Origin of the sequence: Cupriavidus alkaliphilus (assembly GCF_900094595.1) — a bacterium.
In the GTDB taxonomy this organism is placed as follows: Bacteria; Pseudomonadota; Gammaproteobacteria; order Burkholderiales; family Burkholderiaceae; genus Cupriavidus; species Cupriavidus alkaliphilus.
On sequence record NZ_FMAD01000014.1, the window covers coordinates 110,445 to 156,261 of the forward strand.

General features: G+C 67.0%; 39 protein-coding genes (1 of these 39 running past the window's edge). 7 read left to right on the forward strand and 32 right to left on the reverse strand.

Annotated elements, in window-relative coordinates; genetic code table 11:
- From gcvP to GA0116996_RS24445, 6 genes are all read left to right on the forward strand, one after another.
- Positions 1-474, forward strand: partial view of an aminomethyl-transferring glycine dehydrogenase gene (gene gcvP, locus GA0116996_RS24420; protein ID WP_092316737.1) — the end only. It extends 2,469 nt beyond the left edge of the window; the window shows 474 of its 2,943 coding nt (coding positions 2,470-2,943); its start codon lies off the left edge, out of view; it ends in the stop codon at positions 472-474.
- Between the two features lie 93 nt (positions 475-567).
- Positions 568-1,944 carry an L-serine ammonia-lyase gene (locus tag GA0116996_RS24425; protein WP_092316739.1) on the forward strand — a complete coding sequence of 459 codons (1,377 nt, stop codon included), beginning with the start codon at positions 568-570 and terminating at the stop codon, positions 1,942-1,944.
- A gap of 56 nt (positions 1,945-2,000) precedes the next feature.
- Complete coding sequence (locus tag GA0116996_RS24430; protein WP_092316741.1) at positions 2,001-2,738, forward strand: MBL fold metallo-hydrolase; 738 nt, start codon at positions 2,001-2,003, stop codon at positions 2,736-2,738.
- A 28-nt stretch (positions 2,739-2,766) separates the two neighbouring features.
- Positions 2,767-3,240 (forward strand): OsmC family protein, encoded by a 474-nt coding sequence (locus GA0116996_RS24435; RefSeq protein ID WP_092316743.1) that lies wholly within the window; start codon positions 2,767-2,769, stop codon positions 3,238-3,240.
- Positions 3,241-3,261: 21 nt separating this feature from the next.
- A complete protein-coding gene (locus GA0116996_RS24440; RefSeq protein ID WP_092316745.1) occupies positions 3,262-4,119 on the forward strand; it encodes an alpha/beta hydrolase in 858 nt (285 codons plus the stop codon).
- Positions 4,120-4,256: 137 nt separating this feature from the next.
- Positions 4,257-4,748, forward strand: coding sequence for a YMGG-like glycine zipper-containing protein (locus tag GA0116996_RS24445; RefSeq protein WP_092316747.1), 492 nt, complete (start codon positions 4,257-4,259; stop codon positions 4,746-4,748).
- Between the two features lie 24 nt (positions 4,749-4,772).
- On the opposite strand, the gene GA0116996_RS24450 is transcribed toward GA0116996_RS24445, so the two are convergent.
- From GA0116996_RS24450 to GA0116996_RS24565, 24 genes are all read right to left on the reverse strand, one after another.
- Complete coding sequence (locus GA0116996_RS24450; protein ID WP_092316749.1) at positions 4,773-5,888, reverse strand: YbdK family carboxylate-amine ligase; 1,116 nt, start codon at positions 5,886-5,888, stop codon at positions 4,773-4,775.
- Positions 5,888-7,114: a cation:proton antiporter gene (locus GA0116996_RS24455; protein ID WP_092316751.1), complete on the reverse strand. Its 1,227-nt coding sequence runs from the start codon at positions 7,112-7,114 to the stop codon at positions 5,888-5,890. The genes GA0116996_RS24450 and GA0116996_RS24455 overlap by 1 nt, the downstream gene beginning before the upstream one ends.
- 166 nt (positions 7,115-7,280) lie before the next feature.
- Entirely contained in the window at positions 7,281-9,245 is a 1,965-nt protein-coding gene (locus tag GA0116996_RS24460) for a tetratricopeptide repeat protein (RefSeq protein WP_092316753.1), read from the reverse strand.
- Positions 9,246-9,395: 150 nt separating this feature from the next.
- Complete coding sequence (locus tag GA0116996_RS24465; protein WP_092316755.1) at positions 9,396-10,547, reverse strand: branched-chain amino acid ABC transporter substrate-binding protein; 1,152 nt, start codon at positions 10,545-10,547, stop codon at positions 9,396-9,398.
- A gap of 158 nt (positions 10,548-10,705) precedes the next feature.
- Positions 10,706-14,689, reverse strand: coding sequence for a trifunctional transcriptional regulator/proline dehydrogenase/L-glutamate gamma-semialdehyde dehydrogenase (gene putA / locus GA0116996_RS24470; protein ID WP_092316757.1), 3,984 nt, complete (start codon positions 14,687-14,689; stop codon positions 10,706-10,708).
- Positions 14,690-14,883: 194 nt separating this feature from the next.
- Entirely contained in the window at positions 14,884-17,199 is a 2,316-nt protein-coding gene (locus GA0116996_RS24475) for a primosomal protein N' (protein WP_244159974.1), read from the reverse strand.
- A gap of 523 nt (positions 17,200-17,722) precedes the next feature.
- Positions 17,723-18,814 (reverse strand): uroporphyrinogen decarboxylase, encoded by a 1,092-nt coding sequence (gene hemE, locus GA0116996_RS24480; RefSeq protein ID WP_092316802.1) that lies wholly within the window; start codon positions 18,812-18,814, stop codon positions 17,723-17,725.
- 52 nt (positions 18,815-18,866) lie between these two features.
- Positions 18,867-19,817: an alpha/beta hydrolase gene (locus tag GA0116996_RS24485; protein WP_092316761.1), complete on the reverse strand. Its 951-nt coding sequence runs from the start codon at positions 19,815-19,817 to the stop codon at positions 18,867-18,869.
- Between the two features lie 49 nt (positions 19,818-19,866).
- On the reverse strand, positions 19,867-20,307 hold the full coding sequence (locus tag GA0116996_RS24490; protein ID WP_092316763.1) for a CoA-binding protein: 441 nt from the start codon (positions 20,305-20,307) through the stop codon (positions 19,867-19,869).
- A gap of 715 nt (positions 20,308-21,022) precedes the next feature.
- Positions 21,023-21,439 carry a F0F1 ATP synthase subunit epsilon gene (locus GA0116996_RS24495; protein ID WP_010811262.1) on the reverse strand — a complete coding sequence of 139 codons (417 nt, stop codon included), beginning with the start codon at positions 21,437-21,439 and terminating at the stop codon, positions 21,023-21,025.
- Between the two features lie 96 nt (positions 21,440-21,535).
- Positions 21,536-22,939: a F0F1 ATP synthase subunit beta gene (atpD, locus tag GA0116996_RS24500; protein WP_092316765.1), complete on the reverse strand. Its 1,404-nt coding sequence runs from the start codon at positions 22,937-22,939 to the stop codon at positions 21,536-21,538.
- 33 nt (positions 22,940-22,972) lie between these two features.
- Positions 22,973-23,848, reverse strand: coding sequence for a F0F1 ATP synthase subunit gamma (gene atpG / locus GA0116996_RS24505; RefSeq protein WP_092316767.1), 876 nt, complete (start codon positions 23,846-23,848; stop codon positions 22,973-22,975).
- Positions 23,849-23,922: 74 nt separating this feature from the next.
- The gene (gene atpA, locus GA0116996_RS24510; protein ID WP_018006200.1) at positions 23,923-25,464 is read right to left on the reverse strand and encodes a F0F1 ATP synthase subunit alpha; all 1,542 of its coding nucleotides are present in this window, start codon (positions 25,462-25,464) and stop codon (positions 23,923-23,925) included.
- Between the two features lie 38 nt (positions 25,465-25,502).
- Positions 25,503-26,048, reverse strand: a complete 546-nt coding sequence (locus tag GA0116996_RS24515) for a F0F1 ATP synthase subunit delta (protein ID WP_092316769.1) — start codon at positions 26,046-26,048, stop codon at positions 25,503-25,505.
- Between the two features lie 2 nt (positions 26,049-26,050).
- Positions 26,051-26,521, reverse strand: a complete 471-nt coding sequence (locus GA0116996_RS24520) for a F0F1 ATP synthase subunit B (protein ID WP_062795846.1) — start codon at positions 26,519-26,521, stop codon at positions 26,051-26,053.
- A gap of 99 nt (positions 26,522-26,620) precedes the next feature.
- The gene (gene atpE / locus GA0116996_RS24525) at positions 26,621-26,887 is read right to left on the reverse strand and encodes a F0F1 ATP synthase subunit C (protein ID WP_011299478.1); all 267 of its coding nucleotides are present in this window, start codon (positions 26,885-26,887) and stop codon (positions 26,621-26,623) included.
- A 71-nt stretch (positions 26,888-26,958) separates the two neighbouring features.
- On the reverse strand, positions 26,959-27,825 hold the full coding sequence (gene atpB / locus GA0116996_RS24530) for a F0F1 ATP synthase subunit A (protein ID WP_035848827.1): 867 nt from the start codon (positions 27,823-27,825) through the stop codon (positions 26,959-26,961).
- Between the two features lie 242 nt (positions 27,826-28,067).
- Positions 28,068-28,574 carry an ATP synthase subunit I gene (locus GA0116996_RS24535; RefSeq protein WP_012354284.1) on the reverse strand — a complete coding sequence of 169 codons (507 nt, stop codon included), beginning with the start codon at positions 28,572-28,574 and terminating at the stop codon, positions 28,068-28,070.
- A gap of 317 nt (positions 28,575-28,891) precedes the next feature.
- The gene (locus tag GA0116996_RS24540; protein ID WP_092316771.1) at positions 28,892-29,794 is read right to left on the reverse strand and encodes a ParB/RepB/Spo0J family partition protein; all 903 of its coding nucleotides are present in this window, start codon (positions 29,792-29,794) and stop codon (positions 28,892-28,894) included.
- A gap of 16 nt (positions 29,795-29,810) precedes the next feature.
- Positions 29,811-30,584: a ParA family protein gene (locus GA0116996_RS24545; RefSeq protein WP_012354286.1), complete on the reverse strand. Its 774-nt coding sequence runs from the start codon at positions 30,582-30,584 to the stop codon at positions 29,811-29,813.
- Positions 30,585-30,669: 85 nt separating this feature from the next.
- Positions 30,670-31,371, reverse strand: a complete 702-nt coding sequence (gene rsmG, locus GA0116996_RS24550) for a 16S rRNA (guanine(527)-N(7))-methyltransferase RsmG (protein ID WP_092316773.1) — start codon at positions 31,369-31,371, stop codon at positions 30,670-30,672.
- 23 nt (positions 31,372-31,394) lie between these two features.
- Complete coding sequence (gene mnmG, locus GA0116996_RS24555) at positions 31,395-33,353, reverse strand: tRNA uridine-5-carboxymethylaminomethyl(34) synthesis enzyme MnmG (RefSeq protein ID WP_092316775.1); 1,959 nt, start codon at positions 33,351-33,353, stop codon at positions 31,395-31,397.
- 211 nt (positions 33,354-33,564) lie between these two features.
- Positions 33,565-34,437 (reverse strand): N-formylglutamate amidohydrolase, encoded by an 873-nt coding sequence (locus GA0116996_RS24560; protein WP_092316777.1) that lies wholly within the window; start codon positions 34,435-34,437, stop codon positions 33,565-33,567.
- A 3-nt stretch (positions 34,438-34,440) separates the two neighbouring features.
- Positions 34,441-35,436 carry a Bug family tripartite tricarboxylate transporter substrate binding protein gene (locus tag GA0116996_RS24565; protein WP_092316779.1) on the reverse strand — a complete coding sequence of 332 codons (996 nt, stop codon included), beginning with the start codon at positions 35,434-35,436 and terminating at the stop codon, positions 34,441-34,443.
- Positions 35,437-35,594: 158 nt separating this feature from the next.
- On the opposite strand from GA0116996_RS24565, the gene GA0116996_RS24570 reads away from it, so the two are divergent.
- Positions 35,595-36,530 (forward strand): LysR substrate-binding domain-containing protein, encoded by a 936-nt coding sequence (locus GA0116996_RS24570; protein ID WP_092316781.1) that lies wholly within the window; start codon positions 35,595-35,597, stop codon positions 36,528-36,530.
- 260 nt (positions 36,531-36,790) lie between these two features.
- On the opposite strand, the gene GA0116996_RS24575 is transcribed toward GA0116996_RS24570, so the two are convergent.
- From GA0116996_RS24575 to GA0116996_RS24610, 8 genes are all read right to left on the reverse strand, one after another.
- Complete coding sequence (locus GA0116996_RS24575; RefSeq protein WP_092316783.1) at positions 36,791-37,534, reverse strand: ABC transporter ATP-binding protein; 744 nt, start codon at positions 37,532-37,534, stop codon at positions 36,791-36,793.
- 20 nt (positions 37,535-37,554) lie between these two features.
- The gene (locus tag GA0116996_RS24580; protein ID WP_092316785.1) at positions 37,555-39,396 is read right to left on the reverse strand and encodes a branched-chain amino acid ABC transporter ATP-binding protein/permease; all 1,842 of its coding nucleotides are present in this window, start codon (positions 39,394-39,396) and stop codon (positions 37,555-37,557) included.
- A gap of 3 nt (positions 39,397-39,399) precedes the next feature.
- Positions 39,400-40,452 carry a branched-chain amino acid ABC transporter permease gene (locus tag GA0116996_RS24585; RefSeq protein WP_092316787.1) on the reverse strand — a complete coding sequence of 351 codons (1,053 nt, stop codon included), beginning with the start codon at positions 40,450-40,452 and terminating at the stop codon, positions 39,400-39,402.
- A gap of 876 nt (positions 40,453-41,328) precedes the next feature.
- Positions 41,329-42,480: an ABC transporter substrate-binding protein gene (locus tag GA0116996_RS24590; RefSeq protein WP_092316788.1), complete on the reverse strand. Its 1,152-nt coding sequence runs from the start codon at positions 42,478-42,480 to the stop codon at positions 41,329-41,331.
- A gap of 290 nt (positions 42,481-42,770) precedes the next feature.
- The gene (locus GA0116996_RS24595; protein WP_062795871.1) at positions 42,771-43,532 is read right to left on the reverse strand and encodes a sulfite exporter TauE/SafE family protein; all 762 of its coding nucleotides are present in this window, start codon (positions 43,530-43,532) and stop codon (positions 42,771-42,773) included.
- A gap of 89 nt (positions 43,533-43,621) precedes the next feature.
- Positions 43,622-44,158, reverse strand: a complete 537-nt coding sequence (locus tag GA0116996_RS24600; protein WP_092316790.1) for a hypothetical protein — start codon at positions 44,156-44,158, stop codon at positions 43,622-43,624.
- A gap of 317 nt (positions 44,159-44,475) precedes the next feature.
- Complete coding sequence (locus tag GA0116996_RS24605) at positions 44,476-45,531, reverse strand: branched-chain amino acid ABC transporter permease (RefSeq protein ID WP_221221585.1); 1,056 nt, start codon at positions 45,529-45,531, stop codon at positions 44,476-44,478.
- The coding region (locus GA0116996_RS24610; RefSeq protein WP_425248318.1) for an ABC transporter permease subunit at positions 45,531-45,817 on the reverse strand (287 nt) is incomplete at its 5' end. The genes GA0116996_RS24610 and GA0116996_RS24605, both read right to left, overlap by 1 nt.

The window sequence follows — 45,817 nt, forward strand, 5'->3', positions numbered from 1 at the left end:
GGCCAGCACGACCTGGTCGCGCACGAGTGCATCCTGGACCTGCGCCCGCTGCAGAAGGAAACCGGCATCAGCAACGAAGACGTGGCCAAGCGCCTGATGGACTACGGCTTCCACGCGCCGACCATGAGCTTCCCGGTGCCGGGCACGCTGATGATCGAGCCGACCGAGTCCGAGGCGCTGCATGAACTGGACCGCTTCATCGATGCCATGATCGCGATCCGCCAGGAAATCGGCCGGGTTGCCGACGGCACCTTCGACCGCGACGACAACCCGCTCAAGCACGCCCCGCACACCGCCGCGGTGGTCACCGCCAACGAGTGGACCCACCAGTACACGCGCGAGGAAGCCGCCTACCCGGTGGCCTCGCTGCGCACGCAGAAGTACTGGCCGCCGGTCGGCCGCGCCGACAATGTGTACGGTGACCGCAACCTGTTCTGCGCCTGCGTGCCGGTCAGCGACTACGTGGTGGACTGAGCCGGCACCCCGGCCAGAAGCTAAGCTGTACTCAGGGCGCCGCGCAACGCGGCGCCCGCCGGCCTGGTCCGGCGTCAAAACTGGAGGCCGTCCGTGGCAGTCAGCGTATTCGATCTGTTCAAGGTGGGCATCGGCCCGTCCAGCTCGCACACCGTGGGCCCGATGCGTGCGGCACTGATGTTCGCGCAGGGGCTGGAGCGCGACGGGCTGCTGCCGCAAGTCGGCAGCGTGCGGGTGGAGCTGTATGGCTCGCTCGGCGCCACCGGCAAGGGCCACGGCACCGACAAGGGCGTGATCCTCGGCCTGATGGGCGAGGCCCCCGACACCGTCGATCCCGATTCCATCGACACGCGCCTGGCGGCTTTGCGCAAGAGCCGCGAGCTGTCGCTGCTGGGCCGCCATATCGTGCCCTTCGTCGAGAAGGAGCACATCGCGTTCTACCGTCGCGAGGCACTGGCCGAGCATCCCAATGGCATGAAGTTCCATGCCTTCGACAGCAGCGGCGCAAGCCTGCGCGAAGCGCGCTACCTGTCGGTCGGCGGCGGCTTCGTGGTCACCGCCGGCGCGCCCAATACGCAGGTGCTCAACGCCGCGCAGCAGCTGCCGCACCCGTTCCGCAGCGGCAAGGACATGCTGCAGATGGCGCAGGCCAGCGGCAAGAGCATTGCGCGGCTGATGCTGGAAAACGAACTGACCTGGCGCAGCGAACAGGAGGTCATCGACGGCCTGCTGCATATCTGGGATGTGATGCAGGCCTGCGTGGCGCGCGGCTGCCGCACCGACGGCGAACTGCCGGGGCCGTTCAAGGTGAAGCGGCGCGCGCCCGAGCTGTACCGCAGCCTGACCGAGCGCGCCGAGCGCACCCTGTCCGATCCGCTCTCGGTGATGGACTGGGTCAACCTGTACGCCATTGCCGTCAATGAAGAGAACGCCGCCGGCGGGCGCGTGGTCACCGCGCCAACCAACGGCGCGGCCGGGATCATCCCGGCGGTACTGCACTACTACGATCGCTTCGTGCCTGGCGCCAAGCGCGACGGCGTGGTCGACTTCCTGTTGACCGCCGGGGCGATCGGGCTGCTGTACAAGCTCAACGCGTCGATCTCCGGCGCCGAGGTCGGCTGCCAGGGCGAAGTCGGCGTGGCCTGCTCGATGGCGGCCGGCGCACTCGCCGCGGTCACCGGCGGCAGCCCGGCACAGGTGGAGAACGCCGCCGAGATCGGCATGGAGCACAACCTCGGCCTGACCTGCGACCCGGTCGGCGGGCTGGTGCAGATCCCGTGCATCGAGCGCAACGCGATGGCGTCGGTCAAGGCCGTCAACGCGGCGCGCATGGCGCTGCGCGGCGACGGCACGCATTACGTCTCGCTCGATTCGGTGATCAAGACCATGCGCGAAACCGGCGCCGACATGAAGACCAAGTACAAGGAAACGGCGCGCGGTGGCCTGGCGGTGAATATCGTGGAGTGCTAGCGGCGGCGCGGCGTATCATGGCGGCGTTCCCCCGGCCAAACAACAAGAGGACGGCCATGCAGACCTTCCACCAGCTGTTCGACGAGACCTCGTCCACCTTCACCTACCTGCTGATCGACGCCGCCACCGGGGACGCGCTGCTGATCGATCCGGTCGACCACCAGCTCGAGCGCGACCTGCAACTGCTGCAAGCGACCGGGGCGCGCCTGGTGTGGGTGATCGAGACCCATGCCCATGCCGACCACATCACCTCGGCCGGCCACCTGGCCCTGCAGACCGGCGCGCATACCGCCGCGCCGTCCGGCTGCGACATCAAGCCCGCACACAAGCAGCTGATCGACGGCGATACCGTCGCCTTCGGCAAGCAGGTGCTGCGCGCCATCCATACGCCCGGGCACACCGCCGGCAGCATGAGCTACCTGTGGGAGGAAGCCACCGCCGACGGCATCGTGCGCCGCGTCTTCACCGGCGATGCGCTGCTGATCGACGGCTGCGGCCGCACCGATTTCCAGTCCGGCGACGCCGGCACGCTGTACGACAGCCTGACCCGCAAGCTGTTCGCGCTGCCCGACGATACGCTGGTCTATCCGGCCCATGACTACAAGGGCCGCACCGTCTCCACCATCGGCCATGAACGCGCGCACAACAGCCGCGTCGCCGGCCGCACGCGCGAGCAGTTCGTCGAGATGATGCGCAACCTGAACCTGCCGCGCCCCAAGCTGATCGATGTCGCCGTGCCCGCCAACCAGCGCCTGGGCCTGCGCGACGGCGAAAGCGTGCCGCACGGCGCCTGAATTCCTTCCCAACCCCAGGAGTCCCTGCATGTCCACCTACACCGCTGAAGTCCTGTGGCAACGCGACGGACAGGATTTCGCCGGCAACCGCTACAGCCGCCGGCATCTGCTGCGCTTCGACGGCGGCGCCGAAGTGCCGGGCTCGTCGTCGCCCCATGTGGTGCCGCTGCCGATGTCCGACGCCAGCGCGGTCGACCCGGAAGAGATGTTCATCGCCTCGCTGTCCAGCTGCCACATGCTGTGGTTCCTGTCGCTGGCGGCAAAGCAGCGCCTGGTCGTCGACCGCTACCTGGACGCCGCCACCGGTGTGATGGAAAAGAACGCCGACGGGCGCATGGCGATGACGGTAGTGACGCTGCGCCCGCAGGTGACGTTTGGCGGCGCGGGCGAACCCACGCGCGATCAGCTCGACGCCCTGCACCACGCCGCGCACGAGGCCTGCTTTATCGCCAACTCGGTTCGCACCGAGGTGCGCTGCGAACCGGTGTACGCCGGCGCCTAGCCGCCACGGACACACACGGCCATGCCGGCCAGCGCGCCCGCCGCCGCCACGGCCCCATCGGCGCCGCCACGGACGGCGCGGGCGCGCCGGTGGGGGTGGCTGGCCGCGGCCGTGGCCGGGCTTGCCGCGATCGCCATGCTGCAGGACCACTTCCTCTATTTTCCCGAACGCGCGTCGGTCGACGACATGGTCTCGTCCGGGCTGCGCGCCTGGCCGGGTCCGGATGATTTCCGCGGACTGGTGGCCGAGCCGCCCGGCCCGGTGCGGGCCACCGCCATGGTGTTTCACGGCAATGCCGGACATGCCGGGCATCGCGACTACTACGCCAGCGCGCTGGCGTCGCTGGGCATCCGCGTGATCCTGGCCGAGTATCCCGGGTACGGACCGCGCACGGGCACGCTGGGCGAGCGCAGCTTCGTCGCCGACGCGGAACGATCGATTGCGCTGGCGCGGCGCCAGTACGACGGGCCGCTGCTGCTGATCGGGGAATCGCTGGGGGCAGGCGTCGCGGCGGCCGCGGCGGCGCGCCAGCGCGAGCACGTTGCCGGGGTCCTGCTGATCACGCCGTGGGACAGGCTGTCCCATCTGGCCGCGCACCATTACCCGTGGCTGCCGGCAGGCTGGGTCCTGCGCGACCGCTACGACAGCGTCGCCAACCTCGCGGGCTTCGGGCGCCCGGTGATGGTGGCGGTGGCCGAACGCGACACCATCGTGCCGGCACGCTACGGCGAGGCGCTGCATGCGTCGCTGGGCGAACCGCGGCGGCTGACGGTGATCGAGGGGGCCGGCCACAACGACTGGATCCGGCACGTGGACCGGGCCTGGTGGCAGGACGCCACTGCGTTCCTGCTGGCCCCACCTCCCACACAAACAAAATAACATCACGCCGCCAAAACGCTGATTTGACTTACCCCTGCGGGCCGCAAATACTGGCCTTCACAGAACGGACTTGCCGCTTGCCCACCGGGCGGTGCGTTTAGCGCTTGCAGCGCCGACATCCTTTGGGGGAACACCACATGAACCTACGCCTGCTTCGCAAGCCGTATCTCGCGCTCGGCGCGCTGGCCGCGGCTTGCACCCTGGTGCCGGCCCAGGCCATGGCGCAGAACAAGCCGGTGGCCTACCCGGCCAAGGGCCAGAGCCAGCAACAGCAGGCCAGCGACGACGGCGCGTGCTACAGCTGGGCCAAGCAGCAAAGCGGCGTGGATCCTGCCCAGGCGGCCAACGCGCCGCCGCCGGCCCAGGCGCAAGGTGGCCAGCGCGTGCGGGGAGCGGCGGGCGGCGCCGCCGCAGGGGCCGTCGCGGGTGCGATTGCGGGCGACGCCGGCAAGGGCGCGGCGATCGGCGCTGCAACGGGTACGGTCGCCGGCGGCATGGCGCACCGCCAGTCGCGCCGTCAGGCAAATGCGGCCAACCAGCAGGCTGCAGCCAACGCCAGCCAGGCAATGGGCTCGTATTACCAGGCCTGGGGTGCCTGCATGGAGGGGCGCGGCTACAGCGTCAAATAAGACAGCGGGCGGCCCGGTGCAGGCTCAGGAGGCCCACCGGTCACACGCCTTGCGCACGGTTTCGCGCTGGCTGCGCGCCTCCGCGTCGACCTGGCGCAGCCAGTGCGCGTCGCCGTCGCGGCGCTCGGCCAGCGCGCGGATATTGGCCAGCGCCTCGAGCGAGCCGAGCACCTCGGCATGCGGCACCAACGCGTCGCAGATCGACAGGATGTGGTCCGCGATCGGCATGCGGGTCAGTTCGTTGGGGTGCACGTACTCGCCCTCCAGCCCGAAACGGCAGGCCTGGAAGCGGTTGAAGGTGTACACCAGGTAGTCGTCTTCCTGCGGCATGAACGGGCGCGACAGCAGCAGGTAGCGCGCCAGCATCTGGATATACGCGGCGATATCGCAGGCGCGCTGCACCGTCAGCGGCGTGTCCATCACGCGGACCTCGATGGTGCCGAACTCCGGCTTGGGACGGATATCCCAGTAGAAGTCCTTCATGCTTTCGATCACGCCGGTGTTGCGCATCTTCTCGAAGTACGCGGTGAAGGCATCCCAAGTCAGCAGAAACGGCGCGCGCCCGCTCATCGGAAAGGCCGCGACCGAATTCAGCCGCGCCGACGCAAAACCGGTATCGACCCCCTGCACATACGGCGAAGACGCCGCCAGCGCGACGAAGTGCGGCACATAGCGGCCGATGGCGTGCAGCAGGAACAGCGATTCGTCGGCGCTGGGGCAGCCGATATGCACGTGCTGGCCGAACACGGTGAACTGCTTGGCCAGGTAGCCGTACAGCTCGGAGATGTACTGGTAGCGCGGCGAATCGGAGATGGTGCGGTCGGACCATTGCTGGAACGGATGCGTGCCGCCGCCGGCAATGCCCAGGTTCAGCGAGTGCGACGCCGCCACCATCAGGTCGCGCATCACGGTCAGCTCCTGCAGCGCCTGCTGGTAGCTGTGGCAGATGCCGGTGCTGATTTCGATCATCGACGGACTGATCTCGGGCTTGATGTCGCCGGCATGCTCGGCACCCTTGAGCGCGCGCAGCAGGTCGGGCGCGAACGGCGCCAGGTCATAGTCGTGCCGGTTGACCAGCTGCAGCTCCAGCTCGACGCCGAAGGTCAGCGCCTCGGATTGCTTGAACGGTTCGAGCGACATCAGCGCCCTCCTCCATTGGCCCGGATATCGACGCGGACTTCGCCTGCGTAGCGCAGCGCCCAGGCCGCGATCACGGGACCGAAAAGTTGTTCGATGGCCAGCGCGCACAGGATGATGGCGGCGAGCGGCTGCCCGGTGCCCGGGTAGAGGCGCGCGACGTCATGCATCAGCAGGTAGGCCAGGCCAGACATCGGCGCGAGCGCCAGCCCCAGCGCCATGCACTGGCGCAGGCTCAGGCCGGAGAACGAGCCCAGCGACACCACCCCGGCCAGCTTGGCAACGTGGCGCAGCACCACCAGCGCGATGGCGTAGACGCCGCCCACGGCCCAGTCCTGCGCCGTCAGCGGCAGGCCCAGCGACACCACCATGACGATGATCAGCAGGCTGCCGGCGCTGCCGAAATGCGGCGGCCACACGTGCGGCTGGTTGTCCTGGTGCTTGAACACCACGCCTGCCAGCATCAGTGTCAGCGGCATCGACAATTTTAGTACCCGGGTCAGCGCCAGCGTGAACAGCACCAGGCCCACCAGCACCAGGAAGCTGTAGTGGTCGTCGGCCGACATGCGGTCGTAGATGGCATGGCCGAGCTTGCCCACCACCCAGGCCAGCAGGCACGAGCCCACCAGCAGGTACAGCGGGTGCAGCAGCGCGGCGCCGAGGTTGCCGTATTCCGAATGCAGCCACCCGGTGGCGACCTGCACGATGGCGGCGGCATAGATGCTGTTGAGCGCGGCCATGGCCAGCAGCCGCTCGGTGACCTGCCCGTCGGCGCGCAGTTCGTTCTTGAGCTGCAGCACGATGGTGGGCGAGGTGCTGACCGCGATGCCGCCGGCGAGGATGGCCACGCCGGGCGAGGCGCCGATCCACTGCAGCACCGCCGCCACCAGCCCCCAGGTCAGCAGGCTTTCGAAGGCACTGGTCAGCAGCAGCCAGCGGTTGGCGCGCAGCCAGGTCAGCGAAAGCCGGTGCCCGAGTTCGAACAAGGCCAGCGCCAGCGCCATATCGATCAGGATACGGGTCTGGTTGATCATGTTCTCGTCGACGATGCCGCGGCCCAGCATGCCGGCGCACAGCCCCGCCGCGGCGTAGCCGACGATGCGCGGGCAGCGCAGCCAGCGCCGGCTCAATTCGCCCGCCAGGCCGGCGCCGACCAGGGCCAGCCCGACCCAGAAGAGGCCGCCGGGCGCGAGCGGGAGGCTAGGAAAAAGTTGGCTCAGTCCATTCATGGCGACATGGTAATGTAAGCACTTCACAATCCATGTCAGTGATTGTCCGACACCGCACTAAACGCGCGGCTTATTTCGGTCATCTTCCTGTAAAAAACGCCATCTGCGGATGGCGTTCTTTACATACCTTACATCTTCAGCCGTTTCCAGGGCCGCGAGAGACGTTTCAGACGCCCCACACCTTCCATACCGGGCGTGTGGCTTTCAACGCCGACTCGACCTGCCCATACAGGGCGCGCGTGGCGCCCTGCGCGGCACCGCGAGCGCGCGCCTGGTCGAAGTAACCCAGCGCGGCTTCGCGTTGTCCCTGGCCGAGCGCCGACTGCACCGCGCGCAGGTACACCTCGGCGTCCCAGTCGTCACGCGCGGCGAAGGCCGCGACGAAGTCCGCCAGCGCCGCGTCGTGGCGGCGCGCGGCGTTGTGCACCAGGCCGCGCTGCACGCGTGGTCCGGCCTGGTCCTGCGGATCGCCCTCGGTCAGCGCCACCGCCTGCTCGAACAGCGGCAGCGCGCGCTCGGGCTCGCCCAGGTCGCGCCAGACCTGGCCGAAACGGTTGTACAGCCAGGCATCTTCCACCAGCAGCGCGCGCCGCTGCTGGGTCTCGATCTCGGCCAGCGCATCGGTGCGGTCGTGCTCGTCCATGCCGGCCATGCGCGCCTGCAGCAGCGCGGCATAGTAGGCGCGCGCATGCGCCATCGGGTGCGCGGCCTCGCTGCGGGCTTCCACCGGCAGCGCGTCCAGGCGCGCATCCATGTGCGCCATCGCGGCGCGCGCGGCCTCGGTCGGCTCGGCGCCGCCAAGCGCCTTCCAGGCAGCGATCATGCGGCTGAAGGCCCAGGTCACGTCGGCCGGGTTGCGCTCGAGCGGGTAGCGGTTAAGCACCTCCCCCGCCAGCTCGGCCACCTTCTGGTGCTGGCCGGCGTCGGCGTGGCAATCGAGCAGGTCGATCCAGTGCTCGATGAACTCGCTGGCGGCCATGCCCTGGCGGTGCAGCGCGATGCGCTCGTCGGCGTGCGCGGCGTCGGCCGGCAGGCTGCGCGCCAACAGCCGGCACAGCAGCGAATAGACATGGGGGTCGGCATTGCCCCCATGGCCGGCGGCATCGCCCTCGCCCGTGGCGAAATACCGGTCGAAGCGCGCCACGCCCGCGCGCCCGGCCTGCACCAGCAGCGGGCGCAGCGCGGCCTCGGCGGCCGGCACCTCGTCGATGAACTCGCCCAGCGCCATCGCAGCGCGGTAGTAGCCGGCGCCGTCGTCGGACTGGTCGGTCAGCGTGAAGCGCAGCCACGGCTCGCGCTCGGCAGGGGCGGCGCCGTCGCCGCGCTGCGCCAGCTGGTGGCGCCAGGCCAGCTCGCGTACCTGGCTCTGCGGGTCCGGGACCTGGCGCAGGTAGACGCCGAGGTCTTCCAGCGCGCCTTGCACGTCACCGACGCCATGGCGCAGCGGGGCCCGGAGCCGGCGCGCCTCGGGGTGGTCCGGGTGCTCGGCCAGCACGCGCGCGGCCTGGTCGGCAGCGACGGCATCGCCGGCCGCGGCATCGAGCTCCAGCAGGTGCGGGTTGTCCAGCGCGACCCGGCCCAGGCAGACCCGCATCAGCGGCTCCGCCGGCACGCCGGCGGCCTCGGTGCGGGCGATGTAGTCCGACACCAGCGGGGCGATATCGTCGGCACCCAGGTCGGGGTTGCGCACCATCAGGTCGTACCAGTAGCGCGCGGCGCCGGCGATGTCGCCCAGCCGCAGCGCCGCCAGGCCGGCGTGGAAATGCGCGGCCCATTCGCCCGTCAGCAGGCCGCTGCGCTGCGCGGCCTCATGCAGCCATGGGCGGGCCTCGGCATCGCGGCCCAGGCTCATCAGCATGGCGCCGTAGCGGTGCGCGATCACGCCGCGCGAGACCCAGCGGTGCGGCGGCTGCAGCGGCAGCGTGTCGAGCCGCGCCAGCGCCTCGTCCAGCACCGCCAGCGCGGCGCCGGCATCGCCGTTGTCAAAGTGCAGCCGCGCCCGCAGCGTGACGAAATCCACCACCTCGGGGCGCGCCAGCGACAACTGGTCGGCAATCTGCAGCGCTTCGGCGAAGCGCCCCTGGTTGGCTAGCCCGATGGCGTGGTCGTAGCTGGCTTCCTGCTCGGACACGTACTGCTCCTATGGATTGAAAAGTGCGAGTGCGGGATTATGCGCCAATGGCGGGGATCGGGATCTGGTCTGGCCAGCCGCAGGCATCCGGAAAAGAAAAACGCCGCCCGCAGGCAGCGTTCTTCCCATGCGCCAGGCGCGGCCGGCAGCTTACTTGCCGCCCACCGTCTCCAGCACCGTCCACTTGCCGCCCACGACCTTGTAGACCGTGATGCCGCCGTCCTTCAGGTCGCCGCGCGCGTCATACGCCAGGGTCTTGGTGGTCACGCCCTGCATGTTGGTGGCGGCCAGCACCGGCAGGTAGCGCGCCGGATCGGTCGAGCCGGCCTTGACCATGGCCGTCATCATCGCGGTGGCGCCGTCATAGGCGTACGGCGAGTAGGTCTGGACCTTCGAGCCGAAACGCTTCTCGTACTTCTTCTCGTACGCGGCGCCGCCGGGCATCTGGTCCAGCGGCAGGCCGGCCAGCGACACCACGGTACCTTCCGCGGCCGGGCCGGCGAGCTTCAGGAAGTTGTCGGTCTTGGACATTTCGCCCGACACCAGCGGGGCCTTGATGCCCAGTTCCTTGACCTGCTTGGCCATCGGCGCGGACTGGGTCTCGGCGCCGCCGTAAAAGATGATGTCCGGGTTGCTGCGCTTGATGTTGGTCAGCACCGCCTTGAAGTCGACCGCCTTGTCGTTGGTGAACTCGCGGCGCACGATCTTGCCCCCGGCGGCCTTGGCGGCCTTTTCGAACTCGTCGGCCAGGCCCTGGCCGTAGGCGGTGCGGTCATCGACGACGGCGATGTTCTTCGCGCCCAGCTTCTTCACCACGAAGGCGCCGATCACCGAACCCTGCTGGGTGTCGGAGGTCATCATGCGGAAGGTGGTCTTGAAGCCCTGCTTGGTGTATTCCGGCGCGGTCGCCATGGCGATCTGCGGAATGCCGGCGCGGTTGTAGACCATCGATGCCGGGATGGTGGTGCCCGAGTTGAAGTGGCCCAGCATGCCCTGAATGCCGTTGTCGACCAGCTTCTGCGCGACCACCGAACCGGTCTTGGGATCGGCCTGGTCGTCTTCGGAAACCAGCACGAACTTGACTTCCTTGCCGCCGATCTTGGGCTTGGTGGCGTTCATGTCCTCGATCGCGAGGACGATGCCGTTCTGCATGTCCTTGCCGTACTGGGCCTGGCCGCCGGTCATCGGGCCGGCATAGCCCAGCTTGATTTCCTGCGCCTGCGCGAACGCGGCGGAGGCGGCGGTCAGGCCGGCCAGGGTCAGGGCAACGGTCATTGCCGTCTTGTGGAAGGTCGAGCTCATCAGATCTCCTTGGGTCCCAAATGGTGCCGATGTGGTGCCGTTGCCGGCAGTTGTATTGCGGCGCGGCCTGGCAGTGCCGCGCCGTGCTTTCTCTGCGCGGCGCGGCGGGATCGCCGCCATCGCCGCGCGCTTCGACATGACGCCGTCCGAGGGTTGCCTCAGCCGATCGTCATCAAACTGGCATTGCCGCCCGCGGCCGCGGTGTTGACCGAGAGCGAGCGCTCGATCAGCAGGCGGTCGAGCGCAATGTTCGGATCACCCTGCGCCAGGCCCTGCACGCCGATGATCGGACCGGGACGCGCCGCGACCTGCTCGCACACCGTGCGCAGCTGGTCCGAATCGCCGTGGTGCAGCACCGCATCGATTGCCGTGTCCGCCGCGGTCCAGTCGGCCACCATGCGGACGCGCGATTGTACGCCCTTAGGCAGGCGCGCAAACAGCCCCCGGCCGACAGGGTTGTCCAGCCATACGGCCTCGGCGCCGACGGTCAGCACGGCGCCCAGTTGCAGGGCCAGGTCGGCCTCCTGCGCGGCCAGGCACAGCACCCGCTCGCGCGCCAGCAGGGTGTAGGTGTTGCGCTCGCCGGTGGGGCCCGCCAGCGTCACCGCCAGGCCCGAGGCCGAGGCCTCGGCGAAGCGCTCGCAGGCGGCCGCCACCTCGGGCAGCTCGCGGCGCGCCCACTCGCGGAAGGCCTCGGTGGCGCGCACGGCATCGTCGTCCGGCCCCACCGTCTGGGCGCCGCCGGCGCCGGCATTGACGTCGGCCGCGCGCACGCTGCGCGCCACCGCGTCCTGCGGACAGACCGACAGCAGCCGGTGCAGGTAGAGCGGGCCGCCCGCCTTGGGGCCGGTACCCGACAGCGCCTCGCCGCCGAATGGCTGCACCCCCACCACCGCGCCGACGATATTGCGGTTCACATACAGGTTGCCCACCTGGGCCCGGCTGACGATGAACGAGATGGTCTCGTCGATGCGGGTATGGATGCCCAGCGTCAGGCCATAGCCGGTGCCGTTGATCTGGCTGACCATGTGGTCCAGCGCCGCGCGCGGGAAACGCACCACGTGCAGCACCGGGCCGAAGACCTCGCGCTTGAGCTCCTCGATGCTGTCCAGCTCGATCAGCGTCGGCGGCACGAAGGTGCCATGGCGGCAGCTGGCGCCCTGCGCCGCGTTGGGATCGGCCTGGTGGACGCGGCGGCCCTTGGCGCGCATCGCATCGATATGGCGCACGATGCCGGCGCGCGCTTCTTCGTCGATCACCGGGCCGACGTCGGTCGACAGCCGATCCGGGTTGCCCATGTTCAGTTCCTGCATCGCGCCCTTGAGCATATCCAGCACGCGGTCGGCCACGTCCTCCTGCAGGCACAGCACGCGCAGCGCCGAGCAGCGCTGGCCGGCCGAGTCGAAGGCGGAGTTGACCACGTCGCCGACCACCTGCTCGGCCAGCGCCGACGAGTCGACGATCATCGCGTTCTGGCCGCCGGTTTCCGCGATCAGCGGAATCGGGCGGCCGGCGGCGTCCAGGCGCCCGGCGACGTTGCGCTGCAGGATGCGCGCGACCTCGGTCGAGCCGGTGAACATCACGCCCTTGACGCGGGCATCGCCCACCAGCGCGGCACCCACGGTCTCGCCGCGGCCCGGCAGCAGCTGCACCGCGCCGGCCGGCACGCCGGCCTCGCGCAGCAACTTCACCGCGGCGGCGGCGATCAGCGGAGTCTGCTCGGCGGGCTTGGCCAGCACCGGGTTGCCCGCCGCCAGCGCGGCCGCCACCTGGCCGGTAAAGATCGCCAGCGGGAAGTTCCACGGGCTGATGCAGACCACCGGGCCCAGCGGGCGATGGGTCTCGTTGTCGAAGCCGCGGCGCACCTCGGCGGCGTAGTAGCGCAGGAAGTCCACCGCCTCGCGCACTTCGGCGATGGCATTGGAGAAGGTCTTGCCGGCTTCGCGCATGATGATGCCCATCAGCGACTGCATCTGGGCTTCCATCAGGTCGGCGGCGCGTTCCAGCGCGGCCGCGCGCACGTCCGGCGGCGTCGCCTGCCAGATCGGCGCGGCATTGACCGCGGCCTGCAGCGCGGCGTCGACTTCGGCCTGGCCGGCTTCGGTGACCTGGCCGACCACGTCGCGGTGATCGGCGGGGTTCAGCACGGGCGTGGTGACGGCACCGGCCGAGCGCGGCACGTCGGCGCCCAGCATCGGCTCGGCAACGTGGCGCTCGCTGGTGCCCGCCAGCAAGGCCGACGACAGCGACGCCAGCCGGTGTTCGTTGGCCAGGTCGATGCCGGCCGAGTTGGGACGGCTCTTGCCGTACAGCGTGCGCGGCGACGGAATGCGCGGATGCGGCAGGCCGAGCACGCCTTCGTCGCGATGCATGGCCTCGACCACGGCCACCGGATCGGCAACCAGCTCGTCGAGCGAGATGGTGTCGTCGGCGATGCGGTTGACGAAGGAAGTGTTGGCGCCGTTCTCCAGCAGCCGGCGCACCAGGTAGGCCAGCAGCGTTTCATGCGTGCCGACCGGCGCGTAGATGCGGCAGGGCCGGTTGAACTTGCCGTCGGCGGTGGGGCCCACCACCTGGTCGTACAGCGGCTCGCCCATGCCGTGCAGGCACTGGAACTCATACTGGCCCGGGTAGTAGCTGTGGCCGGCGATCTGGTAGATGGCCGACAGCGTGTGCGCGTTGTGCGTGGCGAACTGCGGGTAGATCGCGTCCGGCACCGACAGCAGCTTGCGCGCGCAGGCGATGTACGACACATCGGTGTAGACCTTGCGCGTATAGACCGGATAGCCTTCCAGCCCTTCCACCTGGGCGCGCTTGATCTCGCTGTCCCAGTAGGCGCCCTTTACCAGGCGGATCATCAGGCGGTGGCGGCTGCGGCGGGCCAGGTCGATCAGGTAGTCGATCACGAACGGGCAGCGCTTCTGGTAGCCCTGCACCACGAAGCCGATGCCGTTCCAGCCGGCCAGCTCGGGCTCGAAGCACAGGCGCTCGAGCAGGTCCAGCGAGATCTCGAGGCGGTCGGCTTCTTCTGCGTCGATATTGATGCCGATGTCGTACTGGCGCGCCAGCAGCGTCAGCGACTTCAGGCGCTCGTACAGTTCGCCCACCACGCGCTCGTGCTGCGCGCGGCTGTAGCGCGGGTGCAGCGCCGACAGCTTGATCGAGATGCCCGGGCCCTCATAGATGCCGCGGCCGCGCGAGGCCTGGCCGATGGCGTGGATGGCCTGCTCGTACGACGCCAGGTAGCGCGCGGCATCGGCCTCGGTCATGGCGGCCTCGCCCAGCATGTCGTAGGAGTAGCGGAAACCCTCGGCCTCGTAGCGGCGCGCGTTGGCCAGCGCCTCGGAAATGGTCTCGCCGGTGACGAACTGCTCGCCCATCAGGCGCATCGCCATGTCCACGCCCTTGCGGATCAGCGGCTCGCCGCCCTTGCCGATGATGCGCGTGAGCGCGCGGGTCAGGCCCGATTCGGTATGGGTGGCGACCAGCTTGCCGGTCAGCAGCAGGCCCCAGGTGGCGGCGTTGACGAACAGCGACGGGCTCTGGCCCAGGTGTGACTGCCAGTTGGCGCCGCTGATCTTGTCGCGGATCAGCGCGTCCCGCGTGGCCTTGTCGGGAATGCGCAGCAGCGCCTCGGCCAGGCACATCAGCGCCACGCCTTCCTGCGACGACAGCGAGAATTCCTGGATCAGCCCCTGCACCAGGCCCTCGCGCCCAGTGCCGACCTTCTGCTCGCGCAAGCGCGTCGCCAGTGCCTTGGCCATCTTGATCGCGGCCTCGGCCTGCTGTTGCGGCAGGCGCGCCTGCTCCAGCAGCACCGGCACGCAATCGGTTTCAGGGCGGCGATAGGCCGAGGTGATGGCGGCGCGCAGCACCGACTGCGGCTGGATGCTTTGCGCGAATTCCAGGAAGGGCTGCGGCACGCCGTCGCCATGCAGCGCATCCGCGCCGTCGCTGGCCTCGCCCTCGGCACCGGCCGCGCCGGATTCGTACGGCAGGTGGCCGCGCTCGATCTGCTCGAGATAGCAGAAGATGGCCTGCTTGATCAGCCAGTGCGGGGTGCGGTCGATGGATTGGGCAACGCGCTTGAGGCGGTCGCGCGAGGCGTCATCGAGCTTGACGCCGAGGGTGGTGGTGGCCATTGCGGGCAATTCTCCGAAAGACTGGAGCCGCCGCCGGTGCTACCTCGTCCGTGCCGACAGGCAGGGGCGCGCGACCGGCCGCAGCCTGTGAGCTGGCGCGATCTTACTCCCGAAAATCACCAAGGTGCAACCTAGTGCAACCCTATCGAAAACCCTAATCCAACGGTTGCACCACCCTCCACATCGCCGGCCCGCTAGATCCGCAACGGATCGATTTCCAGCTGCCAGCGCACCCCCTTCGCCTCCGTGCCGACCGCTGCGAAAGTCTGTACCCACTCGGCCACAAACCGTTGCAGTACCGGGCGCGCGGTGGCTTCGACCAGCATCTGCGCACGCTCGCGGTTGAACACCCGCACCATCGACATCGGCACCGGGTCATGCAGTTGCACCTCCGGCGCCAGGGTGCACTGTTCGGCATGCCGGCGTGCGGCCTCCAGGAACTGCAGCGCCCGCTCCAGCTGCCCGTGTTCCGCCGTGACCAGCACCTGGAAGCAGAACGGGGGCAACCCGGCCTGGCGCCGCTCGCGCAACTGGCTGGCCGCGAATCCATCATAGTCATGGCGCGTCAGGGCCTGCAATGCCGGGGTATCGGGATAGCGGGTCTGGATCAACACCTCGCCCGGCAGCCCGGCCCGCCCTGCCCGCCCCGCTACCTGCATCAGCGACGCAAACAGGTGCTCGGCGGCGCGGAAGTCATGGCTGAACATGGCCGCGTCCGGATGCACGATGCCCACCAGGGTCACGCGCTGGAAGTCATGCCCCTTGGCCACCATCTGCGTGCCCACCAGGATGTCGACCTCGCCCGCGTGGACCTCGTCGAACATGGCCTGCGCGCTGCCCTTGCGACGCGTGGAATCGGCATCGATGCGGGCGATGCGAGCCTGGGGAAAGCGCGCCGCCAGCGCTTCTTCGATGCGCTGGGTGCCGCGCCCGAGCGGCGCGATATCGACATTGCCGCAGTCCGGGCAGTGGTGCGGCACCGGCGCCTCGAGGCCGCAGTGGTGGCAGCGCAGGCGCCGTTCGGGGCGGTGCAGCACCAGGTAGGCCGAGCAGCGCGGGCAGCCCGACAGCCAGCCGCAGCTGTCGCAGGCGATCACCGGCGCATAGCCGCGCCGGTTCAGGAACAGCAGGCTCTGCTCGCCGCGCGCCAGGCGTGCGTCGATGGCCTCCAGCAACGGTACCGACAGGCCCTCGAACAGGGCGCGCTGGCGCTGGCGCTCATGGTTCAGGTCGACCAGCCGCACCGTCGGCAGCGCCGCATCGGCCTGGGCGCGCTCGCGCAGCACCAGCTTGCGGTAGGTGCCCTGCCCCGCCCGCCACCAGGTTTCCATCGACGGCGTGGCCGAACCCAGCACCACCGCGATGCCGCGCTGCTTGGCGCGCCACACGGCCAGGTCGCGCGCGGAGTAGCGCAGCCCCTCCTGCTGCTTGTAGGAGGTGTCGTGCTCCTCGTCGACCACGATCAGCGCCAGCGCCGGCAGCGACGCCATCACCGCCATGCGCGTGCCCAGCACGATGCGGGCCTCGCCGCGGTGCGCCGCCAGCCACTGCAGGCTGCGCTCCTGGTCGGCCAGGCCGCTGTGCAGCACCGCCAGCGGCAACTGCGGGAAGCGCGCGGCAATGCGGCCCTGCAACTGCGGTGTCAGGTTGATTTCCGGCACCAGCATCAGCACCTGGGCCTGCGGATCGCGCGCCAGCACCGCCTGCATCGCATGCAGGTAGACCTCGGTCTTGCCGCTGCCGGTCACGCCGTGCAGCAGGAACGGCGCAAAGCCCTCGGCTTCGGCAATGGCCTGCACCGCGGCGCGCTGCTCGTCATGCAGCGGCGGTGCGGCCGAGGGCGGCTGCGAGGGATCGGTCGGCAACAGGGTGCGCGCAGTGCGCCGGGCCTCGATCCAGCCGGCGGCCTGCCATTCGGCCAGGCGCGACGGTGCCGCGGCACACAGGACGCGCGCCTGCGCCAGGGACAGCGGCGCGCCCGTGGCGGCGCGCTCGGCCAGCGCCTGGGCCAGGGCGCGCACGCTGCGGGCGCGAGGCGGCACGGCCGCCAGCAAGGCCTCCGCCTGGCCCGGCAGCATGCGGTATTCATCGGTGCGGGCACGCTGCGCCAGGTTGGGCCAGCTTTCGGCCTCGCGCAGGGCGGGCGGCAAGGCCGGCAACATCACTTCGCCGAGGCGGCGCTGGTAGTAGCGCGCGGCAAAGCCTGCCAGCCCGATCCAGTCGGGCTGCAGCGGCGGCAGCCAGTCCAGCCGTTGCGCCACGGGGCGCAACTTGTCCACAGGCACTTCCGAGTCTTGCGCGAATTCGACCGCGACGCCGACCATGCTGCGGCGGCCAAAGGGGACCACCACCAGGTCTCCCGGCGCGATGCCGGCGATGGCGAGGTAGTCGAAGCAGTCGTCGGCGGGCGTGTCGAGGGCAACCCGGATCACCGGCGCCGCCGCTAACGTCGCCCCCGCTGCGGCTGGCGCCGCGGACTCGGGAGGAAGCGTGCCGCTATCGGGCAGCATGCACAACTTGAAGGTGCATCGCCGTGGGGCAGGTAGCGGTCCCCTGCGGGTCTGCCAGGCGATGGCGGAAGGTTGGTGTGCGGCGCAGCATCAACTTAAAGTAAAACTTCAAATGTGGCCCTAAGTCGATGATAGATGACTGGTTTTCCACTAATTCCACCGCCCCTGTGGATAACTTTGTTGAAAAGTCGCTTTGCCTGGCCCGGAAGCCCCGAAAAACAAGGGATCCACTGGCATCGACCCCTCCTTTGCAAATCTTCCAAAGCCTTAAAAATCAAGGGCTTGCAAACATCCCCCAGATAGGTTAGGGAGTAACCCTGTCCCGCACTGCGGCAAACCTATCGGTGTGCATAAGTCAAGTACCGCCAGTCAACTCAGTGCACCTTTTTGGCGGGCCCTGGCGAAAAAGTTAACTTGACACGGTACGGCCGCGCGGCTCGCGCAGCACTGGGTACGGCTGCGGCCGGAACGCTGCAGCGCGGGGCGACACCGAACCGCGCTGCCGGCTTGCATACCGCGGCCGTCACTTCCCTGCTGCGCGCAGCTGGCGGCTGTGCCGGTGCACCTCGTCGACCAGCACGGAGACGCTCTCCGGCGGCGTGAACTGCGAAATCCCGTGGCCGAGGTTGAAGACATGGCCGTCGCTGCCGCCGCCGGCGGCATAGCTGTCCAGCACGCCGCGCACCTGCTCGCGGATCGCGGCCTCGGGCGCAAACAGGACGGTCGGATCGATATTGCCCTGCAGTGCCACGCGGCCGCCGGTGCGCCGGCGCGCCTCGGCCAGGTTGACGGTCCAGTCCAGCCCGATGGCATCGGCGCCGGTGTCGGCCAGCGCTTCGAGCCACAGGCCGCCACCCTTGGTGAAGACGATTGCCGGCACTTGCTGTCCGGCGTGTTCGCGCTTCAGGCCGGCCAGCACGCGGCGCATGTACGCCAGCGAGAACGCCTGGTACATGCCGTCGGCGAGCGCCCCGCCCCAGGTGTCGAAAATCATCACGGCCTGCGCGCCCGCCTCGATCTGCGCGTTCAGGTACGCCGTGACCGCCTGCGCATTGATGTCGAGGATGCGGTGCATCAGGTCGGGGCGGCCGTACATCATCGCCTTGACCGTGCGGAAGTCGTCCGAGCCGCCGCCCTCGACCATATAGCAGGCCAGCGTCCACGGGCTGCCCGAGAAGCCGATCAGCGGCACGCGCTGGCGGCCGTCCTGAACCAGCGCGCGGCGGATTTCGCGCACGGCGTCGAACACGTACTGCAGCGATGCCATGTCGGGCACGGCCAGCTTCTGCACGTCGGCCTCGGTGCGCAGCGGATGCGCGAAGCGCGGGCCCTCGCCCTGCGCGAACGACAGGCCCAGGCCCATCGCATCCGGCACCGTCAGGATGTCCGAAAAGAGGATGGCCGCGTCGAGCGGATAGCGGTCCAGCGGCTGCAGTGTCACTTCGGTGGCATAGGCCGGGTTCTTGGCCAGCCCGAGGAAGCTGCCGGCGCGCGCGCGCGTGGCGTTGTACTCGGGCAGGTAGCGGCCTGCCTGGCGCATCAGCCACAGCGGCGTGTATTCGGTCGGCTGGCGGCGCAGCGCGCGCAGGAAGGTATCGTTCTGCAGTGCGGTCATGGTCATCCTCGTAAGACCGCCATTCTAAGGGATGGCCGCACGCGGATGCCGCTCAGACGTCGTCGATCATCCCAGCGAACGCCGACGCGGCGCGGCGCATCCATTCCCGGGCGCGGTCCGCCTCGGGCTGCAGCCGTGCAAAGCCGTGGGTCATGCCGCTGGCCTCGATGGTGATGACCGGGGCATCGTGGCGCACCAGGAAGTCGGCATAGGCCAGGCCGTCGTCGCGCAGCACATCGTGCGCCGCCACCATCAGCACGGTGGCCGGCGGCCGCACCGGCGGCGCGGCCATCAGGTGCACGCGCGGATCGCCATGGGCAGCGCCCTGCGCCAGCGCCTCGGCGCCGATGAACTGGGTCCAGAACCACGCCATCTCGTCTCGCGTCAGGCCGGGGCCATCGGCAAAGGCGCGATAGCTTTCGGTGCTGAGTACCGGCGCCGCGACCGGATAGATCAGCAACTGGGCGTCGACCCGGGCCGCGTCGCCCGCATTGAGCCGCTGCGCGGCCTGCGCCGCGAGGTGGCCGCCGGCACTGTCGCCGGCCACCGCCAGGAAATCGGGCGCCAGCCCCAGTGCCTGGCGCTGGCCGGCAAGCCACAGGACGGCTTCGGCGGCATCGTCGCAAGGCGCCGGAAAGGCGTGCTCGGGGGCCAGCCGGTAATCGACGCTGGCCACGGCACACCCGGTATCGGCCGCAAGCAAGGCGGCGACGGTGTGGTGCGTCTGCGTCGAACCAATCACCCAGCCGCCGCCGTGGAAGTACACCAGCAGCCGCGGCGTGGCCACGCCGCCCGGACGGTACAGCCGTGCGCCCAGCGTACGGTCGGCCAGCGCCACTTCGAGCTGCTGCACCACAACGCCCTGCGGATCCGGCCGCAGCGAGGCGGCGGCAATCTCGGCGAAGCGGGCGCGCTGCGCCGGGACGTCGGCTGGCACCGGCTCCGTGCCATAGCGTTCGGCCAGGCGGCGGTAATAGGCGAGCAGTTGCGGATCGATGGCCATGGTCGGCGGCGGAAGTGGAAATCGGGAAAGAAGAGGAAAACGGCGGGGATCAGTCCCCGCCAAGCTGGCGCGTCAGCTCGATCTTGCTGCAACAGTCCTGCACCGCCAGCAGCCCGGCATCGGTGGCGCGACGCACCGCCTGGTCGTTGACGATGCCAAGCTGCAGCCAGACCCCGCGCGCACCGGCACCGATGGCCTCGTCGACCACACCCGGCGTGTCCTCGGCGCGGCGAAAGATATCGACCCATTCGATCGGGGCGCCGGTCGCCGCGGCGGCATCGGCGGCCTCGCGCAGGGTGGCGTGGCAGGTCTCTCCCAGGATGCGTTCGCCGGCGTGGCGCGGATTGACCGGCACGATCCGGAAGCCATGGCCTTGCAGGAACTCGGCGACCTCATGGCTGGGCCGCTCCGGACGGTCGGACAGGCCGACCACGGCTACGGTCTTCATCGCCAGCATGGCTTGTATGGCTTGCTGCATCTCAGGCGGCATTGCGTCTCCGGACTGTTGACGTGTGTGACGAGGTGACCGTGGAGCTGCACAAAAGGGGGAGGCAACTCCGCCGGCCAGATGAATCGTAACCGCAATTGTCACGCAGGATTTGGTGCGCAAACGAACACTGAAATTGCGGATATAAAGATAATCCCGCAACACGTGGCGACGCAAAACGTGACGGCAAGGCGCGAAAATATGCCGATCACGCCGGATTTTGGGCGCTCCGGCTTTCAACTTCTTTCAAACCGATACATTTTGTTACTGCCATGCCCGGGAGTTTCCCCCACAATGCATTGACACACCCGCGGTGCGGGCGTGGCGCCCCGGTGAAAATGGCAGCGCAGACTAAAGGGGCGTGCTGAAGAAAGCCTTTTTGTAGCGTTTCCGGCAGTAACCCGATTTTCCGATCCAGCGTAAAGCTTGCTGGACCGGAGCACCAGGAAGACCGTTGCAGCGCGTGGCCTTTGCGGCCTGTGAGCGGATATTTTGATATCCGTTGCGCCTTGCTTGTCGGCCTGGACCGAACCCGTTCCTTCGAATTGACCCCTCGAAGGGATTTTCCCGTCCGCGCGGAGCCTCCCCGGCCCGCGCGCTTTTTTTTGTCCAGGCGCGGCAAAAGCATATCGCTGTGCTTACAAAAAAGGCAGCCTCGCGGCTGCCTTTTTTAAATGTCGCATCGAAAAAACAACAATGCGACAGTCCTGCCCGATGCTTACTTCTTCCGACGCAGACGGGCAATCGCTGCCAGTTGCGCGGCGGCCACGGCCAGTTCGCTCTGGGCGCGGGCCAGGTCGAGGTCGCTGCTCTGGTTCTGCATCAGCTCCTCGGCGGCGCGCTTGGCTTCCTGGGCCTTGGCTTCGTCCAGGTCGCCACCGCGGATCGCAGTGTCGGCCAGCACGGTGACGTGCTTGGGCTGCACTTCGAGAATGCCGCCGGCAACGAACACGAACTCTTCGCTGCCGTCTTCCTTCTCGATGCGCACCGCACCCGGCTGGATGCGCGTGATCAGCGGCGTGTGGCCGGGCAGGATGCCCAGCTCACCCGACTCGCCCGGCAGCGCCACGAACTTCGCCTGGCCGGAGAAGATCGACGCTTCCGCGCTGACGACGTCTACAAGAATGGTTGCCATATCTGATCCTTTCTCCAATCGCTTCGCTCAAACGGCAGGCCCGGACCGAACCGGGCCTGCCTTCGCTCCCGCTCGCGCGGGAACGACAAGCAAGGCTTACTGGAGCTTCTTGGCCTTCTCGAAGGCTTCGTCGATCGAGCCGACCATGTAGAACGCCTGCTCGGGCAGGTGATCGCACTCGCCGTCGACCAGCATCTTGAAGCCGCGGATGGTTTCCTTCAGCGGCACGTACTTGCCCGGCGATCCCGTGAACACTTCGGCCACGTGGAACGGCTGCGACAGGAAACGCTGGATCTTACGGGCGCGGTTCACTGCCAGCTTGTCTTCCGGCGACAGTTCGTCCATGCCCAGAATCGCGATGATGTCGCGCAGTTCCTTGTAGCGCTGCAGGGTCTGCTGCACGCGACGGGCGACTTCGTAGTGCTCGGTGCCGACGACCTGCGGGTCCAGCTGGCGCGAGGTCGAGTCCAGCGGATCCACTGCGGGGTAGATACCCAGTGCCGCGATGTCACGCGACAGCACCACGGTCGAGTCCAGGTGCAGGAAGGTGGTGGCAGGCGACGGGTCGGTCAAGTCATCCGCGGGCACGTACACGGCCTGGATCGACGTGATCGAGCCGGTCTTGGTCGAGGTGATGCGCTCTTGCAGCTTGCCCATTTCCTCGGCCAGCGTCGGCTGGTAACCCACTGCGGAAGGCATACGGCCCAGCAGTGCCGACACTTCGGTACCGGCCAGCGTGTAGCGGTAGATGTTGTCGACGAAGAACAGGATGTCGCGGCCTTCGTCGCGGAAACGCTCGGCCATGGTCAGGCCGGTCAGCGCCACGCGCAGACGGTTGCCCGGCGGCTCGTTCATCTGGCCGAACACCATGGCCACCTTGTCGAGCACGTTCGAGTCCTTCATTTCGTGGTAGAAGTCGTTCCCTTCACGGGTACGCTCGCCCACGCCGGCGAACACCGACAGACCGCTGTGCTGCTTGGCGATGTTGTTGATGAGCTCCATCATGTTGACGGTCTTGCCCACGCCAGCACCACCGAACAGGCCAACCTTGCCGCCCTTTGCGAACGGGCAGACCAGGTCGATCACCTTGATGCCGGTTTCGAGCAGGTCAACGGAAGGCGACAGTTCGTCGAACTTCGGTGCCTTCTGGTGAATGGCGCGCAGTTCGTCCGAAGCGATCGGGCCGGCTTCGTCGATCGGGCGACCCAGCACGTCCATGATGCGGCCCAGGGTACCGTGGCCAACCGGCACCGAAATCGGGGCGCCGGTGCTCTTCACTGCCATGCCGCGGCGCAGGCCGTCCGACGAGCCCAGGGCGATGGTACGCACCACGCCGTCGCCCAGCTGTTGCTGGACTTCGAAGGTCAGGCCCTTCTCGGCGAACGAGGCATCGCTGCTGTCTTCCAGCACGAGCGCGTCGTACACCTTCGGCATTGCGTCGCGGGGGAACTCGATGTCCACCACGGCGCCAATACACTGCACAATATTTCCGATACTCATTTCGTATCTCCGATAGCTTGAATTCGTGACGCCTTAGACCGCAGCTGCACCGCTGACGATTTCCGACAGTTCCTTGGTAATCGCGGCCTGACGGGTCTTGTTGTAGACCAGTTGCAGTTCGCCGATCACGTTCTTGGCGTTGTCGGACGCAGCCTTCATGGCCACCATGCGCGCCGATTGCTCGGACGCCATGTTCTCGGCCACGGCCTGGTACACCAGCGCCTCGACGTAGCGGACCAGCAGCTCTTCCACGACGGTCTGGGCATCAGGCTCGTAGATGTAGTCCCACGAGTAGGCGCGCTTCTCTTCTTCGGTCTGCGACAGCTTGTCGGCGGCGAGCGGCAGCAGCTGCTCAACCATCGGTTCCTGCTTCATCGTGTTGATGAACTTGGTGTACGCCACGTACACCGCGTCGACTTCACCATTGGTGAAGGCGTCGAGCTGGACCTTGATCGCGCCGATCAGCTTTTCCAGATGCGGGGTGTCACCGAGGTGCACCACGTGCGAAACCACCTTGGCGCCGATACGGCCCAGGAACTGCATGCCCTTGGTACCGATGGCGGTGGCTTGCACATCCACGCCACGGCCTTGCAGGGCCTTCAGCTCATTGGTCACCGAGCGCAACACGTTCGTGTTCAGGCCGCCGCACAGCCCCTTGTCGGTCGTGACCACAATCATGCCGACGCGCTTGACCTCGCGCTCCTGCATGAACGGGTGCTTGAACTCGGGGTTGGCCGTAGCCAGGTGCGCCGCAATGTTGCGCACCTTCTCGGCGTAAGGACGGGCGTTGCGCATCCGCTCCTGCGCCTTGCGCATCTTGGACGCGGCGACCATCTCCATCGCCTTGGTGATCTTGCGCGTGTTCTGCACGCTCTTGATCTTGGTTCGAATCTCTTTCGTTCCGGCCATATCTTCCTCTCCATCCGAACCATCGCCGCGCCGGCGTGAGCCAGGCGCGGCGACGATGTCGTGGAATTACGCGGTTAGAACGCGGCGGACTTCTTGAAATCCTCGACAGCGGCACGCAGGGCGGCTTCATCTTCCTTCGAGAGCTGCTTGGTCTCTTCGATGCGGTTGATGAGGTCGGCGTACTTGGTCTTCAGGTGGTCGTGCAGGCCCTTCTCGAACGGCAGGATGTCCTTCACTTCCACGTTGTCGAGGAAGCCGTTGTTGGCGGCGAACAGCGAAGCCGACAGCTGCCACACCTGCAGCGGCTGGTATTGCGGCTGCTTCAGCAGTTCGGTCACGCGGCGGCCGCGCTCCAGCTGCTTGCGGGTGGCATCGTCCAGATCCGAGGCGAACTGCGCGAACGCAGCCAGTTCACGGTACTGGGCCAGGTCGGTACGGATACCGCCGGACAGGTTCTTCACCACCTTGGTCTGCGCAGCACCACCGACGCGCGACACCGAGATACCGGCGTTGATGGCGGGGCGGATACCGGCGTTGAACAGGTCGGTTTCCAGGAAGATCTGGCCGTCCGTGATCGAGATCACGTTGGTCGGCACGAACGCGGACACGTCGCCGGCCTGCGTTTCGATCACCGGCAGCGCGGTCAGCGAACCGGTCTTGCCCTTGACGGCGCCGTTGGTGAACTTCTCGACGTAGTCGGCGTTCACGCGGGCAGCACGCTCCAGCAGGCGCGAGTGCAGGTAGAACACGTCGCCCGGGTAGGCTTCACGGCCCGGCGGGCGGCGCAGCAGCAGCGACACCTGGCGATAGGCCCAGGCTTGCTTGGTCAGGTCGTCATAAACGATCAGCGCGTCTTCGCCGCGGTCGCGGAAGTACTCGCCCATGGTGCAGCCGGCGTAGGCAGCCAGGTACTGCATGGCGGCCGAGTCCGAAGCGGCGGCGGCCACGACGACGGTGTATTCCATCGCGCCGTGCTCTTCCAGCTTGCGCACCACGTTGGCGATGGTCGAAGCCTTCTGGCCGATTGCCACGTACACGCAGAAGACGCCCTTGCCCTTCTGGTTGATGATGGCGTCGACCGCGACGGCGGTCTTGCCGGTCTGGCGGTCGCCAATGATCAGCTCACGCTGGCCGCGGCCGATCGGCACCATCGCGTCGATCGACTTCAGGCCGGTCTGCACCGGCTGGCTCACCGACTGACGCGCGATCACGCCCGGGGCGACCTTCTCGATCACGTCCGTTTCCTTGGCGTTGATCGGGCCCTTGCCGTCGATCGGCTGGCCCAGCGTGTTGACCACGCGGCCCAGCAGTTCCTTGCCCACCGGCACTTCCAGAATGCGGCCGGTGCACTTGACCGTGTCGCCTTCGGAAATGTGTTCGTACTCGCCCAGCACCACGGCGCCGACCGAGTCGCGCTCGAGGTTCAGCGCGAGGCCGAAGGTGTTGCCGGGGAATTCCAGCATCTCGCCCTGCATCACGCCAGACAGGCCATGCACGCGGCAGATACCATCGGTCACGGAGATCACCGTGCCGGTGTTGCGCACTTCAGCTTCGGCGCCAAGGCCCGAGATGCGGGTCTTGATCAGCTCGCTGATTTCTGAGGGGTTCAGTTGCATCACAATGCTCCTAATTCTTCAATCCGCCGGACGGCCGCTCAGGCGGCGGTCAGCGCGGTTTGCATGGCTGCCAGGCGCGCACGCACGGAGGTGTCGAGCACTTCGTCGCCAACCTTGACGCTGACGCCGCCGATCAGGGACGGGTCCACCGCCACCTGCGCGTACAGCTTGCGGCCGAACTTGCGTTCGAGTGCGGCGACGAGGTCGTTCAGCTGACCATCTTCCAGCGGGAAAGCGCTGGTGATCTCAACGTCGGACGACCCTTCGCGGGCGTTCTTGAGCGCATGGAACTGTTCGGCGATGTCAGGCATCACCGTCAGGCGGCCGTTCTCCACCAGCAGCTTGACGAAGCGGCGTGCCTCGTCGCTGACCGGGGACTTCAGCACCGACAGGAACAGTTCGGCCAGCTTGTCGCCGGGAATGTTCGGATCGTCGGCGACCGCCTGCATGTCGGCATTGGCGGCAACCTGCCCCATTTCCGACACCAGCTCGGACCATGCACCCAGGTTGCCTGCGCTCGATTCGCTGGCGACGCGGAACAGCGCCTCAGCGTAGGGACGGGCAATGGTTGCGGTTTCAGCCATGATTAGAGCTCAGCCTTGAGTTGATTGAGCAGGTCGTTGTGGACCTGCGCGTTCACTTCACGCTTGAGGATCTGCTCGGCACCCTTGACGGCCAGCACGGCGACCTGGTCGCGCAGTTCTTCGCGCGCGCGGGTAACCTGCTGTTCGGCTTCGGCCTTGGCCTGGGCAATGATGCGTGCGGCTTCTGCCTGGGCGTTCTGCTTGATCTCGTCGGCCGTGAGCTGGGCGCGCTTCTCGGCGTCAGCAACACGTTGAGCGCCTTCGGTGCGGGCTTCGGCCATGGCCTGGTCCACACGCTTGTTGGCGAGTTCGAGCTCGGCCTTGCCCTTCTCGGCAGCGGCGAGGCCATCGGCGATCTTCTTTGCGCGTTCGTCGAGCGCCTTCACCAGCGGCGGCCAAATGAATTTGGCAACAACCCACCACAGGATGAAGAACACGACCATCTGCGCAAAAAACGTTGCGTTCAGATTCATGGTGTGTTCCTTTCGGTAATCAAACTACAGATAAATGCACAAAAGGCGGCCAGGCTGGTGGCCCGCGCCGCCCGTCAGCATCATGCAGACCGAAAAGAATTACTGGATGACAGCCAGCAGCGGGTTGGCGAACGCGAACAGCATTGCAACACCCACGCCGATCAGGAATGCCGCGTCGATCAGGCCGGCCAGCAGGAACATCTTGGTTTGCAGCGGGTTCATCAGCTCGGGCTGACGTGCGCAGGCTTCGATGTACTTGCCACCCATCAGGGCGATGCCCAGGCAGGCGCCGATAGCGCCCAGGCCGATGATGATGCCGATACCGATGGCGGTCAGACCCTGGATGTTGGCGAGAAATGCTTGCATGATGACTCCTTTAATTTAGAGAGACTTAGAACCAAAAAACCAAAAAACCAAAAACCTGAAACTTGCAGTGATCAGTGGTGATCGTGAGCCTGGCCGATGTACACCAGCGTCAGCATCATGAAAATGAAGGCCTGGAGCAGGACGATCAGGATGTGGAAGATCGCCCAGACCGCGCCGGCCACGACATGGCCGACAAAGCCCAGCGCCGACAGGTCCGCGCCGAACGTCCAGATGGAACCCAGCAGCGCGATCAGCAGGAACACCAGCTCGCCGGCGTACATGTTGCCGAACAACCGCATGCCCAGCGACACGGCCTTGGCCAGGAATTCGATGATGTTCAGGACCAGGTTGAACGGGGCCAGGTACCACTTGGCGCCGAACGGGGCCGAGAACAGCTCGTGCATGAAGCCGCCCGCGCCCTTGATCTTGAAGCTGTAGTAGATCATCAGCACCAGCACGGCGCAGGACATGCCCAGCGTACCGTTCAGGTCGGCCGTGGCCACCGCGCGGTGGTGGGGGATATGGATGTGGAAGATCTCGAGGACCTTGTTCAGGCCGGTGACCCAGTCGACCGGAATCAGGTCGATGGCGTTCATCATGGTGATCCAGCAGAACACCATCAGCGCCAGCGGCGCGATCCACGAACGGTCGCCATGGATGATGCCCTTGGCCTGGTCGTCGACCATCTCGACGATCATCTCGACGAAGGCCTGGAAGCGGCCCGGCACGCCCGCGGTGACGCGGCGCGCGGCGGCATACAGGAACAGCACGGCGATGGCGCCGCACAGGACCGACCAGAACACCGTGTCATAGTTGATCACGGAGAAATCGACCACCGACGCCTGCTTGCCGCCGACCGAGTTCAAGTTCTGCAAGTGTTCGGCGATATAGCCGGAGGGTGTCAGCACGTGTTCCGCGCTTTGGGTAGCTTCTGCCATTGTCGAATCGAACGGTATATTGCGAAATCTTCGGGCCGCGCGCCGCTGTCCTGTGCAGCGCCCGGTACGCGTCTTGCATTGCCTTCGGCGGATTCGCCGGTCACCGCGATGCAAGCGGGTTTCCAACCTTGGCCGTGCCCGGTGTCAGCGCCGTGAAACACGCTGCAGCCGTCACGGAAACTCTTGATATTCCGTCTTGGTGCCACCACTTGCAAAGGAAGCACCGTTTTCAAGCAGCGGTCCTAGCGCAAGGCCAGGGCCACTACCCAGTATGTCTTCAGCGCCAGCAGGAACGTGACCAGCATCGGCACCCAGCGCAGATCGCGGTACAGCACCACGACCAGCACCAGCAGCGCCACCGTGGCAAAGACCTTGATCGCCTCACCCAACACCAGTCCGCCTACCGAAGCGCGATCGCGCGCCAGCCACAGGCGGAAGGCGAAGAACCCGCTCGGCACGAAGCACACCATGCCGCCGAACAGCGCCGACCATCCATATGGCCCCGGCTCTTTCGCAAACAGCGCCCAGCACAGTGCCGACAGCAGGGAAACCGCCACCTGCGCCAGGACAACCTTGCCCGGGGTCATGCGCGAAGGACGCAGCGCGCGCTCGCCAAACAGCGTCACCGCCTCGGCATGCGACAGCGGATCGACAGCCTCTTCCTCACGGTCCGCGCCTTCTTTCCAGTCGTCCCAGTCATCTTCCTGACGGGACCCGGCGCCTCGTTGCTGACGGTCTCGCACCACCACCTGCCTGCCTTATCCGGGCCGGAACTTTTCGGCCCGACCAGAATTCAAACCGCACGATTTTAAGGGGAACTACTGATTCGCGTCAATCTGCTTACATTTACCTTGCAGTGCGTTGCGCACAACGGTTGCCATCACGATTGCATGATGGCTGCGCGAAAATTGCGCGGCAATGACGTTTGACGTAATTGGATTGCGCAGTGACCCCTGCGCATGATGGGGGATTACCGGTAGGGCACAAGGTATACCGCGGATGGTCCCGGCCAGTGCTGCGTGCGCGCAACAGTCGCCGCAGCAATGGCCGTTAATCGCGCAGTAAATCAGGCCGCCTGCTGCCCTTCGCGCGATTCGCGCAGGCGCGTCAGCACCCCTTCGAGCGCATCGTTGTTGCTGAAGTGGATCGTCAGCTGGCCCTTGCCACGTGGCGACAGCTTGATCTGCACCGCCAGCCCGAGCGCATCCGACAACTCCTCTTCCAGCCGCGCCACATCGCGCACATTGCTGGTGCCCTTCTGCTTGAGCGACTTCAGGTCGAACGGCTTGAGCGTCGAGGCCACCAGCTTCTCGGTCTCGCGCACCGACAGCCGCTTGTTGACGATCTGGTTCGCCAGCGTGATCTGGTTGGCACCGTCCACCGCCAGCAGCGCGCGCGCGTGGCCCATGTCGAGGTCACCGGCCATCAGCATGGTCTGCACCGGCGCGGCCAGGTTCAGCAGGCGCAGCAGGTTGGACACCGCGCTGCGCGAGCGGCCCACCGACTCGGCCGCCTGCTCGTGCGTGAAACTGAACTCGCGGATCAGCCGCATGATGCCCTGCGCTTCTTCCAGTGGATTCAGGTCTTCGCGCTGGATGTTCTCGATCAGCGCCATCGCCGCGGCGGCTTCGTCGGCCACGTCCTTGACCAGCACCGGCACCTTGTCCAGCCCAGCCAGCCTGGAAGCGCGGAAACGCCGCTCGCCGGCAATGATCTCGTAGCGATCGGGCTCGGCCACGCGCCGCACCAGGATCGGCTGCATCAGGCCCTGGGCGCGGATGCTCGCGGCCAGTTCCTGCAGCGCGCCCTCGTCCATGCGCGTGCGTGGCTGGTACTTGCCCGGCTGCAGCTGGTTCAGGTTCAGCACGGTGGGCGCACCCTCCTGCTTGACCGACTCGACGATTTCGGCGGGCCCGCCCAACAGCGCTTCCAGGCCGCGGCCCAGGCCCTTCTTCTTTGCAGTGCTCATGCTCTTGCCCTCTCCTTCAGCCCAGCTGGCGGACCCGCGCGATCATCTCGGCGCCGAAGTCCAGGTACGCCTTGGCGCCCTTCGATGACGGATCGAACGCCACGCCCGGCATGCCATAGGACGGTGCCTCGGCCAGCCGCACATTGCGCGGGATCAGGGTCTTGAAGACCTTCTCACCGAAGTGCGATTCCAGTTGTGCCGACACCTGCTGCTGCAGCGTCACGCGCGGATCGAACATCACGCGCAGCAGGCCGATCACCTGCAGGTCGCGGTTCAGGTTGGCGTGCACCTGCTTGATGGTGTTGACCAGGTCCGACAGCCCTTCCAGCGCGAAGTACTCGCACTGCATCGGCACGATCACGCCGTGCGCCGCGCACAGGCCGTTAAGCGTCAGCAGCGACAGCGACGGCGGGCAATCGATCAGCACGAAGTCATAGTCGCCGTCGACCTCGGCGATGGCCTGGCGCAGCCGGCGCTCGCGCTGGTCCAGTTCGACCAGTTCCACTTCCGCTCCGGCCAGTTCACGGTTGGCCGGCAGCACGTCGTACTTGCCGGTTTCGGAGCGCTGGCGCGCCTGCGGGATGCCGGCCAGGCCGACCAGCACCTGGTACACGCTGGTTTCCAGCGCCTGCTTGTCGATGCCGGAGCCCATCGAGGCATTGCCCTGCGGGTCCAGGTCGACCAGCAGCACGCGCTGGCCCTGCGCCGCCAGGCCAGCGGCAAGGTTCACCGTGGTGGTGGTCTTGCCTACCCCGCCCTTCTGGTTTGCGATCACGAATACCTTGGCCATAAGCTTCTGCGGCTCCTGCTTCAAATCATCCGGCCAGCACGCGGCTGGCAGTTCGCGGCGCGCTTGCGCAGCGCCGCGGCGTAGGTCATGCGGGGGTGCCCGCGCGGCGCGACAGCACCACCAGGTGGCGCTCGGCCTCCAGCCCGGGCACGGTCAGACGCGGCACGGCGTCGACCTGCCAATGCGCCATCAGTCCCGCGGCTTCCATGCGGTCCAGCTCGGCCTGCGGATACACCCCCTTCATCGCGATCAGCTTGCCGCGCGGCGCGAGCAACTGGCCCGACAGGCTGACGAAATCCGTCAGCTCGGCAAACGCGCGCGAGGTGATCACGGCAAAGCCGTCGGCATCGTCCAGCTTCTCCACCGGCCCCCAATGCGCGGCGGCATTGGACAAGCCCAGCTGGGCGCGGCACTGCGTCAGGAAAGCGGTCTTCTTCTGCACGATGTCGACCATCAGCACCGACACATCCGGACAGGCGATGGCCAGCGGCAGGCCCGGCATGCCGCCGCCCGAGCCCACATCGAGCACCCTGCCCCGGGCCGGCGCATCGACTTCGGCGGCACGGGCGGCTTCGGCCAGCGCCGGGACCGCGGCGAGCGAATCCAGCAGGTGATGCGTAAGCATCTCGTCGGGATGGCGGATGGCGGTCAGGTTGTAGACGCCATTCCATTTGCGCAGCAGGGCAAGGTACGCGAACAGCGTGTCGATCCGGCCCGGCGCCAGGGCCAGCCCGATCTCGGCCAGGCCCGCTTCAAGGCGACGACGCTGCGTGGCGTCGTCGGTCATGGTGTGTCGCGGTGCGGGCACTCTCAGGCGGCCTCTTCACCGTTGCCGGAGGAAGCGCCGGCGTCTGCACGGCCGCGGCCAAGGCCCTTCTTCTTCAGGTGTACCAACAGCAGCGAGACTGCCGCTGGCGTCACACCCGAGATGCGCGAAGCCTGGCCCAGCGTTTCCGGGCGATGCTGGTTCAGCTTCTGGCTGACTTCAAAACCGAGCCCGCGCACTTCGGTGTAATCCAGCCCTTCAGGCAGGCGCGTCGATTCGTTGGCTTCCAGCTTGTCGACTTCGGCCGCCTGGCGGGCGATATAGCCGTGGTACTTGATGCCGATCTCGATCTGCTCGCGGATCTGCTCCGCCAGCATCGGCTCCGCATCCAGCGGGGCCTCGGGCGCGTGGCGGCCGCCCTGCAGTGCCATCAGGGCTTCGTAGCTGACTTCCGGGCGACGCAGCAGGTCGGCCAGGCTGTACTCGCGTTCGATCGGCTTGCCAAGCAGCGGCACCGCCTCTTCGGCTGGCAGCATCGCCGGGTTCACCCAGGTGCTCTTCAGGCGCTCTGTTTCACGTGAAACAGCGTCGCGCTTGCGGTTGAATGCATCCCAGCGCGCATCGTCGACCACGCCAAGCTCGCGGCCGACCTCGGTCAGCCGCATGTCGGCGTTGTCCTCACGCAGGCTCAGGCGGAATTCCGCCCGGCTGGTGAACATCCGATACGGCTCGGTCACGCCACGCGTGATCAGGTCGTCGACCAGTACGCCCAGGTAAGCCTGGTCGCGGCGCGGCGCCCACGGATCGCGCTCGCGCACGTAGCAACCGGCATTGATACCGGCCAGCAGGCCTTGTGCCGCGGCTTCTTCATAACCGGTCGTGCCGTTGATCTGGCCGGCGAAGAACAGGCCCCGAATAGCCTTGCTCTCCAGCGATGCCTTCAAACCTCGCGGATCGAAGTAGTCGTACTCGATTGCATAGCCGGGACGCAGGATATGGGCGTTTTCCAGACCCCGGATCGAATGCACCAGTTCCAGCTGCACGTCGAACGGCAGGCTGGTCGAGATCCCGTTGGGATAGAACTCGTTGGTGGTCAGCCCTTCCGGCTCCAGGAAGATCTGATGGCTTTCCTTGCTGGCAAAGCGATGGATCTTGTCCTCGATGCTGGGGCAGTACCGCGGCCCGACTCCCTCGATCACACCGGTGTACATCGGCGAGCGGTCCAGACCGCCACGGATGATGTCGTGGGTGCGGCTGTTGGTATGGGTGATCCAGCACGGCAGTTGCTGCGGGTGCTGTTCGGGCCGGCCGAGGAAGGAGAAGACCGGCACGGGATCGAGGTCGCCAGGCTGCTCTTCCATCACCGAAAAATCGATGGTGCGCCCGTCGATACGCGGCGGCGTACCCGTCTTCAGGCGGCCTTGCGGCAGCTTCAGGTCCTTCAGGCGTGCCGACAACGACACCGCAGCCGGGTCGCCGGCGCGGCCGCCGGTGTAGTTGTCCAGCCCGACGTGGATCTTGCCGTCCAGGAACGTGCCGGCGGTCAGCACGACCGCCCGCGCGCGGAAGGCGATGCCGACCTGCGTCATGGCGCCGACGACACGGTCGCCCTCCACCATCAGGTCGTCTACGGCTTGCTGGAACAGCATCAGGTTCGGCTGGTTCTCGAGCCGCGTCCGGATCGCCTTGCGATACAGCACTCGATCCGCCTGGGCGCGCGTGGCACGCACGGCCGGTCCCTTGCTGGAATTCAGGATGCGAAACTGGATGCCGGCCTCGTCCGTGGCGGCCGCCATGGCGCCGCCCATGGCGTCCACTTCCTTGACCAGATGCCCCTTGCCGATGCCCCCGATCGACGGGTTGCAGCTCATCTGTCCAAGCGTCTCGATGTTATGGGTCAGCAGCAGCGTCTGGCAGCCCATGCGGGCCGCGGCAAGTGCGGCTTCAGTGCCGGCATGGCCACCGCCGACGACGATGACATCGAATTCTTTCGGGTAAAGCATGGGACACCTCCTCCGGGAGGCTGGCGGGAAAATACGGGAATGCGAAATTATAGCGGCATTCGAGTTATCACTTTCCGGCGGACACCATGTTTCACGTGAAACATGGCGCTTGCGGTACGCCATCAGTCGCCTGAAAGCGACGTTGTGTTTCACGTGAAACAAAAAGGCCGGGCGCAAGGCCCGGCCATATGTTTCACGTGGAACAAGCGCCTCAGATCTGCGAACGGATATAGCCCCCCACTTGCTCGATCAGCTTGCCCAGGTCACGCTGCAGCGAAGCGAAGCCGGCATTGCGCTCGCGAGTCACCTCATCCATGTACAGGGGACGCCGGATCTCGATCTGCAGGCTGTTGCGCCGCTCCTCCGGACGCCCGATCTGCGCGATCAACTGCACGCCCTTGTACGGGTCGTTGCGCGCGACGGTGTAGCCCATGCCGCGCAGCTCCCGTTCGACCAGATCCACCAGCCCCGGCTCGCAGGTCGTGCCGTCGCGATCGCCGAGCACAAAATCCGCCAGCGGATGCGGGCTGGCGATTTTCAGGCGCTCGTAGGCATTGTTGGGCATAGAGTGCAGGTTCAGGTGCCAGAGCGCGCCAAAGCGCGCGTAAGCGCCCTCCACGGCCTCGGCCAGCGCCGCATGGTACGGACGATAGTAGCGCTCTATGCGGGCCTGCACTTCCGCGACCGACAGCCGCCGGTCGTAGATTGGCGTGGCCGCGTCGATCCGGCTCCAGATCAGCCCGTAGCCCAACTGCGTCTTAGGCCCGGGGGCCAGCGCGGTCGGCCAGGCACCGTCGAGCTGTGCCGGGTCGATGTCATCGACCATCCGGTTCGGATCGATATAGACGCGCGGGAAGGTTGCCGCCAGCAGTGTGCCGCCCGCCGCGGGTACGGCCTGCCACAGCGCGTCCACATGCGTATCCTCGCCGCCGCGCAACCGCGCGGCCGGCACCGCGGCGCCAAAGTCGGTCGGGTAAGCGGTCCCGCTATGCGGCGAGTCGCACACCAGCGGCAGGGCCTCCCCTTCCGGCAAGCGCACGATCATCGGCGGCAGCGCGGCCGCCTGGTTGTTTGCTTCCGCCATGCCTTAGTCCAGCTTGATCTCGGCTGCCTTGGCGACGCGAGCGTAGCGCGCCATGGCCTGCTGGATCTGTGCCTTGAACTGTTCCGGCGTGGTCGGCACCAGGGTGCCGCCGGACTCTTCCACCTTGCGCTTGAACTCGGGGTTCTGCATGGCCTTGTGAATTGCCTGGTTCAGCCTGGTGACGATGGCAGGCGGCGTATTGGCGGGCGCGACAATGCCGAACCAGCCGCCGTCGCCCATGTCCTTGAAGCCCAGTTCGGCGTAGGTCGGCACGTTGGGCAGCTGCGCGGAGCGGGCCGCGCCCAGCACCGCCAGTGCGCGCAGACGGCCGGCCTTTACGTGCGGCAGCGTCGACGACAGGTTGTCGGTGATCGCGTTCACCTGCCCTGCCACGGCGTCGTTCAGCGCCAGTCCGGCGCCCTTGTAGGGCACGTGCAGCAGGTCGATCTTGGCCAGCATCATGAAGTTCTCGATGTTGACGTGGCCGAGCGAGCCGGCACCCGGCGAGGCGAAGCTGTACTTGCCGGGATTGGCCCTGGCGAGCGCGATGAACTCTTGCATGGTCTTGGCCGGGACGCTTGGGTGCACCGCGAACACGCTGGGGATCGCCACCACGTTGGTGACCGGGGCAAAGTCCTTGATCGGGTCGTACTTGAGCTTGGGGTACACGGCCGGATTGGAGCCATGCGTGCTCCCTGTGGCCATGCCGATGGTGTAGCCATCCGGCGCGGCATTGGCGACCTGCTCCATGCCCAGCGAACCACCGGCGCCGCCCTTGTTCTCCACCACGATCGACTGTCCCAGCTCGCGGCCGGCAAACTCGGCCACCAGGCGCGCCGACAGGTCGGTGGAGCCGCCGGCGGCAAATGGCACGATCAGACGGATCGGGCGGGTCGGGTAGTTGGCCTGCGCCAGCGCGCTGCCGGCAAAGACCAGCGTGGCGGTGGCGGCGGTGCCGGTCAGCAGCAGCTGGCGGCGGGACATCCGGGCTCGGAACATGGGGTTTCTCCTGTTGGTGTTTTGTGCATGAACCGGGCGAGTGTCAGCCGTTTACCGGCCAGGCGCAAACGACTATATTGCACCTTTGCATTACCAAAGATCATCCTTGCGCCGGGCGCGGCAAACCGCCCTCCCCGCTCTTCGCCTCCCCCTCCGCCATGCGGTTGCATTCCCCTTCGATGTCCGAGTTGCACGCCTTTGCCACCGCGGCGCGGCTGGGCAGCTTTACGCGCGCGGCGGAGGAACTGTGCGTGACGCAGGGAGCGATCAGCCGTGCCATTGCCCGGCTGGAAGCCCATTTCGGCCAGCCACTGCTGCAGCGTAACGCCCACCGGCTGGGGCTGACGGACGCCGGCCGGCAATTGCTCGATGCCGTGGCCGAACCGCTCGCCACCATCGAACACGCCAGCGCCGCGTTGCGCGCCGGCGACCGCCGGCACCATCTGACGCTGTCCGTGGTGCCTACCTTGGCCAGCGTCTGGCTGGTGCCGCGCCTGCCGGATTTCCACCGCCGGCATCCGGAAATCCGGCTGGACTTCGTTCCCTACCAGCGTGACGAAGACTTGTCCGGCCCTTCCCCCGACGCCGCCATCCTGGCTGGCGAAGCCGGCAAATGGCCCGGCCTGCAGGCCGACTACGTGGTCGGCCGGGAAATGGTGCCGGTCTGCCACCCGGACCGCGTCCGCGCCCGGCGCGAGGCCGGCCTCTGGCAATCCCCGGCGGAGCTGCTGGACGAGCCCCTGCTCTACCACACCACCGCGCCGGCGAACTGGCAAAACTGGCTGCAGGCGGCCGGCGTACCCAACGCTGCGCCCAGGTTATCCACAGCGTTCGACCAGGTCTCGATCCTGATCCAGGCCGTGCGCGCGGACATGGGCGTGGCCGTGCTGCAGCGCTGCCTGGTGCGCGAGGAAATTGCGGCTGGACGCGTGGCGGCACCGTTTGACCTGCCAATTACGCTGCAACGCGGCTATTTTCTGTGCGCGCCGAAGGAGCGGCGCGATCATCCGGCGCTGAATTGCTTCCGCACATGGCTGTTGGAAACCGCAGCCGAGGATACCGGCCGAGAAAACACCGAGTTATTCAGCGGATGACACTTATTATGGTTCATCGATGCGTAAAAATTCATCGTGCGAATTTATATCCTGGTCGACCTGCAGCGTACGAATTTTCAGCCAGCCTTTACCGATCATGCAATTCATCACAAGAATATGATGGAGAGTGATATGGATGGGATGCGCCGTCCGAGGCCGTAGTGCCGGGGGAAATCGGTTATCCCCAAAGTTATTCACACCACCAATAACAAAGGGCCCGCACGTGCGGGCCCTCATTCCTCTCGCGAAATCGGGAGGACTTATGCCGCCTTTTTCGCCAACCCAAGGTAAGTTTCGATCACCTTCGGGTTCGCCGCCAGTTCCTCGGCCGGCCCTTCCATCGCCATGTCGCCGGTCTCGATCACATAGCCATAGTCCGCCACCTGCAGCGCCGCGCGGGCGTTCTGCTCGATCAGCAGCGTGGCCACGCCGGTCTGACGCAGGTTGCTGATGATGTGGAAGATCTCCTTGACGATCAGAGGGGCCAGGCCAAGGCTGGGCTCGTCCAGCATCAGCAGCTGCGGCTTTGCCATCAGCGCGCGACCCACCGCCAGCATCTGGCGTTCGCCGCCGGAGAGCGTGCCGGCGTCCTGCCGCGCGCGCTCGCGCAGGCGCGGAAACAGCTCGTAGACCACGTCCATCTGGTCCAGGTAGTTCTTTTCGCCGGCGCGCTTGCGGCGGAAGGCACCCAGCTGGAGGTTGTCCTCCACCGTCATCGAGGCGAACAGCTCGCGCTTTTCCGGCACCAGGCACATGCCGCGCGCGACCCGTCCTTCCACCGGGATGCCGGCCATGTCGTGGCCCAGGTAGCTGACCGCGCCGCTGGACGACCCCGTCACCGGCAGCGCGCCCATGATCGCATTGAGCATGGTCGACTTGCCGGCGCCGTTGGGGCCGATCACCGTAACGATCTTGCCGGCCTCCACCTTCAGGTTGGCGCCGTGCACCGCTTCGACCTTGCCGTAGCGGACGTGCAGGTCCTTCACTTCGAGAATCAGGCTCATGTCGGGTCCGTGCTCCACATTTATTCCACGCCACCCAGATAGGCTTCCAGCACCGCGGGGTTCTTCTGCACTTCCTCGGGCACGCCCTCGGCGATGCGCGTGCCGAATTCCATCACCACCAGCCGGTCGGTCAGGTTCATCACGAAATCCATGTCGTGCTCGACCAGCAGCACGCTCATGCCCTCGCTCTTGAGCTTGCGCAGCAGCTCGGCCAGCGCCTGCTTCTCCTTGTAGCGCAGCCCCGCGGCCGGCTCGTCGAGCAACAGCAGCGCCGGGTCGCAGCACAGCGCACGCGCGATTTCAAGAATGCGCTGCTGGCCCAGCGCAAGACTGCCAGCTTCCATGTACATGCAGTCGGCCAGGCCCACGCGCTCGAGCTGGCGCTTCGCCTCGAACAGCAGCTTCTCTTCCTCGGCCTTGTTCATGCGCAGGATCGCCGCGCAGACCCCGCCCTGCGCGCGGAAGTCGCCGCGCAGGTGCGCGCCGATGGCGACGTTCTCGAGCACCGTCATGGTCGGAAGCAGGTGCACGTGCTGGAAGGTGCGGCCGATGCCGCGCTTGACGATCTCGCGCGACGGCAGGCCCGAGATCACCTCGCCGCGGTAACGCACCTCGCCGCCCGAGACCGGCAGCACGCCGGTCACCAGGTTGAAGGTGGTGGACTTGCCCGCGCCATTGGGGCCGATCAGGCCGATGATCTCGCCGGCACGCACCTGGAAGCTGACATCGTTGACCGCCACCAGCCCGCCGAACTGCTTGCGCGCGGCGCGCACGTCCAGGATCAGCTCGCCCGCCTCGGGCTTCTGGCGCACCGCCAGCCCCGCGGCCTGCCCCGGCGCCAGCACCGGCGGCCCGGAAGGCACCAGGCGCCGCAGGAACGGCCAGATGCCATCGCGCGCGTACTGCAGCAACAGCACCAGCAGCACGCCGAAGACGATGATCTCGAAGTTGCCGTTGGCGCCGAGCAGCTTGGGCAGCACGCCCTGCAGCACGTCCTTCAGGATGGTGAGGATGCCCGCACCCAATACTGCGCCCCATACGTGGCCGACGCCGCCGACCACGGCCATGAACAGGTATTCGATGCCGTAGTTCAGGCCGAACGGCGTCGGATTCACCGCGCGCTGCAGGTGCGCGTACAGGAAGCCCGACACGCACGCCAGAATCGCCGCGACCACGAAGATCACCACCTTCATCCACGCGGTGTTCACGCCCATGGCCTCGGCCATCACGCCGCCGCCCTTGAGCGCGCGGATGGCGCGCCCCGGGCGCGAGTTCAGCAGGTTCTGCATCGCCAGCACCGCCAGCAGCACCACCGCCCAGATCAGGTAGAACATCGAACGCCCGGACTGCAGCTCGATGCCGAAGAAAGACAAGACCGGGATGCCGTTGAGCCCGTCATACTTGCCCAGGAACTCCAGGTTGCCGAACAGGAAGAACAGCGACAGGCCCCAGGCGATGGTCGCCAGCGGCAGGTAATGGCCGGACATGCGCATCGTGATGAGCCCGATCACATAGGCCGACGCCATCGTGATCACCAGCCCCACCAGCAACCCGAACCACGGCGACAGCCCGAACTGCGTGGTCAGGTACGCGGTGCTGTACGCGCCCAGGCCCACGAACGCCGCCTGCCCGAACGAGGTCATGCCGCCCACGCCTGTGAGCAGCACCAGCCCGATGGCGACGATGCTGTAGAGCCCGATGTAGTTGCCCAGCGTGATCCAGAACTCCGGCGTCGGCAGCACCGGCAGCAACGCCAGCACCACGATCAGCGCCAGCACCAGCACCCGGTTGCGGTTCAGCCGCGCGCGGCTGCCGGCCTCGGCGCCGGCCACGCCGGCCTGCTTGTCGGTCAGCATGGTCATGGCTTATTCCTCCTCCTCGACATGCTTGCTCGTCAGCGAGCGCCACAGCAGCACCGGAATGATCAGTGTGAAGACGATGACCTCCTTGAACGCGCTGGCCCAGAAGGACGAATACGATTCCAGCAGCCCCACCAGCAGCGCGCCGAGCGCCGCCACCGGATAGCTCACCAGCCCGCCGACGATGGCGCCGACAAAGCCTTTCAGGCCGACCAGGAAACCCGACTCGTAGTACACCGTGGTCAGCGGCGCGATCAGGATGCCGCACAGCGCCCCCATCGCCGCCGCCAGCGTGAACGACAGGCGCCCCGCCTGCGTGGTGCCGATGCCGACCAGGCGCGCGCCCAGCCGGTTCACCGCGGTCGCGCGCAGCGCCTTGCCCTGCAGCGTGCGCTCGAAATAGAAATAGAGCGCGCCGATCAGCAGGGCCGACACCGCCACCACCCATAGGCTTTGCCCCGAGATGCTGAGCGCGCCGACCTCGAAGCGCGCATCCGAGAACGGATTGGTGCGCGAGCCCTCGGCGCCGAACATCACCAGCCCCAGACCCACCAGCGCGAAGTGCACGCCCACCGAGACGATCAGCAGCACCAGCGTGCTGGCCTCGGCCAGCGGCTGGTAGGCCAGGCGGTACAGCATCGGCCCCAGCGGGATGATGATCAGCAGCGTCAGCGCGACCTGCGCCAGCATCGGCAGCGGCTGCGCGCCATACTGCTGCACCACCCAGTGCACCGCCAGCGGAAACACCAGGTACTTGCCGGCCAGCACCGCCAGCCGCTGGCCCAGCGTGCGCCGCAGCTCGGCGCTGCGCAGCACGGTGACGGTCTCGTAGAGGAAGGTCAGCACGCCCATCGCCACCAGCAGCCAGCTGGTCTGCGGCGCGTGCCCGGCCTGCATCGCGGCCAGCGTCAGCGCGCCATAGGCGACGAATTCCCCTTGCGGAATGAAGATGACGCGGGTCACCGAGAACACCAGCACCAGCGCCAGCGCCAGCAACGCGTAGATCGCGCCCGAGGTGATGCCGTCCTGCGCCAGGATGGCGGCGATAGATAGGTCCATTGTCTCCCCGTCTTTTGGAAATACCTGCCTGCATCATATGGGGGCCGACAGGGTGCTTGCGTGCTTCGGGATTACGGAATAGTAAACGGATTGCCTAATGTGGAAATACAGGCAAGCCCTAATGAGAGGTGGGTGGGGGGATGTGGGTGTTTAGCATTGTTGCTATGCGGTTGGATGTCGCGCTTGGCGGGCGTGGCTGTTTCGCCGGCGTAGCCGGCGAGTCACTTCTTGTCCAAGCGACAAGAAGTAACCAAGAAACGCGTCGCCTATGCGGCTGGCAATCCATTCCACGGTGTTGGTGATTCGCACGGTAGTGCTTTCCGTTTGGGCGTGGTTGCCCGTTCGACCCTGCTACGCCATGTGAGTCAGGGATAGTGCCTTCGATAACCCACTATTGAACGATCCCCATGCAGGGCGTAGGCCGCCTGCTGCAAACGGTATCGCGGGGACGCCTACGGCTGCTGCGCGGGCTCAAAATGCGCTGACGGGCATTGGGCGCTTGCGCGAAGCGCAGCCGAAGGCGTTGATGCGATATCGCTCGCCAGCCCGGGCCACCGCCCTGCATGGGGATTGTCCAAAAGCCGGATAACGAAGGCAGCGGTCCAGACTCACCTGGCGTAGCAGGGTCGAACGGGCACCCACATCCAAACGGCAAGCACCGCCGCCCATATGACCAGCGCCGCTCAATTTATAGCCAGCCGCTCAGGCGACGCGCTCTTTGCCTACTTTCTGTCGCTCGGACAGAAAGTAGGTCGCCGGCTGCGCCGGCGAAACAGCCACGCTAGTCAAGCGCGACAGCCAATCGCATGGCAGCAAGCCAAAGCGCTGCGCCCACCAGGGGCGCCATCAAGCCCCAAAACGCCCCGCTCCCAACCCTCACTTATTCAACAATTTCCACTTGCCGTCGACGATCTGCACCATCACGCGCGCGCGCTGGTCGAAGCCGAGGTGGTCGGAGGCGCTCATGTTCATGATGCCGTGCGACACCGGCAGGTTCCTGGTCTGCTCCATGGCGTCGCGCAGTGCCTTGCGGAACTCCTTGGTGCCCGGCTGGCCCTTCTTCAGCGCTTCCGGGATCGCGTGCTGCAGGATCAGGCCCGCATCCCAGGCGTGGCCGCCGAAGGTCGAGACCTGTCCGCCGAAGGCCTTCTCATAGGCGGTCTTGTAGGTCAGCGCCGGCTTCTTCACCGGGTTGCTGTCGGGCAGCTGCTCGGCCACCAGCAGCGGGCCGGCGGGCAGGAAGGTGCCTTCGCAGTCCTTGCCGCACACGCGCAGGAAGTCGGCATTGGCAACGCCGTGGGTCTGGTAGACCTTGCCCTTGTAGCCGCGCTCCTTGAGCGTCTTGGCCGGCAGGGCCGCGGGCGTGCCCGAGCCGGCGATCAGCACGGCGTCGGCGTTGGCGCCCATCATCTTCAGCACCTGCCCGGTGACCGAGGTATCGGTACGGGCAAAGCGCTCGTTGGCAACCACCTTGATCTTGCGCAGCTCAGCCACCTTGGCGAATTCCTGCGCCCAGCTGTCGCCGTAGGCATCCGCGAAGCCGATGAACGCCACCGTCTTCACGTTGTTGTTGCTCATGTGCTCGGCAATGGCGGTGGCCATGTGCGAGTCGTTCTGCGGGGTCTTGAAGACCCAGGCGCGCTTGGCGTCCATCGGCTCGATGATGCGGGCCGAGGCGGCCATGGTGATCATCGGGGTCTCGTTCTCGGCGACCACGTCGACCATCGCCAGCGAGTTGGGCGTGACGGTCGAGCCGACCATCACGTCGACCTTGTCTTCGCTGATCAGCTTGCGCGTGTTCTTGACCGCCGTGGTGGTGTCCGAGGCATCGTCCAGCACGATGTACTCGATCTTCTTGCCCGCGATTTCCTTGGGCATCAGCGTGAAGGTGTTCTTTTCCGGAATGCCCAGCGATGCCGCCGGACCGGTGGCCGAAACCGTCACCCCGACCTTGACCTGCGCCTGGGCGGCCCCGGCAACCAGGCTGGCCGCAGCGATTGCCAGCAGGCTGGCGCGCTTGAAATCCATCTTGTCTCCTTCGGTTCCTGAAACGGAAAGGCATCCGTCCGGCGTCCGCCGGCGGATGCCCCTTTTTTGGATCGACCCCTCGGGTCAACGCAGGCACATCGCCGGCACCTGCGCTACAACCAGGAACGACACCGGGCCGTTCCCCAATTTCCCGTCCACGCCACTCCCCCGGAAAGGCGCTTCGGTGATTCACCGACCGTGCGGTCGGGAATGCGGATCGAGTCTATCACAGGGCCCTGGCGCGAACAGCGAGGATTAACCCGCATCGCCCGGCCCGCCTGGCTTTGCCGTCAGCGCACGAAGGCGTCCCAGGCAGTCTTCAGGATCAGCGCGCTGACCACCACGATAAACACCTTGCGCACGAAGGCGCTGCCGTGGCGCAGCGCCAGCTTGCTGCCGACCTGGCTGCCCGCGACATTGGCCACCGCCATCACCAGGCCCAGCTGCCACCAGATATGGCCCTTGCTGGCGAGCAGCAGCAGCGCCGCCAGGTTGGTGGCCAGGTTGACCAGCTTGGTCGATGCCGCGGCGTGCAGGAAGTCGTAGCCGAACACCCGCACGAACACGATCATCAGGAAGCTGCCGGTGCCCGGCCCGAACACGCCGTCATAGAAGCCCAGCACGGCGCCGGCAAGCAGCGCCGCGCCGCGTTCGCCCCAGCCGCTCAGCGTCGGTGCGTGTTCGGCGCCCAGGTCCTTCTTGGCGACGGTGTAGACCAGCAGCGCCACCAGCACGAACGGCAGCGCCTTGCGCAGCGGCTCGGCCGGAATCATGGTCAGGGCCCAGGCACCGGCCATCGAGCACGCAAAGGCCGCCACCACCGCCGGCGCGGTCGCGCCCCAGTAGATGCGCACGCTGCGGCCGTAGCGCAGCGCCGCGCTGGCGGTGCCGGCGATCGAACCGACCTTGTTGGTGCCAAGCAGCGTCGCCGGCGCCAGGTTGGGATAGGCCGAGAACAGCGCCGGGATCTGGACCAGCCCGCCGCCGCCGGCGACCGCGTCGATCAGGCCGGCAAGAAAGGCGGCAACCGCCAGGAATGCGAATTCCGTCATTGCAGGAAAGCGAAAAGGGGGAAAAGGAAAGGAGGATGGCCAGCAACGGCCGGAACCGCGGCGCCGGCGCACCACCGGCGCAAAGCGGATCAGCCGAGTACCTTGGCCGCGGGCACCAGACTGCCGTGCCACATGCCGTTGCCGTGCAGGCGGAAGCCGGGCGGCGCGCCGCCGTGGCCGGCCACCAGCGCGGGCGCCAGCAGCGCGTGGCGGATGCCGTGCGCACGGCCCCACTCGGCCAGCGTGGCGCAGCAGGCTTGCAGGCAGGCGCGGCGGGCGGCCGCGTCCAGCTCCGGCCGTACCCACCATTCGGTGGTGCAGGCCGCAAGGCCCGCCAGCTCGAGGCTGGGCAGCAAGGCCACCGGCAGGCAGGCGAGCGGAGCGCCGCCGTCCGGCGCGTCGCTGGCCAGCAGGCAGATGCCGCGCCCGGACTGGGCCAGCAGTTCGCCCAGCATCAGTTGCCGCGCGCGCGCGTCGGGCACGGGCAAGGGCTGGATCCGGTCCAGCCAGTCCGACACCAGGGCAGCGTCGGCGCCCTGCCCCAGGCGTACGCGGACCTGCGGCGCGACATGGCCGCCCGCGCGCGGGACAGTTGGGGACGGATCAGGGGGAACGGTTGCGGACATGGGCGAGCAGCAAGAAGCGCCCGCATTGTCGCATGCGTGAGGCCGCAAGGTGATGCCGATGCGGCATGAATGCCCCAAAACAGGGCGAAAGCGTCACTAACGGGCGCAAAGCCCCAATGAAAAAAGCGTTGCCGAGGATCACCCGGCAACGCCCTTTATTTATAACGCTGCTACCCGACACCGGGTGCGCGCCTGTCGTCTCCTCGCTTCCGCCTCCATTTAACCTGCGAAAACCGTATATGGAATGTAACGAAGCGGTGCATCGAGGACAAGCTAGAAAAAACCCTAGCCCCAGAATCGGGCATGTCGACCCGCGGTCACTCCTTGCGCCCGGCGTGTCCGCCGAAGCGCGCCAGCAATTCGCCCATGATGCCGCGGCGGAAGGTCAGCACGCAGATCACGAAGATCACGCCGGTCACCATCGTCACCGACTCGCCCAGGGTATTGAACCACTGCAGGCCGGTTACCGACGCCAGGAAGGTGCCGATATCGCCCAGCTTGTTCTCGAGCGCGACGATGACGAAGGCGCCGACGATCGGGCCGGACAAGGTGCCCAGGCCACCGACCAGCGTCATCAGGATCACCGAGCCCGACATCGACCAGTGCACGTCGGTCAGGGTTTCGAAGCCCAGCACCAGCGCCTTGATCGAGCCGGCCAGCCCCGACAGCGCCGCCGACAGCACGAACGCGGTCAGCTTGAAGCGATCGACATCGTAGCCCAGCGACACCGCGCGCGGCTCGTTCTCCTTGATCGCCTTCAGGATCTGGCCGAACGGCGAATGCACCGTGCGCACGATCAGCGCGAACGCCGCGACGATGATCACCAGCGCCACGTAGTACAACGTCAGGTCATCCGACAGCGGCAGCACGCCGAACAGCTTGCCGCGCGGAATGCCCTGCAGCCCGTCCTCGCCGCCGGTGAACGGCGCCTGCAGGCAGATGAAGAACAGCATCTGCGCCAGCGCCAGCGTGATCATCGAGAAGTAGATGCCCTGGCGCCGGATCGCCAGCGATCCGACCACGTAGCCGATCAGCGCGCCGGTGGCCGTGCCCAGGATCAGTCCGATCTCGGGCGTCACGCCCCACACCTTCATGGCATGGCCGGCCGCATAGCCGGCACCGCCGAAGAAGGCGGCATGGCCGAACGACAGCAGCCCGGTATAGCCGATCAGCAGGTTGAACGCGCAGGCAAACAGCGCGAAGCACAGCACCTTGAGCACGAATACCGGATAGGCACCCGCCAGCGGCGCGGCGATCAGCGCCAGCAGCAGCAATCCGTACAACAGTTTCTTCTGCACGCCCTGTCCTTTTCCTGCCTGGCCCGCGTTGGCAGCCACCGAGGGCTGCGTCGATGATGTGGTTGGTGCGCTCATCACTTCTCCTTCCCGAACAGCCCGGCCGGGCGCAGCAGCAGCACGATCACCATGATGAAGAACACCACGGTCGACGATGCTTCAGGATAGAACACCTTGGTCAGGCCCTCGATCACGCCCAGCCCCAGGCCAGTCAGGATCGACCCCATGATCGAACCCATGCCGCCGATCACCACCACCGCGAACACGATGATGATCAGGTTCTGCCCCATCAGCGGCGAGATCTGGATCACCGGCGCGGCCAGCACGCCGGCAAACGCGGCCAGCGCCACGCCGAAGCCGTAGG

What these genes read in the sequence shown, in the direction of transcription:
- hemE (WP_092316802.1), bottom strand. Translation starts at nt 18,814, where the DNA reads ATGACCGCACTGCAGAACGATACCTTCCTGCGCGCGCTGCGCCGCCAG.
- GA0116996_RS24475 (WP_244159974.1), bottom strand. Translation starts at nt 17,199, where the DNA reads ATGCTGCCCGATAGCGGCACGCTTCCTCCCGAGTCCGCGGCGCCAGCC.
- GA0116996_RS24445 (WP_092316747.1), top strand. Translation starts at nt 4,257, where the DNA reads ATGAACCTACGCCTGCTTCGCAAGCCGTATCTCGCGCTCGGCGCGCTG.
- GA0116996_RS24465 (WP_092316755.1), bottom strand. Translation starts at nt 10,547, where the DNA reads ATGAGCTCGACCTTCCACAAGACGGCAATGACCGTTGCCCTGACCCTG.
- mnmG (WP_092316775.1), bottom strand. Translation starts at nt 33,353, where the DNA reads ATGCTTTACCCGAAAGAATTCGATGTCATCGTCGTCGGCGGTGGCCAT.
- GA0116996_RS24485 (WP_092316761.1), bottom strand. Translation starts at nt 19,817, where the DNA reads ATGGCCATCGATCCGCAACTGCTCGCCTATTACCGCCGCCTGGCCGAA.
- GA0116996_RS24515 (WP_092316769.1), bottom strand. Translation starts at nt 26,048, where the DNA reads ATGGCTGAAACCGCAACCATTGCCCGTCCCTACGCTGAGGCGCTGTTC.
- GA0116996_RS24435 (WP_092316743.1), top strand. Translation starts at nt 2,767, where the DNA reads ATGTCCACCTACACCGCTGAAGTCCTGTGGCAACGCGACGGACAGGAT.
- GA0116996_RS24585 (WP_092316787.1), bottom strand. Translation starts at nt 40,452, where the DNA reads ATGGACCTATCTATCGCCGCCATCCTGGCGCAGGACGGCATCACCTCG.
- GA0116996_RS24600 (WP_092316790.1), bottom strand. Translation starts at nt 44,158, where the DNA reads ATGTCCGCAACCGTTCCCCCTGATCCGTCCCCAACTGTCCCGCGCGCG.
- GA0116996_RS24440 (WP_092316745.1), top strand. Translation starts at nt 3,262, where the DNA reads ATGCCGGCCAGCGCGCCCGCCGCCGCCACGGCCCCATCGGCGCCGCCA.
- GA0116996_RS24490 (WP_092316763.1), bottom strand. Translation starts at nt 20,307, where the DNA reads ATGCCGCCTGAGATGCAGCAAGCCATACAAGCCATGCTGGCGATGAAG.
- GA0116996_RS24450 (WP_092316749.1), bottom strand. Translation starts at nt 5,888, where the DNA reads ATGTCGCTCGAACCGTTCAAGCAATCCGAGGCGCTGACCTTCGGCGTC.
- GA0116996_RS24565 (WP_092316779.1), bottom strand. Translation starts at nt 35,436, where the DNA reads ATGTTCCGAGCCCGGATGTCCCGCCGCCAGCTGCTGCTGACCGGCACC.
- GA0116996_RS24605 (WP_221221585.1), bottom strand. Translation starts at nt 45,531, where the DNA reads ATGAGCGCACCAACCACATCATCGACGCAGCCCTCGGTGGCTGCCAAC.
- GA0116996_RS24595 (WP_062795871.1), bottom strand. Translation starts at nt 43,532, where the DNA reads ATGACGGAATTCGCATTCCTGGCGGTTGCCGCCTTTCTTGCCGGCCTG.
- atpA (WP_018006200.1), bottom strand. Translation starts at nt 25,464, where the DNA reads ATGCAACTGAACCCCTCAGAAATCAGCGAGCTGATCAAGACCCGCATC.
- GA0116996_RS24430 (WP_092316741.1), top strand. Translation starts at nt 2,001, where the DNA reads ATGCAGACCTTCCACCAGCTGTTCGACGAGACCTCGTCCACCTTCACC.
- GA0116996_RS24570 (WP_092316781.1), top strand. Translation starts at nt 35,595, where the DNA reads ATGCGGTTGCATTCCCCTTCGATGTCCGAGTTGCACGCCTTTGCCACC.
- rsmG (WP_092316773.1), bottom strand. Translation starts at nt 31,371, where the DNA reads ATGACCGACGACGCCACGCAGCGTCGTCGCCTTGAAGCGGGCCTGGCC.
- GA0116996_RS24540 (WP_092316771.1), bottom strand. Translation starts at nt 29,794, where the DNA reads ATGAGCACTGCAAAGAAGAAGGGCCTGGGCCGCGGCCTGGAAGCGCTG.
- GA0116996_RS24575 (WP_092316783.1), bottom strand. Translation starts at nt 37,534, where the DNA reads ATGAGCCTGATTCTCGAAGTGAAGGACCTGCACGTCCGCTACGGCAAG.
- GA0116996_RS24455 (WP_092316751.1), bottom strand. Translation starts at nt 7,114, where the DNA reads ATGAATGGACTGAGCCAACTTTTTCCTAGCCTCCCGCTCGCGCCCGGC.
- atpD (WP_092316765.1), bottom strand. Translation starts at nt 22,939, where the DNA reads ATGAGTATCGGAAATATTGTGCAGTGTATTGGCGCCGTGGTGGACATC.
- atpB (WP_035848827.1), bottom strand. Translation starts at nt 27,825, where the DNA reads ATGGCAGAAGCTACCCAAAGCGCGGAACACGTGCTGACACCCTCCGGC.
- atpG (WP_092316767.1), bottom strand. Translation starts at nt 23,848, where the DNA reads ATGGCCGGAACGAAAGAGATTCGAACCAAGATCAAGAGCGTGCAGAAC.
- GA0116996_RS24590 (WP_092316788.1), bottom strand. Translation starts at nt 42,480, where the DNA reads ATGGATTTCAAGCGCGCCAGCCTGCTGGCAATCGCTGCGGCCAGCCTG.
- GA0116996_RS24580 (WP_092316785.1), bottom strand. Translation starts at nt 39,396, where the DNA reads ATGACCATGCTGACCGACAAGCAGGCCGGCGTGGCCGGCGCCGAGGCC.
- GA0116996_RS24520 (WP_062795846.1), bottom strand. Translation starts at nt 26,521, where the DNA reads ATGAATCTGAACGCAACGTTTTTTGCGCAGATGGTCGTGTTCTTCATC.
- GA0116996_RS24495 (WP_010811262.1), bottom strand. Translation starts at nt 21,439, where the DNA reads ATGGCAACCATTCTTGTAGACGTCGTCAGCGCGGAAGCGTCGATCTTC.
- putA (WP_092316757.1), bottom strand. Translation starts at nt 14,689, where the DNA reads ATGGCCACCACCACCCTCGGCGTCAAGCTCGATGACGCCTCGCGCGAC.
- GA0116996_RS24545 (WP_012354286.1), bottom strand. Translation starts at nt 30,584, where the DNA reads ATGGCCAAGGTATTCGTGATCGCAAACCAGAAGGGCGGGGTAGGCAAG.
- atpE (WP_011299478.1), bottom strand. Translation starts at nt 26,887, where the DNA reads ATGCAAGCATTTCTCGCCAACATCCAGGGTCTGACCGCCATCGGTATC.
- GA0116996_RS24560 (WP_092316777.1), bottom strand. Translation starts at nt 34,437, where the DNA reads ATGGCGGAAGCAAACAACCAGGCGGCCGCGCTGCCGCCGATGATCGTG.